We start from the raw sequence: 46500 nt of genomic DNA, 5'->3' as shown, positions 1-46500 counted from the left end.
CAGCAACACCGAACGAGCCGCCGCGCTTGCGCCCTGGCTCGAGCACTACAACACTCAACGCCGCCACAACGCACTCGGCGGCCACCCACCCACCAGCCGACTGCCACCAACCTAACGGCCAAGTACACCTAGCCGGTCTGATCGCTGAAATCGCCGCGTGGCAGCAGTCGCAGGGCCGCACGCACCAAGCTGCGGCTGCCCGTCGTGTCGCGGACGCGTTGCCGATGCTCGCGCGGCGTGCCGCCGATCCGCGCCGGTTCGGAACCGGTCCGATCTCGCGGCTACTGTTGGCCCGGCCATCGGAGAGCTCGGCTAGCCGGAAGCGGGTGACAAAGTCCCGCCCTCTTCGGTGAGCACAACGGCAGGCACGCCTCGTGCGTCGAGTCGCCCGGCAGCTCAGACACCAACCCGAGTCGTTGAGCGGCCGCGAGGTGCGTCCTGAACCCGAGCACGCTCCCGAAGTGTTTCTCCACGTCGCCGTCCGCACGCGCGGCACCCTTGAGGATCGCCAAGACATGAGTCGGGCTCAGCATGGCGCTCAAGCTACTCGAACTGGTGAGGAAGCCACCACGCTTGCCGTGCTCGACGAGCGCGTACTTCGCTCGCTGCCAAAAAGATTGCCTGGCGACGACGCTCTCACCCGCCGATGACGCGACATCCCCTCGGGACGGGATATGGATTACTTTGGCCGGGTCGCGGTCGGGGCGCAGGCCGTGCCAGGGCCGACGTGTCCGGCGTAGAGCAGACGGCCTCGGTCGTCGTGCACGCCGAACAGCAAAGCTCCGAGGGTACCGGTACGGCGGCCCTCGCCGGGGGTCAGTGTCCATGATGCTGTAAGGCGGGCTGGACTGAGGTGGTCGCCTCAACCAGCCGAGTCACGTGTCCAACGGCAGCGGTGCGACGTCCAGTCGGACCACGCATCACGACCCCAGGCGCCCCACCATGCCCTTGGTGGCGGTGAGGACCCCGGCCCACAGCATCGGCGTCTTGCTCAGGCCGACGGTGTTGACCGCATAGGACAGCGCGTAGACGGTGAAGATGGTGCTGACGGAGGCGCTCAGCGCGGCGACGATCACCCCGAGCACGTGGCCCAGTGCTCGCGCAGCAGCACGATCAGCGGCAGCTTGGTGACCTCGCCGGTGCGGACCTCCTGCTCGAACACCGGGGTCTCCTCGACCGTGCGGCGCACCAGGTAGCCGACGAGAACCCATCAGCGCGCTGCCCCAAAACGGCACGCGCCACCCCAGGACAGCAGGACGTCCTGCGGCAGCGCGGCGACCGGGAGGAACACGGCGGTGGCGACGATCTGCCCGGCCTGGGTGCCGCTGAGGGTGAAGCTGGTGTAGTAGGCGCGCTGGTTCTCCGGCGCGTGTTCCAGCGGCATCGAGTTCGCGCTCGCCTGCTCGCCGCCCGCGGACAGCCCCTGCAGCAGCCGCAGCGCGACGAGCATGACCGGCGCGGCGACCCCGGCGGTCTGGTAGCTGGGCAGACAGCCGACCAGCACCGTCGACACGCCCATCAGGAGCAGGGTGAGCACGAGCACCCGCTTGCGCCCGAACCGGTCGCCGAGGTGGCCGAGCAGGATCGCGCCCAACGGCCGCGACACGTAGCCCACGCCGAACGTGGACAGGGCCAGCAACGTGCCGGTCGCCGGGTCCGAGACCGGGAAGAAGATCTTGCCGAACACCAGCGCCGCGGCCGTGCCGTAGATGAAGAAGGCGTAGTACTCGAGAGCGCTGCCGACCCAGGCGGCGAGTGCCGCCTTCCTCGACCGCGCCATGTCGGGCCCTGGCGGGGAAGCCCCCACTGCGACTACGCGGACGTGCGTGAGGGTCGCTCCCTGCGCGGCGTCGCGGTCCTTCTGGCCGGGCGGGCCGGCTTCCCGCCAGGAGAAGCCGGCCCCTCTCGACATCAGGCTTTCCAGGTCGCCTCGTCCGCGTAGGCGTAGGAGGTACCGGATTTCGACAACCAGATTTCGAAGGTGTAGTAGCGCCCGTCCCGGAGACTCCTCACCCCGAACTCGGTTGCGACGCGCTCGACGCAGTTGCCGTTCGTGCCGACCGACGACTCGTCGACCACGGCGTCGTACTCGTCCCAGATCCTCAGGTTCACCTTCCACCCGTCGGCCTCGATGTCGCAGAGCCTGAACCGGTCGCCGTCCACCCGGAACTGCACCCGGCCGCCGGGGTCACTGTCATTCGTGCTCATGCTGTGGTCCCAGGTGGCCGCCGAGGCAGGCGTAGCCAGCACCACCGGTGCTGCCAGCGCAGCCGTCGTCATGGCGAGCAGAGCAGCCCTTCTGCCGGAAATCATCGTGTTCCTTTCATCGCGTACGTCAGTGCACCACATTCCTATCCCCCGACGTCGACGATCCGCTGACGCGCCGCCCGAGCCGCTCACGGAGAAGACCCAGGTCACGGAGTTGAACGAAACCGGTACGGAGCAGCTACGGTTCGCGAAACGAGATCAAGAGGACGAAGCCGCTGATTCACCCGAAGGGAGGAGCTGGCTGCTGTATCAAGTCGCGCTCCGGATGCGTACTGATAAGCAGAAACTTCCTCCGGGAGGTGAGCCATGCGGAGGTATCACGGTGCGCTGCTGATCGGCGCGGCCCTCGCGGGGTGCGCGGGTGGGTCGCCGATTCCCGGCGAACAGCCGGCGGACAGCCCGGCCGAAATCACCACCACGGCAGAGACGACCGGCACGGCCGCGGACCCGACGACGACCCGCACGTCGAAGAGGGAACCGCCGGGGGTTCCGGGCAGCCCGATCGACTACGACAGCACGGTCCGCGCGGCAGGGCCGACCAGCGCGCAGGGTGCGATCCTGCGCCAGCTCGCGCAGTTCTGCGGGCCGGACCGGTGTGGTGTGCGGGTGCGGATCGTCGGTTCCGGCGACTGCGCGACGGACATCTCGCCGGATCCGGTGTACCCGGGCGGGACGATCACCATCACGGCCGCCCCGTGCGAGACCACGGACGAGACGACCACGGAAGAGTCCACTTCGGACACAACTGACTCCGGTGGCTAGGACCCGGCTGTCACCACCCCGCTCCCGGACGCCGCCGCAGTCCGGGCCGGCCAGGGCGCTGCGGGTGGTCGCACCCTGGCCGCGAACGCGACGCTGCTGACCGGCCTGCTGTACTACTTCGGTTTCCTGACCACGCAGGTGTTCTTCAGCTACTTCCGCGTGCACCCGACGACGACCCTGTGCCGTACGGCCGGAGCCCGAGTAATGTACGTCAGGTCAGCGACGGCCGTCGAGGTTCATCCGTGCCTGGAGCCGGCCGAAGTCCGGTCGCCCGTGGGTGTCGAGGTGACCAGTTCGCCGTCGAGCAGCACCGGCTCCGTGACCAGGCCGGGCAGAGTCTGCAGTTCGGGGTAGGCGGCCACGACCGCGGGGATGCCGTCCCACTTCCACTTGAAGGCCCACCGGGGACCCTCCGGTGGCTGGCGGTCGGTGGCCAGCATCGGGGCGACCAGCGCGGGCAGCGGCATGACAGCATCCTCAGCCGCTACGAGCCGCAGTGCACGGGCACTTCCCACGATCGGGTCAACCTAAGACTGGCCCGTCAGCCAGCGGCGGGGTGTGCTCTGCCGTCCGTGGTGTCGGGCTCGGCTCCGACGGCGCGCAGCGCGTCGCCCGGGGTCATGGTCGTGGGGACCAAGCCGATGAGCCCGGCCCGTTCGAGCTGGCGCTGCACCGGTCCGCGGATCGCGGTCAGCACCACCTTCCCGCTGACGTTGCCGGCCAGGTGGTGCAGGTCCTGGAACACGCCGGTGCCCGTGGAGTCGCAGGACGGGACCTCGGTGAGGTCGAGCACGAGGTTGCGACGGCCGGTGTCGATCAGCGCGACGCCCTCGGTGAGCAGGGACGGTGCGGTGACCGGGGTGAGTGCCCCGGTCACCGTCACCACGGCGACGGTGACGCCGACGTGTCTGATGGTGAGCTGCAGCTTCTACCTCATGCTCAAAGTGGGAACGTTACTGCCACTTGCGCACGGGTAGTGGGCCATCGGGCTGACCATGCCGGTCGGTACCGGCGAGCTGGCGGCGCTTGTCCCTGATGTGGCGCAGGCTTTCCTCGAGGGCGGCGACCTCGCCGAGCCACTGTCGGCCGCGGGCTTCGGTGAGCCGGCCGCGGGTGTTGGCTTCGATGCTGTCCAGCGGCGGGGGTCTGGGCCGGGTCCAGGCGCAGGAACGGGCAGCGGATGCAGGCGTGTTCGTGCACGCAGGGGGTGCCGTAGGGGCGGAAGCAGCCGCCGAGCGCGACCCGGCGAAGCTGGAAGTGCGCCTCGAATTCGGCCCACTCGTCGGGGGTGACCTCGCGGTATTCGGCGGAGTCCCGCAGGCTGCGGCGGGGGTCGATCATCTTCCGGTGGGCGGTGAGACGTCGGCGGGGAAGACGGCGGTGTAGCCGCGGGTGGTGTCCAGGTCCAGGTGACCGAGCAGGGTGGCGGCGATGTGCAGGGGCAGGCCGGCGCCGACGAGTTCGGTGGTGAACAGGCGACGGAAGTCGTGCGGGGTGAACCGGACCGGTTCGCCGTTGTCCTCCAGCCCGGCGGCCTCGGCCGTGACGTTGAGGATGGTGCGGATGCAGCTGCCGGAGAGCACCTCCTGGCGGGCACCGACCGGGCGGGAGAACAGGTGCGGTAGGGGCGCGCCGTGGACGCGGTCCTGGGTGTCGTAGCGGATGGACAGCGGGATCCGCCCGTCGGTGCCGCGGACCCGGCGCACGATGGTGAGCAGCACCGTGACCAGTTCCGGGGCCATCGGGATGAGCCGCTCGATGTCGAGTTTGGAGGGCACGATGTGCAGCAGCGGCACCACGGTGCCGGTGGTCGGCGGGGTGTAGTGGCGCAGCGAGAGCTGGGTCAGCTCCATCGCCTCCTCGATCCGGCAGCCGGTCAGCCGCAGCGTCTCGATCAGCGCCCAGGCCCAGAAGCAGTCCGCTTCCAGAGCGGTGACGTCCAGGTGTGTGCCGTCCGGTCCGCGCAGCCAGATGCGGGAACGCCGTTGGCGCAGGTACAGCGGCGGCGGGTCGTGGCGGACGTAGGTGACGCCGTCGACCACGACCTGTTCGTCGTGGCCGGTGCCTCCGGCGGCGGCCAGCAGCCGCACCGACCAGTCCCGCCGTGCCGTTGCGGTGGCGACCAGCTTCGGCAGCAGCGGGGTGAGCACGCGGGTGCGTTGCTGGGTACGGGCCTGCTGGTGACGTTTGGCCTTACGCAGCGCCCGCACGTCGGTGTCCCGCACTGGGGACGGGGCGGCCCACACACCCCAGCGAGCCGGCTCGTCCAGGGCCCGTCGCTGTAGGTCCCGGTAGAACCCGCGGACCCGGAACAGCAGGCTGTGCACGTCGCGGCGGGGCTGCCCGGTCGCGGTCAGCTTGATGCGGCGTCGCCACTCGGTGACCACCTCGGGGGCCAGGCGCAGATCCTGCTGGTCGGGGTTGGTCTGCAGGATCTCCCACCAGAACGCCCGGCCGAGGGTGTGGGCGTAGCGCAGCCAGCTGCCGTAGTCCAGACCCGGCCGGACCTCGGTGAGGTAGTCGATCAGCACGTCCCGCACCGGGCTGGGCGGCAGCCCGTAGCGGGCCAGGATCCCGGCCGGGTCGTGCTGGCGGCTGTTGCCCTTGGCCGTCCACACCGCGCGCAGCGTCGGGGGTTCCCCGGCCAGCGGGCCGAGCGCGACGAGCAGCTCCCACGCCAGGTGCTCGCGCCGGTGCCGCCCGGAGGTGCGCACCAGATCGGCGTAGGTCAGCAGGTCCTCACCGGACAGTTGCCGGCATCACCCGCACCACGGCGAACTCGCCTGCGTCGTGCAGCACCGGGAACTTGCGAACAACGTGCTGAAATGGGAGTTGAGCAGGAACGAATACGACGGCCGCAGTACCCGGCCCAGCAGCAGCCACAACAGCCCCGCCGCTCCCGATACCGGTTCGCGCCAACCCCCGCGGCGACCGCGTGGTCCAGCCAGGACCGCGGCGCCTCGTCCGCGCCGCTGGCCAGCCACCGCTGCTCCCAGTCCTGGCCGGGAAACTGCGCCAGCCACCGAGCAGCCGACGCGTCGCGGTGGCCTGTGGGACCACCGTGGCCGGCTGCGGCAGAACCGGTCCCAACCGCTGCCGCAGCACCTCGACCACCACCTCGGGCTCGGCCGTGAGCAGGTCCGCCCCGGGAGAACCAGGCGGCCGCGGCGGCGGGGTGCGTCCGGCATCGTAGGCGGGCAGCGGGTGAACGCTGCCGTTGACCGCGAACCGCTCGTCGGCGGCCAGCGGCGGCACCGTCGGCGGCGCCGCGGACACGGTCGTCGCCGGTCCGGTCACTGGTCCAGCCCCAGTAACTCGGCCAGCTCGGTCTCGTCGTAGCCCGCCGGCACGGCCAGCGGCTGCGCCGCGGCCGCCCGGCGGCGCTCGTGCAGGTCGGCCAACTTCGCGATCAGGTCCTGCAGTCGGGGTTGCAGGTAGATCTGGGTGCTGGTCACCGAGGCGTGCCGCAGAATGGTCTGCACCTCCACCAGCGAGAAGTTCGGATCGTTGGCCATCCGGATCGCTGCGGTGTGGCGCAGGTCGTGCAGCGAGTAGTTCGTGCCCAGCAGCGCGTTCGCCCGCACCAGCACCGCCCTGGTGGCGTGAAGGTCAACGGCCGCCGCGGCTGCCGCAGCGTCCACCACACCGGCCCCGTCACCGGGCCGTCCTGCCCGCTCTCAGCCAGATACAGTGCCAGCCACACGAACGCGTCCGCTGACGCCGGCACCTCCTCCAGGCTCCGCGAGCCCTTCGAGATCACCTTGATCGTCTTGCAGCCGTAGTCGATCCACTCGTGCCGCAGCCCCAGCAACTCCGAGGCGCGCACGCCGCTGGACAACCACATCGCCACCATCGCCCGGTCCCGGTGACACCGCAGCGCCGAGAACAACGCCTCCGCCGCGCCGTCGGGCAGGCTGCGCGGCAACGTCTTGGGCACCTTCTGCCGGTAGGCCGCCCGCCGCTGCCGCCGCACCGGCTCCAGCGGGCTCTGGTGCGCCGGCAGCCGGCCACCACTCGGCCCGCGTTGCTGCGGCACCGGATTCACCAACGGTCCCAGGTCCATGTCCAGCGCGAAGGCGTAGAACGCGTGCAGCACCGTCAACTGGTGGTTGATCGTGCGCGGCGCGTACCCGCGGGGTACGGCTTGCCCGTCACCGCGTTGACCGTCCCCAGCGGAGCGAATTCTCGCCGGGGAAGGCGAGCCCGTGCCGGGAGGCCGGCGCCGGGTGCGGGCACGCCCGATGGGGCGAGGCGCGCTGCCGCGACTGCGCCTGTGGCGCTCATCTGCGAGCGGCCCCCGCGGCGTGCAGCCGTGCGGGCCCGGCCGGCCGCCCCTACGATCGCGGCATGCGCCTTGATCTGAGTGGGAAGACGGCCCTGGTCACCGGTTCGACGCAGGGGATCGGCGCGGCGATCGCGCTCGGACTGGCCCGCGCCGGCGCCCGGGTGGGCGTCAACGGCCGCAACGCGGACAAGGTCACGAAGGCGATCGAGCAGCTGACCGCCGAGGTGCCCGACGCGCAGGTGGTGCCGGTGGTCGCCGACATCGCGAGCGAGCGGGGTGCGCGGGAGGTCACCGAGCAGTTGCCGCGCACCGACATCCTGGTCAACAACCTGGGCATCTTCGGCTCGGCCGACCCGCTGGAGATCAGCGACGACGAGTGGCGCCGGTACTTCGAGGTGAATGTGCTCGCCGCGGTGCGGCTCACCCGCGCCTACCTGCCGGGCATGACCGAGCGGGGATGGGGCCGCATCCAGTACATCGCGAGCGACTCGGCGATCGTGATCCCCGCCGAGATGATCCACTACGGCATGTCGAAAACGGCTCTGCTGGGCGTTTCCCGCGGTTTCGCCAAGGCTGCCGCCGGAACCGGGGTGACCGTGAACGCCGTCCTCGCCGGACCCACGCACACCGGCGGCGTCGAGGACTTCGTGTACGAACTCGTCGACCGCGACCTGCCGTGGGACCAGGCGCAGCAGGAGTTCATGCGGAAGCACCGGCCGCAGTCGTTGCTGCAGCGCCTGATCGAGCCCGAGGAGATCGCGAACATGGTGGTGTACCTCAGCTCGCCGCAAGCCTCGGCGACAACGGGAGCGGCGGTGCGAGTGGACGGCGGCTACGTGGACTCGATCGTGCCCTGATCCATCGTGCCCTGACCGTGCGTGCCCGGACCCTCGTGCCCGGACCGCGGGGAGGCACCACGCCCGAGCCGATCGCAGCCCGGGCGCCGCGCGGCGGGCTGTGGCGACCAGTGGCCTCTCCCCACCGGACAGCAGTGCGAAACGCCGTCGAGGCAACGAAAGTCGTGGCAGACGCATGGTGGTGGATCCCTTCCCCCGGTTGGTGCGATCAGGCTAGCGGGACCCACCGACAAAAACCGGGCGCGCGGATCGTCACGACGCGGGTGCAGGCTTTTTGAGCACTTCGGTCAGGGCCGCGATGCTGTGGTCCGCGTGGCCGGCGTCGACGGCCCGTTGCAGCAGTTCGTGGAACGGCGCCTGCCAGGACACGTCGATGTTCGCCTCCGCGCCCAGTTCCGCGTCGTGCGCCGCACCCGCCAGGAAGAGCGCGACGGTCGACATCGGCTTCGTGTAGTCCCCGCTGTCGATCTCCCGCGCGAACACCGGCAGAACGGAACCGATCATCTCGAACCACTTGACCGTGAACCGCACCAGCGTGCTCGCGTCGAGTCCGCGCGCCTGCACGGCGGCCGCACCCTGGAAGAAACCGACGAGCGCCGGGAGCAGGGTTCCACCGACCGCCATCTCGTACAGCGCGGCCAGGTCGGGTTCGTCGCCCAGGTGCACGGTGTCGCCGCCCAGCACTTCCAGCGTCGTCCGGTGTTCGTCGAAGACGGCCTTGTCCCCGGCGTAGTACAGGAGCGTGCCCGGTTTCCCGACCGCCGGAGGTACGTCCTTGACCGCCCCGTCGAGGAACCGCGCGCCGTGACCGCCGGCCCAGGCGGCCATCTCGCGGGCGCCGGCCGGGGAACCGCTGTTCAGGGTGACCAGCGCCCGGCCCCGCAGCGCCGGGCCTGCCGGGGCCAGGGCCGCGACGGTGTCGTCGTAGGTGGTCAGGCAGGCGATGACCAACGGACTGGCGGCGATCGCGTCCTCGATCGCCGCCGCGTGCACGGCGCCCTTCGCGACCAGGGGTGCCGCCCGGGCGGCGGTCCTGTTCCACACGGTGGTCGGGTGTCCCGCGGCGACGAACGCCCCGGCCAGCGCCGTCCCCATCGAACCCAGGCCGATGACGGTGACGGGGGTGCGTGCGTGCTCGGTCATGTGCTTCCTCCAGTGCTCGTGGTGTGGCACCGCGATCCTGGGTTTTCGCGTACATTTCCTCAAGTACCGACATTTTTCGCGGGTACTGACAAATGTGTCTGTGAGGATGTGAATGAAGACACCGACCTTCACCTGCGGGCTCGATGCCGCCATCGCCGTCATGGGAGGGAAGTGGAAGGGGCTGATCCTGTTCGCGCTCCAGGACGGGCCGTTGCGGTTCGGCGAGCTGCGACGCGCCGTGGCGGGGATCAGTGAGCGGGTGCTGATCCTGCAGCTCCGCGAGATGGAGGCGACCGGTCTGCTGCATCGCGAGGTCTACCACCAGGTTCCGCCGAAGGTCGAGTACTCCCTCACCGGCTTCGGCCGTTCGCTCAACAGCGCGCTCGCCCCGCTCGGGGAGTGGGGCGAGGCACACCTCGACCGCATCGAGGCCATCCCCTGGGACCAGGTTCGCTGATCCCGCGGCCCGGCGCCCTTGCGCATACCTCGTTGCCGTAGCCGGACCTCACCTCCTAGACTGACGGCGTGATCACCGGAACGGCCGCGCGCCACACACGGGAAGGCGATCCGGTGACGGTCTGATCGGCTCGCGTGGACCGCCGGGAGCATTCGCTTCCGCGCTGTTCACCCAACCGATCGAAAGGACTCCCTTGACCGTCACCTTCAACCACACCATCATCGCCGCCAAGGATCGCCACGAGTCGGCCCGCTTCTTCCGCGAACTGCTGGAAGTCGCCGAAGCCCCGTCGTGGGGGCCGTTCGTCAACGTCATGCTCGACGGGGGTGTGTTGCTGCAGTTCGCCGAACCGCCGGTGGAGATTCAGATGCAGCACTACGCCTTCCTCGTCGACGACGAGCTGTTCGACCGCGCCTACGCGCGGCTCGTCGAGCGGGGGATCGAGCACTGGGCGGATCCGCAGACGACCCGCCCCGGGCAGATCAACCACGAGCACGGCGGGCGGGGTGTCTACTTCAAGGACCCCGCCGGGCACGCGATCGAGATCATCACGCGGCCGTACCTCTAGCGTCGTGGTGGGGCGGGCGTGCCGGCCGGAGCCGAGCACGCCCGCCGTCCGCGCCGGCAGCCGGACCGCGGCGAGACCGGCCGAGCTGCGCAGGAAGGGCTGGGCGGCCACCGATCAGCAACAATGGCGCCATGGGCTTCTACGCGAACCGGATCCGGCCCCGCATCATCGACCTGGCCTGTGGCGCCGCGCCGGCGCGGCCGCACCGGGAACGCACCTGCGCCGGGTTGCGGGGCCGGGTGCTGGAAATCGGCTTCGGATCGGGCCGCAACGTGCCCTTCTACCCGGCGGCGGTGACCGAGGTCGTCGCCATCGAGCCCCTGGACGCCGCTTGGCGGCTCGCGAGCGGACGGCTGGACGGTTCCACCGTGCCGGTCGAGCGGGCCGGCCTGGACGGGCAGTCGCTGCCGGTGCCCGCGCACAGTTGCGACACGGCGCTGTCCACCTGGACGCTGTGCGCGATCCCGGACGCCGGCGCCGCGTTGCGCGAGGTCCGGCGAGTCCTCAAACCCGAGGGCACCCTGCACTTCGCCGAACACGGCCTCGCCCCCGACGCGGACGTCCGGCGCCGGCAGCGCCGGCTGGACCCGGTGCAGCGGGCGGTGTTCGGCTGCCGGCTCACCAACCCGGTCGCAGACCTGCTGACCGGGGCCGGTTTCCTGATCCGGGAGATCGACGTGTTCTACGAGCAGGGCGCACCGCGGCCGTTCGGCGCGCAGTCGGTCGGGGTCGCCGTTTCGCCCTGATCAGGCGGTCAGCCGTGCCACCAGCTCCGTCAGCGCCCGGCCCAGCGGCAGGTCCACCCGCACGGTCGCGTACTTGTCGCCGCGCGTGGGGCCCTGGTTGATGATCGCCACGGGCTTGCCGGCCTCGGCGGCGCGGCGCACGAACCGCAGGCCCGACATGACCGTCAGGGACGAGCCCAGCACCAGCAGTGCGGACGCCTGCTCCACCAGCCGGTAGCAACGGTCCACACGCGACGGTTCGACGTTCTCGCCGAAGAAGACCACGTCCGGTTTCAGCACCCCGGCGCAGTCGCGGCACGGCACCACCCGGAAGCCCCGCACGTCGTCGTCGGACAGGTCGGCGTCGCCGTCCGGGTTGACCCGCGTCGCGGTGGCCGTGAAGTCCGGGTTCGCCGCGCGCAGGCGGCGGTCCAGCTCCTCGCGCGGCGTCCGCGACCGGCAGGACAGGCACACCACCCGGTCCAGGCTGCCGTGCAGCTCGACCACGTCCGGCGTGCCGGCGGCCTGGTGCAGACCGTCCACGTTCTGCGTGATCACACCCCCGACCACGCCCACGGCCCGCAGCGCCGCGACCGCGCGGTGACCGTCGTTGGGCCGCGCCCGGGCGATCGTGCGCCAGCCGAGGTGGCTGCGCGCCCAGTACCGGCGCCGCGCGTGCTCCGCCGCGACGAACTCCTGGTACGTCATCGGCGTGTGCCGCCGCAGGCTGCCGGTCTCGCCGCGGTAGTCCGGGATCCCCGACTCGGTGGACAGCCCGGCGCCGCTCAGCACGACCGCACCGCCCGTGCCGGCGATGCGGACCACGTCGTCCAGGCTGGTCGTGCGGGGCAGCGGCTCGCCCGCCGGCGTCCAGCTCAGGGTCGGTCGCGTCCGCACCCCACGAGTGTACGTGCGGGAAATCCGGTTGGCCGCCGCGCGCGGGCGCTGCGATCATCCGGCCGTGTCCCTCCTGCGCTGGCAGTTCGACCTGACCTGGTCCCTCGCGGACCTGCACCTGAGCGCGCTCACCCCGGCGGACTTCCGCTGGGAGCCCGGCCCGCTGACCTGGCACGTCCGCCCCGCCGCGGACGGGTGGACGATCGACTGGGCCGACACCGAACCCGACCCCGTGCCGGTGCCCACCATCGCCTGGATCACCTGGCACGTCGGCTGGTGGTGGAGCGTGGCCCTGGACCACGCGCACGGCCTCCCGCCCCGCGAGCGCGAGGCGGTCGGCTGGCCCGGCGACGAGAACGCCGTGGCCTGGCTGCGTGAGCTGGCCGCCGACTGGGGCGGTGTCCTCGACCGGCTGTCCGAAATGGACGCTCCGGCGGCCTTCCCGTGGCCTCCCGAGGCCGGGCTGACCGTGGCGCACCAGGCCGCGTGGGTCAACGCCGAGCTGATGAAGAACGTCGCCGAGATCGGGCAGCTGCGCCTGCTGCGGGCGGCTCAGGCCACGTCGGGCTGAAGCCCCCGACGGACGATGTCCAGGTACTCGCTGATGGCGTCCCGGTTGCGGGTGAGGCAGTCGATGCGGCGGGTCATCCGGTCGCGCTCGCGTTCCAGCGTCGCCAGCATCTCCGGGGTGGCTTCTGGGAAGTAGATGGTGCGTGGCTTGTCCAGGCACGGCAGGATCTGGTTGATGATGCGCGTGGGCAGCCCGGCGTCGAGCAGGCCGCGGATCTGCAGCACCCGGTCGACGTTGTATTCGTCGTAGTCGCGGTAGCCGTTCGGCAATCGCCGGGACACGATGAGCCCCTGCTCCTCGTAGTACCGCAGCAGGCGGCGGGGCGTTTCGGTGCGTTGCGACAGCTCCCCGATGCGCATGTGGTTCCCCTCACAGCGATTTGACCTTCACATCTGTGTGATGGTTTCAGCATAACGCCGTGATCGATGTCCTGACTCCCACCAGACTCCCGCTGCGGTCCCTGCTGGCGCTGACGACCGCGGCGTTCATCACCGTCCTCACCGAAGCCCTGCCCGCCGGCGTCCTGCCGGCGATGAGCGCGGACCTGCGCGTCGGCGAGTCCGCGATGGGGCAGGCCGTCACGATCTACGCGATCGGCACCGCGCTCGCCGCGATCCCGCTGTCCGCCGCGACGGCCGGCTGGAGCCGCAAGCGCCTGCTGCTCGCCGGGGTGGCCGGGTTCGCCGTCGCCAACACCGTCACGGCTGTCTCCGGTGTCTACGCGCTGACCATGGCCGGCCGGTTCGCCGCCGGGGTGGCCGCCGGGGTGGTGTGGGCGCTGCTCGCCGGCTACGCGCGGCGGGTGGCGCCGGAACACCTGCAGGGCAAGGCGATCGCGGTCGTGATGGCCGGGATCCCGCTGGCGCTGTCGCTGGGCGTGCCGGCCGGCACCTTCCTCGGCGAGGCCGTCGGCTGGCGGGTGACGTTCGGCGTGATGTCGGTGATCGCCGTCGTGCTGATCGCCTGGATCCTCGCGGCCGTGCCCGACCAGCCGGGGCAGCGCGACGGCTCCCGGATCCCGGTGCGGCGCGCGGTCGCGGTGCCGGGTGTGGCCTCGGTCCTGGTCGTCACGCTCGTGTTCGTGCTGGCGCACAACGTCCTCTACACCTACCTCGCGACGTTCCTGCACGGCGTCCGCGTCGACGCGGTGCTGCTCGTGTTCGGGATCGCGTCGGTGCTGAGCATCGTGATCGTCGGCGCGCGCATCGACCGGCAGCTGCGGGAGCTGACGATCGTCGCGACGGTGCTGGTCGCCGTCGCCGCGGCGATGCTGGCCGTGCTGTCCGGCAGCGCGGTCCTCGTCTACCTCGCGGCCGCGCTGTGGGGCCTGGGCTGGGGCGGCGTGCCGACGCTGCTGCAGACCGCCGCCGGGAACGCGGGCGGCGAGGCGGCCGACACGGCGCTGGCCGCGCTGGTGACGCTGTGGAACGCGGCCATGGCCGGGGGCGGCGTGGTCGGCGGGATCCTGCTCGACGCGTTCGGGCCCGGTGTGTTCCCGTGGACCGTGCTGGTGCTGCTCGTGCCCGTGCTGGTCGTCGTCCTCGGCGCCCGCAGGCACGGCTTCCCGGCTAGTTCGTGATCGTCACGTCCTCCGTCGCGAGGACGAGTTCGCAGCGCACCGGACCGTCGCCGACCCGCACCGGGACGGCGACGGTCCGGTAGCCGTGCTTGGCGACGGCGAGCGCGTAGCGGCCCGGCAGCAGGCCGGTCACCTCGAACGAGCCGTCCGCGCGGGAGGTGACGCTGCCCGCGACCTCGCCGCGCTCGTCGGCGGCGATCAGCAGCGCGCCGGCCACGCCGACGATGCCGGTGATGCGGCCGGTCGCCGACAGCGTGAAACCGGCTTCGCCCGGTCCGCTCACCGGCGCCGCCTCCGGCTGGTAACCGGCGGCCGAGCAGACCAGCACGTGCTCGCCGCCCGGGATGTTCAGCGAGTACCGGCCGTTCGCGTCCGTGGCGGTGGTGCCGGTCTGCTGCCCGTCCTTGCTGATCAGGGTCACCGCCGCGCCTTCCAGGACACCGCGCGCGGAGCGCACCACGCCGGTCAGCAGCGTCTCCGCCGGACGCGCGCGGCCCGGGATGAAGCACGCGATGAGCAGCGCGGCCACGCACGCGGCGCAGCCGATCAGGAACGTGGCGCGGAACCCGGTCAGGCTGGGCACCGGGGTGCCGCCGAAGTCGATCGTCATGCCCGCGAGCACCATGCCGACCACGGCGCTCGACGACGACGTGCCGATCGAGCGCATCAGCGTGTTGAGGCCGTTGGCCGCCGCGGTCTCGGTGGCCGGCACTGCGCTCATGATCAGGCTCGGCATGGCCGCGTAGGCGAGGCCGACACCCGCCCCGGCCATCGCGGAGAAGATCGCCATCTGCCAGCCCGCGCCCATCAGCATCAGGCCCAGCCCGTAGCCGGCGCCGAGCACGGTGATGCCGCACAGCAGCGACACCTTCGGCCCGCGCGCGGCGATCAGCCGGGCGGCCACCGGGGACATCGCCATCATCAGCAGGCCCGACGGCGCGACGCACAGCCCGGCGACCACCATCGACAACCCGAGTCCGTAGCCGGTGCCCGCGGGCAGCTGCAGCAGCTGCGGCGGCACCAGCTGGGTCGCGTAGAGCGCGAAGCCGACCATGATCGAGGTCAGGTTGGTGAGCAGGACCGGGCGGCGCGCGGTCGTGCGCAGGTCGACCAGTGGTTCGGCGGTGCGCAGCTGCAGGAAGCCCCACGCGACGAACAGCACCACCGCCGCGACGCCGAAACCCAGGGTGCGCGTGCTGCCCCAGCCCCAGTCGCCGCCCTTGGAGATCGCCAGCAGCAGGCACACCAGCGCCGCGGACACCCCGATCGCGCCGGGCAGGTCGAAGCGGCCGGGGGAGCGGACCGCCGACTCCGGCACCACGAGCACGATCAGCACGAGGCTGACCAGCCCGAGCGCGGCCGCGCCGAGGAACAGGATGTGCCAGTCGAAGTGCTCGGCGACCAGTGCCGCGGCCGGGAGCGCGAGCGCGCCGCCGATGCCCAGCGACGAGCTCATCAGGCCGACCGCGCCGCCCAGCCGCTCCGGCGGCAGCTCGTCGCGCATGATGCTGATGCCCAGGGGGATCGCGCCGATCGCGAAGCCCTGCAACCCGCGGCCGATCATCATCGGCAGCAGCTCGGTCGTCAGGCCGCACACCAGGGAGCCCGCGACCTGCAACGACAGCGCGACGATCATCATCCGGCGCTTGCCGTACATGTCGCCGAGGCGGCCCAGCACCGGGGTGGCGACCGCGCCGGTGAGCAGGGTGATCGTGATGACCCACGCGGTGTCGGAGCTGGAGCTGCGCAGCAGCGACGGCAGGTCGGCCAGCAGGGGCACCATGAGCGTCTGCATGACGGCGACGACGACACCGCCCAGCGCGAGCACCGCGGTGAGGCGGCCGGGAGACGGGGACATGCGGCTCCGGAGTTCGTGCGCGGATGGTTGCTTGCTGAAAGTACCTTCCGGAACGTCCGGTGCCGAGTGAGTTGTCCCGAAGCTCACTGGAAACCCCGGCGGCGGGCCCGTCCGCGCGCAGCCCGCCGCCGGGGTGGCTCAGCTCTTCGGCACGCCGAGGGCGCGCTCGAAGCCCGGGGGGACCACCACGTCGTCGCGGGTGAGGTCGTGGATCGAGGACTTGCCGAGGCCGAGGATGGCCGAGTCGATGCCGCCGCGGAGGATGTCCAGCACGTTCTCCACCCCGGCCTGCCCGTTGGCGGCCAGGCCCCACAGGTAGGCGCGGCCGATCAGCACCGCCTTCGCGCCCAGGGCGAGCGCCTTGACGACGTCGCTGCCGCGCCGGATGCCGCCGTCCAGCAGCACCTCGACGTCACCGCCCACGGCGTCCGCGATCGCCGGCAGCGCGCGGATCGGGGCCGGGGTGCCGTCGAGGTTGTTGCCGCCGTGGTTGGACACCGAGATCGCGGTGACCCCCGCGTCCACGGCCCGCTTGGCGTCGTCCACGCGCATGACGCCCTTGAGCATGAACGGCCCGCCCCACTGCTCGCGCAGCCACGCCACGTCCTCCCAGGTCGGCAGCGGCGTCTGCATCCACTCGCCGTACGCGCCGAACAACGTGGGCGCCGTGCCGCCGGGCGGGGTCAGGTTCGGCGTGGTCAGGTCGGGCAGCTTGCGGGTCTTCGCGAAGTCCCACAGCCACTTCGGCCGGGTGATGCCCTCCGGCGCGAACCGCACCATCGCCTTGAGGTCCAGCCGCTCCGGGATGACCGGGCTGCCCCAGTCGCGGCCGTTGGAGAACGACCAGTCCAGCGTCATGATCAGCCCGACCGCCCCCGCGGCGCGGGCGCGCTCCATGCGCTGCACGAGCACGTCGCGGCTGCCGACCCAGTACATCTGGAAGAAGGTCTGCGGGTTGACCGTCGCGACCTCCTCGATGGACTTGCTGGCGAACGAGCTGAGGCTCATCGCGGTGCCGCGCGCGGCCGCGGCACGGGCCACGGCCACCTCGCCCTCGGGGTGCACGGCCTGGACGCCGGTGGGGGAGATGATCACCGGCAGCGCGACCGGCTGGCCCATCACGGTGGTGCCCAGCTCGCGCTTGTCGGACAGGCCGGCGACGTGCGGGGCGAACCCGAGCTCGGCGAACGCCGCGACGTTGTCGTCGACGGTGATGCCGCGTTCGGAACCAGCCACCAGGGCGCCGTAGACGGACTTGGGCAGGCGCTTCTTCGCCCGCCGCTGTGCCTCGGCCACCGTCTCGAACCAACCGTTGGACATCTCGCCACTCCGCCTCGCCTGTGAGGGACATCATTTTGGCACTTGATGCCATATTAGGCCACACGGGGTCGCCGGACGCAAGACCGGGCTTTCCGCCGTTGTCCGGTCACGGTTAGATCGAGCGGGTGTCCTCTTTCCAGCCGGACGAGCCGGTCGCGCACGTGGACGTGCACGTGGAGCACCTGCCCGGCGCGACGCTGGTGCGCGTCGCCGGCGAACTCGACCACCTGACCGCCCCCGCGTTCGAGGCCGTCGCCCTGCCCGCGGCGCGCGCCTGCGCCGAGCGGCTGGTGATCGACTTGAGCGAGGTGAGTTTCCTGGCCTCGGCGGGGATCGCGGTCGTGCTGGCCGCCGGGATGGCGGCCCCGGGCCGCGTGCACGTGGTGGTCGGCTCCGGCTTCACAAGGCGCCCACTGGAGATCACCGGAGCCGACGAAATCGTCCGACTGCGCACGACGCGCGAGGAGGCGCTGGCGGAGGATTAGGGCCTGTCCGCATGGCGACGGCCCAGCCGGGCCGGGCTGGAGGTGCCGCGCCGCGGCCGGCCGGGTGCGGCGGCGATCGGCAGGCACTCCATCGCCGCCGACCACTCCGGCCACCCAAGCACGAGGCGATCCACCTGGCGGGCGAGCAGCGTCTGCGACGGTGACCCGGCGCGGCCTACTCCGCGATCACCGTCCTGACCGGATCCAGGCCGCCTCAAGGAGCGACCGGCTCGTGCGGACCCGGCTCACGCCGGCACTCCCTCCATGATCTGGTATCGCCTGGGCCAGTGGGACCAGTAGGCGCCGGTGTAGCCCAGCTCGGTCAGCCGCAGGAGGAACGGGTTGTCCGCGTAGTTGTTGTCCTCCGGGCTGAGACCGGGACGTGTCGGCAACATGACCCGGAGCCGGTCCTGGTGGGGGACGTAATCCCACAGGAGCTCGAGGGCGTGGTCATAGCGCTGGCCGGGGCCGCGTTCGTCGTCGCCGCGAAGTTCCGGGGAAAAGTAGTAGACAGGGCGGAACCCGCCCGCGCGGTCGAACATGAACTGCCGCTCATAAGTCACGGTGTCGGTGCACTGGTTCAGCGGAGTCAGCACGATCGGTTCGTCGGCATCGTTGGACTGCAGGCCGGGTACCGGCACCGAGCCCATGCTCGCGGCAGCCAGGCGGCGTCCCAGCGGCGAGTACGGGAACACGCGAATGCCCAGCGTGTAGCCAACGACCGTCGCGTCGAGCGACTGGAAGTCCTCGACGCACGCGCGCATCGTCTCGGGAGTTTCGCCGGGCATGCCGAGCAGGGCTTCCACCATGGTGGCCATGCCGTACTCGGATGCCCACTGGCACACCCTCCGGACGTCCTCGAAGGTGTAGAACCCGGTGCCGCCCGCGCTCACCTTCCAGCCGCTGAGCAGTTCGGGGCGCGAATGGTCCGGAGCCACGTTGATACCGGCGCAGCCCGCTTCGGCGAGCAGCGCCGCGTATTCGGCATCGAAGGGTGCCGGTTGTACGTAGATCCACAGGCGCAGATCGTGCAGCGGGGACGAGGAGTCGCGGGACTTGCGCCGGATGATCTCCCGCAGAACCGCCTTGCTGTGAGCGATGTTCAGGTTGAACTCGCTGTCCGTCGTGTGCAGGTCCTGAACGCCTTGCGACAGCAGGCTCTCGATCTCGTCGACCACCGCGGTCTCGGCCCGGCGCGCGAATCGGTTGCCCTTGGCGTCCGGTTCCACGCAATGGGTGCAGGCGAAGGTGCACCCGTTCTTCGTCAGAATGTTGCCCAGCCCGCCACGGCGGAAGTAGGCGAAGTTGTCGACGCGATCTGCCCGCCCTGAGTGCCGGCGGTACGGCGCCGCACGCTGAACCAGCGACACTCGCGCGGTGGTGGCCGAGCTGTCGCCGTGGGGAATCTGCCGCACACCCGCTGGCCCGTTGTTGATGATCAGCCCGGGAACGGTTTCCGGTGGGTTGGCGCTCGCTACCGCTTCGGCGAGTTGCACCAGTGTGAACTCGCCTGGCCCCTTGACGCCGTACTCGATTCCGAAGTAATCGACCAGCGCGTACGGCATGGACGAGAATCCGACGCCACCCGCGACCACCGGCGCCGTCGTCCTCGTCCGGATGCAGTCGATGATCTCCTTGTGGGAATCCAGGAACACTCGTTGTTCCTGCGGGTAGATCGTGTCGGTGTTCCTGATCGTCACTCCGATCAGCATCGGTTGCCTGCGCTGGAAGTAGGACGTGACGGCGTCCGGCCAGTGGTCGCGCTCGAACGTGAGATCCAGGACTTCGACGTCGAACCGCGCGTCCTCGAGGGCGGTCGTCAGGATGTCGAGCGCGTAGGGAGTGATCGGTGGATGCACCAGGTTCGGGTTGACGAGCGTGACCAAACCCCTTGCCATTGTTCCCCCAGTTTCGTGGTACCGACGGTATTCGTTCCCTCGTCGCCGAATCAGCATGCAAAGGATTCGTGCTACCGGGTAGGGGCCAACAACACCAGGGCCTCCGCCGAACAGGTGAACTGTTCTTCTCCACCCCGGGCGAGCCGCCGCACCGCGTCGCGGTGCGGTAGGGCGCTCGGTATCGTCGTTACCGGCAGGGTCAGCGCGGATCCGAGGGACCAGGCTGTCCAGGCACGCGAGGAACCGATGGATGAGCTGCCGCTGAAGCGATTCGAGTACTACCACACCACCAGAGTGGACGAGTCCCGGGACAAGACCGCTCGGATGATGAGGTCGCACCGGCTCGTCCCGCTCGACCGGCGTGCCTCCGGGTTCGAAGCACGGCATCATGTGGCCCCGGTGGGCAAGGCTTCCCTGCACTACGTCAGCTACGGGCGGGACGACACGCACGTCATCCCCGGGCCGCTGGAAACCTTCTACGTCCTGATGATCCCGCACAACGGGCGGTGTGTCGTCAACACAGGGCATCGCAGCCGGGTCATCACTCCCGGAACCGCAGCCCTGATCTCGCCGGACGACGAACTGGACATGGTGTGGGAACGAGGTTGCGGCCAGCTTATGGTCAAGTTGCCAACGGATGTCGTGATCGGCAGGCTCGAGTCCCTTCTCCACCGGTCGATCGCTGCACCGCCACGGTTCGAGCCGTTCGTCGACCTCCGCAGTGGTGGGGGCAGGCAGCTCTGGAACCTCGTCCAGGGCATCACCGACGGGTTGAACGTGGACGATCCGTTGCTGGCACACCACGGCATGCTCTTGACTGTCGAGCAGATGCTCACCACTACCGTCCTCTACACGCAGCACCACAGCTATTCGGATGAGCTCACACGAGTCGAGACGTCTATGGCTTCCCATGTCGTCCGGAAGGTGGCCGACTTCGTGGAAGAGATCTCGGTCCTGCCCTCGACCACCGCGGAGCTGGCTGTGGTCGCGGGAGTCAGCGAACGATCACTGCAGCGTGCTTTTCGCGCCGAGCTGGGTGTTTCACCGATGCGTTATGTGAGCGAAGTTCGACTGCGGCGGGTACATGAGGAGTTGCTGCGCGCGGACCAGGCGCAGAACGTCACTGTGACACAGATCGCAGCTCGGGTAGGGGTGTCGAATTTCGGCCGATTCGCCCGGGCGTACCGGGAGCGGTACGGGGAACTCCCCTCCGAGACGAAGCGTCGTGCCAGGATGGCCCCGTTGGCGCGAAGTGGACAAGAACCTGTCGGCAACTGAATAGGTCTTCGCCGTTTCCGTTCCTAACGTGGGATGGTGACTCCTCGCTCCCACGTACCGCAGATTTCGCGCGGCTCCACCGCCATCGGCTCGTTGATCAGGATTTCACGCTCGCAACTCGGGTACAGCCAGTACCGGCTGGCTGAGGAGTTGCTGGACGTCTCGGGCAACTCGGCGATCACGCGCGAGCAGGTCGCCCGTTGGGAACGCGGTAAACGCATCCCGCGGTCCTACTGGCGGGCATGGCTGGCTGTCGCGCTGGACCTGCCCGTCGCAGTGCTCGACGAGGCGGCTCGCTTCGACCAGCGGGTCCGTGTTGCCGGTGGAGCGACGCGCGACACCGCCACGCGTGTCGACGGCCCCGCCTCGGCCGGGCGAGCCGGCGTTGAGTCAGCGCCGGTGCAAAGTGGCCGAGGGGAACTCGTCGTAGTGACTGCGATACCAGGCGGCGAAGCGACCACTGTGCCGCACGCCCCAGCGGCTCGTGACCGCCTCCACCGTGCACCCTGCCTCCGGGTCCGCGGCGACCAGGTCGTCGTGTATCCGCCGCAGCCGGGTCAGCCGGATGTAGGTGCTCGGCGAGACACCGAGCTCGTCCTGGAAACGCCGCTGCAACCACCGCACGCTCACCCGTGCGAACCTCGCGAGCTCCGGGACGGTCAAGTCCTTGTCGGCGTGTTCGTCGATCAGCGTGATGACGGCCGCAAGGTCAGGCCTGGACAGCGTCGTCACATTCACCTCCCGTGGGACGGGTCGTCGGGTGCCGGAGGCGCTCCCGCACCTCGAGCAGCAACACGTTCGATGAGGGGTGGCGACGGAAGCGGCCGAGGTGCCGGTTCAGTTCCTCGAGCGCGGAGTCGACCCTGCCCGAAGACAGCCCGGCGTGGTCGTCCAGCAGCGTGCGGATCACTGTGCGGGCCTTGCCCATCTGTCCCGTTCGCAGTCGCAGGCCGGCGAGCCGAGCACTCGTCAGCGCCCGGGAGCGGCGCTCGTGTGGGGGGCGTTGCTTGAGCGAAACCGCAAGTGCGCGCTGTGCCTCGGCGAGGTCACCGGCGTGCTCCAGGACTACCCCGCGCTGGTAGGTGAGGGTGGCGTTCTCTGCTCCGGACGTGGCCAGGATTCTCTCGGCATCGGCCAGCGCCTGCCGGGCCGCGTTCGGTTCGTTCAGCGCCGCGCGGGTGATGGCCACGTGGCCGAGGAGCTCTGCGAGCTGTTGTCGGGGCATGCTGTCCGGTGCGGTCGCGAGAGCCATTTCGGCGATACGGGCTGCGCTCGCGGTGTCTCCTAGGGTCAACGCCTGCAGGCTGATGTTCCGCAGCACGGCGGCGTAGGTGTTCTGGTCCACCGCTTCGATCGCCAGGCGCAGGGCGAGGCGAAAGTAGGCCAGCGCGAGGCCGTGGAGATTGCTGTCGAAGGACATGAACCCCGCGAGGTCGCAGGACCGGGCAGCGGCTGCGCACACGGCCCGCTGAGGAGCGCCTGGCGAAGCGCGGTGAGCAGCTTCGACGACGTCCCCAGCCAGGTACGCGACGAGTGCGCCGCGTGCGTGGCCGCCACCGAAGCGCTGGTCCGCTGTGGCGAACGCGGAGGTCATCATGGTCAACGCTTCGGCCGCCGCCGCCCGCCGCGGCACTGGCGCGGACGGCCGGGATGCCGGCAGGGTCTCCGGCCACGGGGCGACCTCGAGATCGACCTGCCGGTAGAGACGTTTCTGAGGGATGCCCGTCCACACCGATGAGAGGTCTTCCCGAGCGAGATCGCGCAGTGCCGCGATGGCGTCGGTACACCCGTCCCGGCCCCCGCCGGGGTCGCCCTGATCGTTTCGCGGGAAACCCACTTCGTCCGGTGTGACGACTCGTCCCAGCCTCCGGGAAAGGGCTTCGGCGACATAGAGCGGAGTGTCACCGCGCGGTAGTGAACCCCGGAGCCAGTGCGAAACGGAGGTCCGATCGTACGTGAGGACCCGCCCCGACTCGGCGGCCACGGCGTTCACCGCCCGCGCCAGTCCTTCCCGTGTCCAGTCGGCCACGGCCAGCAGCCTGCGCAACTTCTCGTTCGGGTCACGTGGCATTTCCTGGTCCTCCCAGGAGTTTCCTATCGCTTTTTCGCCCACACCGGGCAGGGGCCAATCTCGCGGGATCGATCGAACGGGCGTTCAACACTTTCAACAGCCCGGAACGCTCCAAGGCTGGCGCGCGGAGTTGATCGCCGCTTACATGGAGGACGTAGGTGGCATGTGGTCACGCGAATCTCGTCCTGTTACTACGGAAGTACGAGGCGGATCAGCCTGGCCCCTATCGCGGAGAGGATCTTCGTGAAAGTCGGTTCCGTGGATATGGTCCACGGACGGCGCCCAGGCCACTCGTCCCCCGCGGACTGCCGGCCCGACGACGGGTCGGTGGAAATCTGGACCGCTTTGGTGGACGACCTGTGCCTGATGTCGTTCGTGGCGTGGACCCAGCAGAAGGGCGCTCACCCGGCACGGGTGCGTGTTCTCGATTCCATCAGCACGAACAATCTGAGGTATGCGAAGGAAATAGCAGAAGTGTCCCGTGCAGGTGCAGCACCGGATCGGGTCCGCCTGACGCGGCGCCCGCCCCGGGACTGGTGGCCGAGTGGTCTCTTCCGGATTCCGGATCGCTCGTGGTCCTCGGTCGTCGCCCGGGGCCTCGTTCTCTCGGCGAGCCTGCTGGTACTGGCTCGATCGCAGCTCGGCGAGGTGACCGACACTGCCTGGCGACGAGCGCTCGTGCTCGTCGAGCGGGGGCAGTCACGGCAGTTCGGCCAGTGGCGGCTGGCGGCGGGATCGCTGCTCGCCGGCCCGGACGCAAGCGCGGAGCTCGGGGAGTACGTCCGTGCGACCATGGCGTGCGCGGGTGATCTCTACCGTGCTGGTGGGCCAGGTGGGCTCGACATCGGGGACGTGCAGTGTCACCATGCGCTTCCCCGTGTCCTCCGGCGGTCCGGCGTCCCGCAGTCCTGGTTGTCCACCTGGTGCGACTATCCGCGTCGCCGCGAGAACGCCACGGCCTGTCGCGCCACCACCCGGCTGATCGACGAGATGCGCTCCACCCCCAGGTGGCCGGCGGTACGACGGGCACCGAGCATCCGGGAGACGGTGTGATCATGAGCAGATTCACCCACTTCTGCTCGACGCGATGGTCCGATTTGGACGCTCGCGGACACGTGGCGGACACTTCGTACCTGCGCTACCTCCAGGAGTGCCGTCTCGAGCTGATCTACCGGCTGCTGCCGCTGTACGAGGCCGAGGACCTGGCTCGTGGCAGTGTCGTCACGCGGCAGTGCATGACATACCTCCGCCCGCTCTACCACCGCGCCGAGCCGATCACCGTCGAAACCTGGGTCACGGACATGAAGGCGGCGCTGGTGCGGTTCGCGTACGTGGTCCGCGATCACGCTCGGGCATACGTGGAGGGCGAGGCTGATCTCGTACCGGTAGACCTCCGGTACGGCACGCCACGACGGTTCACCGAAAACGAACGCACCCATTTCCGGGCTTACTGGGAGCGCGAAGTGACCAGTCACCCGGCAGCAGCATTGGCAGAACACGGAGGTTGATCGTGAGCAGTGACACTGGCACGGCGTTCGCGCCGGCCGGCGACATCGGCGCAGTGGGGCGCCCACCGGCCAGAGGCAGGCTCGCCGGGAAGGTCGCGGTGGTGACGGGCGGCACGCGCGGATTGGGGCTCGCGATGGCCACCGTCTTTCTCGAGGAAGAGGCGAGCGTCATTTGCGCCGCCAGGAGAAGCACCACGCTCACCGAGCTGGCGCAGGCACACGGTGATCGCGTGAGCGTGGAGACGGTGGACGTGTGCTCGGCGGAATCCGTCCGCTCCCTCATGGACCGGGTCATGCAGCGGTTCGGGCGGGTCGACATCCTGGTGTCCAACGCGGGCGTCAGCCGCAACGGCAAGATCGTGGATCTCGGCGAACGCGAATGGCGGGAAGTGCTGGACACGAACCTGACCGGGGCGTTCCACTGCACGAAGTACGTGGTCCCGTGCATGGAGACGGCCGGGGGCGGGCGGATCATCAACATCTCGGCCGGCATGTCCTCACGTGTCGCCCCCGGCGCTGCCGCCTACTCCGCCTCGAAGGCCGCGCTCGAGATGTTCACCCGGGCATCCGCCGTCGAGCTGGCGAAGAAGGGCATCCTCGTCAACTGCATCGCCCCCGGGTTCGTCAACACCGGGATGTACGAACCCCTGCGTGACGACGAACGGCTGCGTTCACGGTACGAACGCATGATGGTGTCCGGGCGACCGGGCGAGCCGTGGGAAGTCGCGGCCGCGGCGGTGTTCCTCGCGAGCGCTGAGGGCTCGTACGTCAACGGGCATGTTCTGGAAGTCAACGGGGGCCTGTTGTGGTCCTGACCCAGCAACTCGGCAAGAGGGAGAACACCGTGTACGTCGACGTGGAGGTCGAAGGCGCGGTGGCCACGATCCGGATGGACCGGCCACCGCTCAACGTCCTGAACCTCGAGCTGCTGAACTCGCTACGCGAGGCGGCTGAGGACATTGCCACCCAGCTGCAGATCAAGGCCGTCGTGCTGTACGGAGGCTCCAAGGTGTTCTCCGCCGGGGCCGACATCCGCGAGCTGAAACAGCTCACCGACGAGGACGCACCGGAACACGCCAAGGCGATGCAGGACGCCGTGATGTCCGTGGCGCACATACCCGTGCCCGTGATCGCGGCGATCCGCGGTGCGGCGGTGGGCGGAGGGTGCGAGCTCGCGCTCGCCGCCGATTTCCGCGTCTGTGCCGACAGTTCCGTGATCGGGTTGCCCGAGATCCTGTTGGGTGTCATCCCCACCGGAGGTGGAACGCAGCGCCTGACAGCCGTGGTCGGGCTCCCCAGAGCGAAGGAGATCGTCTACTCCGGACGCACGCTCGACGCCAAGGAAGCCAGGGAGATCGGATTGGCCGACCGCGTGGTTCCCGACGATGAGGTGCTCACCGAGGCGAAACGTTGGGCGGCGCGTTACGAGAACAGCTCAGCGACGGGGTTGCGGGCCGCCAAGGCCGCACTCGAGCACGGGCAGGACGACGGCCTGGCCGTCGAACTGGAGAACTTCGTCGAATCGTTTCGTGCACCCGACCGGACGATCGGGATGCGCAGTTTCCTCGAGCAGGGGCCCGGCCGGGCGAGGTTTGGCGCGGGCACGGAGAAGGCGGGTAAGTCATGACCACTGATGTCGGGATCATCGGTCTGGGCAGATACCTGCCCAGCGAGGTGCGTACCAATGAAGACGTGGCCGCTCGTACACCCGGCGTGAACGCGGAGTGGGTCGGGCGCCGAACCGGGGTGCTGACCCGGCACGTCGCCGCGCCCGGCGAAGCCGCTTCGGACCTGGCCACTCCCGCCGCCGAGGCGGCTCTGTCGGCCGCCGAGCTGGACCCTGCCCAGGTGTCCCTGCTCGTCGTGGCGACCACGACCGCGGACGAGCCCAGCCCGGCGACGGCCTGCCGCGTGCAGGCCTCGTTGGGAGCGGTCAACGCGGTGTCCTTCGACGTCAACGGCGCCTGCGCCGGCTGGCTGTTCGCCGTCAAGATCGCCCGCGACTGGTTGCGAGACAACCCGTCGGGCGGGTACGCGGTCGTCGTCGGCGTCGAGGTGTTCTCCCGTTTCCTGGACCCGGACGATCGCGCGACCGCGGTCATCTTCGGTGACGGCGCCGCCGCGGCGGTTCTCGGACCGGTTCCCGAGGGGGCGGGATTCGACGACATCCGTCTCGGCACCGAAAGTGATCTCGTGGACGCGGTGGTCGTGCCGGGTGGCGGGAGCCGTCTGCCGGCCAGTCCGTCCACCGTGGAGCGGCGGGAGCACACGATCCGGATGGACGGCCGGGCGGTGACCCAGTTCTTCCGGTCCCAATTCCCGCAGTTGCTGTACGGATTGCTGCGGGACCATGACCTGAAGCTCGACGACATCGACGTCTTCGCCTGTCACCAGGCGAACCCCGTGCTGCTGAAGGCGGTCGCCGCCGAGCACGGCATCGAACCGGACCGCCTCATCGTCGTAGCCGACCGCATCGGCAACATCGGATCCGGTTGCACGCCCTACGCGATCGCCGAAGCCGTGGCCCGAGGACGTGTGCGTCCGGGCTCCCGGGTCATCCTCGTCGCATTCGGGGCCGGCATGACGTGGGGGAGTGCCTTGCTGACCTGGGCGCCGGACGTACGACTGCTGGACGCCACGCCCGCCACCACCGCCCGTCCGAAGGAGAGTGTGTGATGACGACCTCCGGTCTCATCGGGCTGGGCATGAGCCTTCCGCCCGACGTCGTCTCGAACGAAAGGCTGATCCGGGACAACGGGCTCGACTCGAGTGACGAGTGGATCAGGACGCGTACCGGGATCGGCGCCCGGCGAATGGCGGACGAGTACACGAGCACCGGCGACCTCGGCGTCGCGGCCGGGGCCGCGGCCCTCGCGTCGGCCAGGGTCGTGACGGGCGGTGAGGTGTGCCCGGACATGGTGATCCTCGCGACGACCACGCCGGATCACCGGTGCCCGTCGACCGCGCCGCATATCGCGCACCGCCTGGGCCTCAAGGGTGTAGCGGCGGTCGACGTCTCCGCGGCCTGTTCTGGCTTCGTGTATGCACTTTCCCTGGCCCACGCGCTGGTCGTCGCGGGAACGCACCAGCAGGTCCTCGTAGTCGCCGCGGAGACCTACACAACCACGTTGATCGACCCGCACGACCGGGATACCGCGATCCTGTTCGGCGACGGGGCGGGAGCGGCGGTGGTGGCCGCCGCGGCACCCGGTGATCCCGGTGCCGTCGAGTCCATCGAGCTGGGCAGCGACGGCACCGGACTGGAGGTCTTCCACGTGCCGGCCGGAGGTTCCCGGTCGCCGTTCCGAATGAGCCAGGGGCCGGTCGAGGACCTGTACGTCAAGATGAACGGGCGCGCGCTCTACACCAATGCGGTTCGCCGGATGACCGCCACCGCCAGGGCCGCGCTCAGCGGAGCCGGGTGGTCGGTCGAAGACCTCGGCGTGTTCATCGGGCACCAGGCGAACCAGCGGATCCTCGACAGCGTGGCCGAGCACCTCGGCCTGCCGCCCGGCCGTCAGCAGGGAAATCTCCGCGATCTGGGAAACACGGCCGCGGCGTCCATCCCCCTGGCGGTCGCGGACGCCGCACTTCGTGGCGCCGCTCGCCCGGGCGATCGCACCCTTCTCGCGGCGTTCGGCGCCGGCTACACCTGGGGAGCCGTGGCCCTGCGATTCCCGGCTGCCGTGCCCTACAGCCTGGCTCCGCACGCCGCGGGAGCGCCGGAACCCGCGGCGCCGGGTCGCCGAGTCGCCACACACGCTTGAATCGCAATCAAGGAGAGGAATCGATGACCGAACGGTATGAGCAGTTGACCCGGACCCTTGTCGAGAAGTTCTCGGCCGACCCCGAACAGATCGACCCTGGTGTCACGCTGGCCGAACTCGGACTGGACTCGCTCGCGGTCGCGGAGTTGTTCATGAATCTGCAGGACGAGTGGAACGTGCCCCTGCAGGACGACATCGACTCGATGGAACTGACCCTCGACCAGGTCCTGAAGCTGGCCGAATCGGCGGGTTGACAGGTGCCCCGGCCGGTGTGCGTCACCGGCCGGGGACACCCTCGAGGTGTTTCGGGCGCTCGTGGATTCCCACCGTCATCAGGGCGATGTCGATGTAGCGCTGGGCGACCTCCTCGGGCGCCATCGGGCCGGTCGGGTGGTACCAGCGGGCTATGGACTGGCACATGCCGAGCAGGGCGCGGGCCGTCTCGGCGGGCTGGGCCACCGTGAAGATCCCCTGGACCGCACCGTCGGTGACGACGCGGACCAGCAGGTCCTCCACCTCCTTGCGGATCGCCGCGTAGCGCCTGCGGTTCGGGGCCGACAGGTAGCGCAGTTCGACGTCCAGGGTGGCCAGCTTGACGCGGTGCGTCATGTACAGCACGACCGCCTCGATCATGTTCACGAACTGCAGGTCGGGCCGGTCACCGGCGTCCTCCACCGCCGCGCGGGCCCGCCACGCCACCTCGAGCGTGCCCTTCTCCAGCAGCGCGACGAACACGCCCTCCTTGTTCTCGTGGTGGTAGTACAGCGACGGCACCGTCTGGCCGACCCGGCGGGCGATGTCCCGCACCGAGGTGCCGTAGAACCCGCGCTCGTAGAACGCCTGCAGCGCCGCGGCCAGCAGGGGGGTCAGGTCGAGCGGCTCGAAATTGCGCCAGTCGTCCCGCCCGCCCCGCGCGGGGCGGGTCTTCCTCGCTGCTGCTTTCACGCCTGTCCACCCGACTTTCGTCCGTCGCCGGTGCCTGCCAAGGTTACGCCCACCTCAATAGATCGCGGCGTACATGATCTTCTCCTGCGTCGCCTCCGCGCGGCTGAACTCCGCAACCGCGCGGCCGAACCTGGTGACCAGGATGCGGTCCGACACGGCGAGGATCTCCGGCAGGTAGGAGGATATGACGATCACCGCCTTGCCCTCGTCGGCGAGGGTGCGGATCAGGTGGTGGATCTCGTCGATCGCGCCGACGTCGACGCCGCGCGTGGGCTCGTCGAAGATGACCACCTCCGGCTCGGCGACCAGCGACTTGCCGACCACCACCTTCTGCTGGTTCCCGCCGGACAGCTCGATGATCTTCGCGTCCGCGTTGATCGCCTTGATGCGCAGCTTCGCCGACCACTCGTCGGCGACGCGCCTGCGCTGCGATCCGGCCAGCAGCCACTGCCGGCGGCCCCGGCGGGAGGCGAGGTACCCGAGGTAGATGTTGTCGGCCACGGTCATCGTCTCGAAGAACCCGTCGAGCTTGCGGTCCTCGGTGATGTAGACGATGCCGTCGTCGATGGCCTGCTTGGGCACCCGGTAGCGGACCGGTTTGCCGTTGAGCAGCACCCGCCCGCCGTGGATCCGGTTGCGTTTCAGCGCGCCGGTGATGATCTTCGCCGTCTCCGTCCGGCCGCTGCCGATCAGCCCGGCGATGCCGAGCACCTCACCGGCGTAGGCCGAGAACGACATGTTCTTCACGACGTTGCCCAGGATCAGGTTCTCGACCTCCAGCACCCGGCGGCGCCGGACGTGGCCCTCGCGGGCGGCCGGGCGGTTCCGCGCGGCCCCGTCCAGCGACCGGCCCACCATGTACTTGACGATCTCGTCCCGCGAGGTCTGCTTCGCGTCCAGGCAGGCGACCCGCTTGCCGTCACGCAGAACGGTGACGCGGTTGGCGATGGCGAGCGATTCCTCCAGCGCGTGGGACACGTAGATGATGCCCAGGCCCGCGGTCCGCAGGTCCTCGATCACGTTGAACAGGTGCAGGGTCTCCTCAGGCGTGAGGCTCGCGGTCGGCTCGTCGAAGATGACGATGCGCGCGCCGGTGCGCAGGGCCCGCGCGATCTCGACCATCTGCTTCTTCGCCGCGCCGAGGTTGGACACGTACGCCGTCGGGTCGACGTGGAAGTTCATCGACTGCAGCAGCTGCTGGGCGCCGATGTTCAGCGAGCGGAACCGGGTCAGCAGCTTTTCGTGGCCGAGCTCGATGTTCTGCGCCGCCGTCATCGTCGGCACCAGGCTCGTCTCCTGGTAGACCATCGCGATGCCGTGGTCGAGCGCTTCGTGCGGGCGCCGGAACGAGACCTCCTCCCCGCCGATGCGCACCACTCCGCTCGAATGCTGCACCGCCCCGGCGAGGATCTTGCACAGCGTCGACTTGCCCGCGCCGTTCTCGCCGACCAGCGCGAGCACCTCGCCGGCCCGCAGGTCGAAGTCGACCTCGGAGATGGCGTGCACCCCGCGGTAGGTCTTGGTCACCTTCGCCATGTCCACCAGCAGCGTGCCGCCGCCTGCCGGGTCGATGTCGAGCTGGTCCACCAGCGACTGGCTCATTGCGCGTCACCCGCCCTCGTGATCAGGACCTCGTCGCCACCGCGGACCGCGATGAACAACCGGTCGCCGTACTGCTTCACCGACGTCACCCCGTGCCGCCGACCGCCGCCGCGGCTGTGCAGGCTGCGGAGCGGGTACCCGTCGGGATCCAGCCGGGTCACCAGGCCGTAGGACCGGGGCGGCGCCCACGGTTTGATCACGCCGAGCTTGCGGATCTGACCGCCCTGCAGGGGTTCCAGCCCCGAGTCGAGGCCGCGCAGCGCGGGGCGGATCCACAGGTCCGGTTCGATCGTGCGCATCATCTCCTCGACGTAGTCGCGCTGGGTGAGGACGAACTCGACCAGCTGGGTGCGCAACGCGAACACCGCGAGCCAGTACCCGCCGCCGGAGGCCGGGCTGATCCGCCCCGGGTAGCCGGGCAGGTTGTCCCGCAGCACGTCCGGGCGGCTCGTGTCCGCCAGCGGGTACCGCACCAGCCGGTGCGACCACGCCTCGCTGACGACGAGTGCGTCCTCGTCCGCGGTGAGCGTGACCCCGCTGGGGTGGGCGAGTCCGCGGGCCAGCACCGTGGTCCGGCGGGTCCGCGGGTCGTACCGCAGGAGCCGGCCGAGGGCGTTCTGCTCCATCAGGTCGCGCACCCAGTCCGCGCCGTGGTGGCGCACGGAGCCGTCGGTGAGGTAGATCGTCCCGTCGCCGGCCACCGCGACATCGGTCAGGCAGCGAGTGGGCACGCCGTCGGAGTCGGCGTCGACGAGGACCTCGGTGCCGCCGCCCTGGTCGACGCGGACGAGCCCGAGACCCGCCACGCACACCAGCAGCCCGCCCTCGTGGTCGAGTGCGATCGCGCCGGCGTCACCGGGCACGGTCGCGGTGACCTCGTGGTGGGCGAAGTTCAGGCCGTACCGCCGGACCACCTTGTCGGCCGTGGTGACGTGGAGCGATCCGTACGCGTCGCGCACCACGTCGTCGGGCTCGGGCAGCTCGTCGATCGACTCCTCGATGCGCTCCAGCGCGTCGTTCGGGGTCAGCCCGCCGTCCAGCGGCGGGATCGCCCGCGCGCCGGACCGGCCGGGGAACAGGAACTCCTTGACCAGTTCCCACGCTTCCACTCGTGGCATGGTTCCTCCTCAGCTCACCGACGCGTGGCGCGTCCGGCGTGCCTCGCCGGCGGCCGCGGCGGGGACCTCACGCACCTTGATCCGGCCGATGCGGTTGTTCTCCAGCCCGCCGATGTACAGGTAGCCGTCGTGCTCGCGCATCGACGTGATGGTGGAGTGCTTCTTCCCGCCCGGGTCCCAGTAGGTGTCGAGCACCTCGCCCCGCTCGGACACCCGCACCACGCAGCCGTGGTTCATGCTGGGGTAGAGCCATTCGTCGCGCGGGATGCGCTTCATCATGCGGCGGCGGAACTTCGGCATCCGCATCGCGAGGTCGTAGGCGGGGGAGCGCATGCCGCAGATCGCGATCCAGTAGGCCCCGCCGGAGCCGCGGTTGATGTTGTCCACGTAGCCGGGGAAGTTGTCCATGAACACCTCGAGCCGGCCCTTCTTCGGGCCGCTGTGCCAGTACCTCAGGATGCGGCACAGCCAGGTTTGGGCGATCAGCACCGACTCGCCGTCGTGGGAGCAGCACACCCCGTTGGGGAACACCAGGTCCGGCACCGCGGTGCGGGTCTTGCCGGTGGCCGGGTCGTAGCACAACAGACGCCCGTTGGGCCGCCCCTCGATGCCGTCGAGGACCCAGTCGGCCATCTCGAACCGGTTGGTGGCCTCGCTGAAGTAGATCTTGCCGTCCGGCGCGATGTCGAGGTCGTCGGGCAGGCGCAGCCGCGAGTCGTCCCGCAGGCGGGTCCAGGTCCGGTTCGTCTCGTCGGACAGCTTGCGGTGCTTGCCGTCGGGTGAGACCGCGTACAGGCCCATGCCGCCGACGCAGACGATCAGGTCGCCCGCGGAGTCGAAGGCCAGCCCCAGCGGGTGGCCGCCGATGCGCGCGAAGATCTCCCGGTCGCGGTAGTCCTCGCCGGAGAACCGCAGGATCCAGCCCTGCCGGGTGCCGCAGTAGATCCGGCCCTGGTCGTCGAGGATGACGTCCTCCGGCCCTTCGACCTCACCGAGACCGATCTCCTCGGCGTCGCTGAGGCGGTCGTTGATCTCGTACCGGGTGCCCGAGCCGGGCCGCACGTCCGGCGGGGTGCCGTACTCGACGAGCGTGGGGTTGACGTAGGTCTTCTGGATCGCCTTGCCGCGGTTCTTGCCCCACTTCGTGTCGAGCCCGACGGCGATGATCAGCACGACGGCCAGCGCCGTCTGCAGCACCTCGCCGCCGACGTCCATCAGCAGCAGTCCCTTGCCGAGCAGGCTGATCGTGGCCGCGCCGATGAACGCCCGCCACACCGTGCCCTTGCCGCCGGAGAGGCTGATGCCGCCGAGGATCACCGCGGTCAGCACGCTCAGTTCCATGCCCTCGCCGACGCGGGCGCTCGCGCTGCCCAGGCGCGCGGCGTAGAAGACGCCGGCCAGCGCGCACAGGGCGCCGGAGATCACGTAACCCAGCAGCAGCACCCGTTCCACCCGGATGCCGGCGTGCCGCGCGGCCCGCCGGCTGGCGCCGACGGCGGTCACGTGCCAGCCGAACCGGGACCGGCTGAGCAGGAGGTGCCCCGCGACGAGCACGACGAGCAGCGTGACGAAGCTGAACGGGATGCCGGCCACCTTGCCCGTGCTGAACCAGTCCCACACCGGGTCCATCAGGAACACCATCGCGGTCTGCGCGGAGTAGTGCAGGTCCAGCAGGTTGAGGACGCCGCGGAAGATGATCAGCGTGACGAGCGTGGTGAGGAACGGCCGCGCCTTGAGGTAGGCCACGATCGACCCGTTCACCGACCCGAGGACCGCGCCGACGACGATCGTCAGCAGGATCGCCGGCACGACGGGCACACCCACGACGGTGATCAGCAGGAGCACCACGATGTTGCACAGCCCGAACATCGAGCCGACGGACAGGTCGATCCCGCCGGAGATCATCACGACCGCCATGCCGAGGCAGACCAGTGAGATCTCGGCCAGCTCGGTGGCCGAGGACAACAGGTTCGCGGTGGTGGCGAAACCCGGTGCGGCGATCGAGAAGAAGACGATCACCCCGACCAGGATCGCCAGCGGGATGGCGGGTTCCATCCACCGTTTCTCGAACAGCTCGGCGAACAACTGCTGCGGGGAGAACCGGTACCGCAGGTGGCGCAGCCGGGTGCCGAGGTTCTCGTTCTCCAGAACGTTGCGCTCCGGAGGCCGGCGCCGGGCGGGCACGGGCCGGACTTCCGTACTTGCCGTCATGGCGGTCCCTCTCGGTGCCGGTCAGGAAACGGTGAGCCCGTCGCTCTTGCCGTCGTAACACATGTTGGGCTGGTTCCAGTTGGTCTTGTCGATCTTCACCAGCGGGGTGTAGTCGGCGATGCGGGCGGTGCCGGGCGCCTGCCCGGACTGCAGGAGGTACTTGGCGATGGCGACGATGTCCTTGCCCTGGGTGGGCACCGAGTAGCCGTAGGACTGGTGGAACATGCCGTCGCGGATGCCCTCGCAGGTGATGGAGCTGTGGTCGGAGGTGAACACCTTGACCTGCCCGAGCTTGCCGGCCTCCTTGATCGCCGCGGCCGAGCCGTACTGCATCTGGTCCCAGAAACCCCAGCTGGCGCACAGGTTCGGGTGCTGCTGGATCACGGTCGCCGTGATGTCGTGCGCCTTGGTGCGGTCCCAGTTCGCCGCCTGGGTGGACACGATCTTGATCTCCGGGTGCTGGTCGAAGATCTCCTTCGCGCCCGCCATCACGTCGAGCGTGAAGCCGGAGGTCGCGTCGCCCTGCACGATCTGCACCTCGTGCGAGGTGGGGGTGTTCGCGCCGCACTCGTTGACGATGTCGGTCGCGATGCGACGGCCCAGGTCGATGGTGTCGGCGCCGACGAAGGCGTCCGACTTGTAGTTGCTCACCATGTTGATCTGGATGACGTAGATCCCGGCCTGCTCGGCCTGCTGGATGAGCTTGGCGAGGATCTGCACGTCGAAGTTGTGCACCACCAGGACGGCGGGTTTCTCGTTGATCAGCGACTGCACCGCTTCGGCCTGTTTCGCGGTGTCCCAGTTGGGATCGCGCAGGACGTAGTTCAGCCCGGCCGCCTTGAAGCCGGTCTCCATCTGCCGGTTCCACTCCTCCATGAGCGGGGTGCCCAGTCCCACCGGGACGAACGCCACCGTCTTGCCCTCGATGCTGCGCAGGGCGTGGTTGCGCAGTTCACCGGCGGAGGCGGTCGGCGGGATCTGGCCGCTGCCCGCCGACGTCGAGTTCGCCCTGGTGCCGGTGGAACATCCGGTGGCGATCAGCACCGCGGCGGCGCCGAGTGCGAGCGCGCGGACCGCGCGGGTACGAAGTGGACGCATGGGAGGACCTCCTTGTCCTTCGGTGGATGTCTGGGGTGTCAGTCGCCCTGGCGGACGGTCTCTTCGTCGCGCGGGTGCAGCCGGTTGTCCAGCACGAGGGCCGCGAGCAGGATGAGACCCTTGACGATGTCCTGCTCGTGGGTGTTCATGTTCATGATCGTCATGCCGTTGAGCATGATCCCGATCAGCGCGGTGCCGGCCACCACGCTCGCGACGCTGCCGCGTCCGCCGACCAGGCTGATGCCGCCGACCACGACGACGAGCAGCACGTCGTAGATCAGCGAACCGTCGATGACCTGGGTGTTGAGCCCGCCGACCGCGCCGGCGGTGACCAGGCCGCCGACGAACCCGATCGCGGCGCTGGCCGTGTACTCGAACACGGTCAGCGGCCGCACGGCGATGCCGGTGAGCGCGGCCGCGCCGGCGTTGTCCCCGTGGGCGTAGATGAAGCGTCCCCCGCGGGTGCGGGAGAGCATCAGCTGGGCGAGCACGGCGACGACCGCGAACACGATGATGGGGACCGGGATGCCGAACACCGTGCCCTGTCCCAGGGCGAGGACGAACTGGCGGTCGCCGGGCAGCTCCGCGATCAGTCCGTCCAGGACGGTGGTGCGGGCGAGACCGTAGACCAGCAGGCCGGAGGCCAGCGTCGCGAACAGGGCCGGGATCTCCACGAAGGCGATCAGGAACCCGTTCAGCAGCCCCATGATGACGACGATGCCGAGGCCGGTCAGCAGGGCGACCGGGGTGCTGACCGGTGTGCGCATCAGCTGGATCGCCACCGCGGTGGCCACGCCCATCGAGGCGATGAGGGACAGGTCCATCCCCCTGGCGATCACCACGACCGCCATGGCCACCCCGAAGATCCCCAGTGCGGACACACTGCGGACCAGGTTGACCAGGTTGTCGACGTTGAGGAACCCGTCGAGGGTCAGGCTGAAGACCACGAACAGGGCCACGACCACGAACAGGACCACTTGCTCCTGGGAAATCCGGTTCGCGAATGATGGTCGGGACCTCGGTAGAACTGCGCTCATCGCTACTCCGTTGTCCGATGCGCGGGCTGTCTAGCGAGCACTAGATAGGATTGACGGAAAAGATACACGGGTTCGTTTTCCAGACAAGTCCGCGTGGTCCGCGGGGGCGAGTTACCACCCGTTGGGGTGAGGTGGGCCGCGCCCGTGGTGGGGTGGCGGGGTAACGCTTCGGCATCGCGGACCGCGTCCGGCCGGTGTCTGCAAGTGCTCCATGTCGGGCAAAAGTCCATGTCGGGCAAGGGAGTTTCAGTCCTGAATGGTCAAAGCTTCAACCGACTGCGGGGCGCCGGGCGGGTTGTCCGCGATGCGAACTTGACAAACCGGCCGCTTCGTGCCCTACTTATCGGGCGTTAGATAGACACACGAACGCGACCGGGAGCGGTGTGACGTATTCGCTGTCGCGCTGATTTCCTTTTGCCGATTCTTCCCTTTTCTTTTCGTGCCGATCAGTCCTCGCTCGGAGAAAACCGCATGCTTCCTTCTTCCTGGGCCGCGCGGCTGCGGTTGCCGTTGATCGCGGCGCCCATGACGGCCGTTTCGGGTCCCGATCTCGTCGTCGCCGCCTGCCGCCAGGGCGTCGTCGGCTCGTTCCCGACGCACAACGCGCGGACTCCCGCCCAGCTCGGCCGGTGGCTGACCCACATCCGGGAGGCCCTGCCCGCCGCGGCTGCCCCGGTCGCGCCCAACCTGGTCGTGCACCGGTCGAACCCCCGGCTGCGGGAGGACGTGGACTGTCTCGTGCGGCACGGCGCCGAGGTGGTGATCACCAGCGTCGGATCCCCGGAGCCGGCGATCGGGCCGCTGCACGACGCCGGGGCGCTCGTGTTCGCCGACGTCGCGACCCTGCGCCACGTGGACCGGGCCCTGGCGGCCGGCGCCGACGGTCTGGTGCTGCTGACCTCCGGAGCCGGTGGGCAGACGGGGTGGAACAACCCGTTCGCCTTCGTCCGCGCGGTGCGGGAGCGCTACGACGGGCCCGTGGTCCTCGCCGGCGGCGTCAGCGACGGTGTCGCGCTGCTCGCCGCCCGCCTGCTGGGCGCGGACCTGGCGTACATGGGCACCAGGTTCATCGCCACCGAGGAGAGCCTCGCCGGTGACGACTACCGGCGGGCGCTCGTCGAGGCCTCGCTCGACGACATCGTGCTCTCCCGCGGGCCGAGCGGGTTGCCCGCCAACTTCCTCGCCGCCTCGCTCGCCACCGCCGGCCACGGCCCGGACCAGCCCGCCCGGTTCGACTTCCGGACGCTGCTCGAGCGACCGCGGGCCTGGGCGGCCGGCCAGAGCGCGCACGGCGTGCACCGCGTGCAGAGCGTCGCCGATCTGGTCGAGACGACCCGGGCGGAATACGCCTCGGCCCTCCGGGCCGTTCCCGTCGATCCCCTGCCCGAGGCCTGCGCGGCCGGAAAGGAGTTCTGATGTCGTTGTGGGGAACGCTGCCCAGCGTCCTGGACCGCGCCTGCGCGTACTACCCGGACCGGGTGGCCATCGTGGACGGCGACCGCCGGATCCGGTACCGGGAGCTGCGGGAGTGGTCCGACCGCGTCGGCAACGGCCTGCACGAGCTCGGCGTGCGGAAAGGGGACCGGGTCGGGCTGCTGATGCCGAACTGCCTGGAGTTCATCCCGACGCAGCACGGGATCTGGAAGGCCGGTGCGGCGACGGTGCAGATGCCGGCCCGGGCCTCCGCCGAGGACCTCGCGTTCTTCCTCGAGCAGTCCGAAGCTTCGACGCTGGTCTACCACTCCCAGTTCGAGCCGGTCGTCGGGAAGTTCCGCGGCCGGCTGCCGGGCATCCGGCGGTACATCCGGCTGGGCGGCGGGGAGGACCTGGCGGACACCTGGGACTACGGGATGGTGTTCAGCGCGGCGCCGACGGAGACGCCGGTCCCCGAGCCCGCGCCGGGCGACCTCGCCTACGTCGCCTTCACCTCGGGCACGACGGGCACGCCCAAGGGCGTCATCTACACCCACGAGGCCTGGTCGCACTACATCGTGACGGCGGGCCTGGAGATCGCCGACACCCGCCCCGGCGAGGTGTTCGCCCACGGCGCGCCGCTCACGCACTTCACGGGCGCGTTCGTGCTGCCGACGTTCATGCGCGGCGGGACGAACGTCATGCTGCCCACCCTGGACATCGACCTGCTGCTCGACACCGTGGCGAAGGAGCGGGTCACCGCGACCGCGGTGGTGCCGACCGCGCTGTACCTGCTGCTCGACCACCCGCGCTTGGCGGACACGGACCTCTCGTCGCTGCGCACGGTCGTCTACGCCGGTTCGCCGATCGCGCCCGAACGCCTGCGCCAGGCGCTGGCCGCGCTCGGGCCGATCTTCGTGCAGACCTACGCCGGCCACGAGCCCGGCTTCATGACGACGCTGCGCAAGGAGGACCACCGGTTCGGCACGCCGGAGGAGGTCGCGCGGCTGGCGTCCGCCGGGCGGCCGATGTTCCACGTCGAGATGAGCATCCAGGACGAGTCCGACCGGATCCTGCCGGTCGGCGACGTGGGGGAGGTCTGCACCCGGCAGGAGGGGCAGATGGTCGGCTACCTCGATCCCGCGCTGGACGGCGAGGCGATCCGCGACGGCTGGGTGCACTCCGGCGACATCGGCTACCTCGACGACGACGGCTCCCTCTACCTCGTCGACCGCAAGAAGGACATGATCGTGTCGGGCGGGTTCAACGTGTTCCCGAGGCAGGTGGAGGACGTGCTGGCCCAGCACCCCGCGGTCGCGCAGTGCGCGGTGTTCGGCGTGCCCGACCCGAAGTGGGGCGAGGCGGTCAAGGCGGTCGTCGTGCCGAAACCGGGGTCCGACGTGGCTGCCGGGGAGCTGATCGCGCTGGTCAAGGAGCACAAGGGCAGTGTGTGGGCGCCCAAGTCGGTGGACTTCGTGTCCGCGTTGCCCCTGAACGCGTCGGGAAAGGTGGACAAGAAGTCGCTGCGTGCTCCGTACTGGGCCGGGCAGGGCAGGCGCATCGGCTGAGGGGTCAGCATCCGGGGGCGCGCGTGCCCGGTGGGCTGAACTCCAGCCAGAGCGTGTTCGTGCGGGGGAGGACGTACGTGGGGCTCTCCGGGCGGCGCCAGTCGTCCGGGACGAGGACGTACTGGTTGCCCGACTGGAGCAGCAGTTTGAGCCCGGGGTAGCGGTACTGGAACGCGCCGTCCGGGGCGGGGCAGTGCACTTCGCCCGGGAGGTTGAGCTTCTGGGCGCTGTAGAGGACCGCCGCGGGGCGGCCGGCGAGCGCGCGTTCGGTTTCGAAGGCCCGGCGGACGCCGACCTGGCCCGCGTAGTCGGCCACCGCCCAGAACAGGCCGAACGTCACCAGCGCGTACGCCACCAGCCATTCGGCGACCCCGTGCGCGGTCCACCGCCGCCACGCGAAGACCAGCAGCAGCACGGCCAGCGCGAAACCGAGCCCGGGCAGCGCGGTGAACCGCCGGAAGGGCACCGGGTCCAGCGCGATCGCGAACGTCACCGCGAGCAGCGCCGCGCCCAGCACCGCGGCCACGGGCGTCGCCCGGCGCAGGATCGTCTGCCAGGCCCGGCGGGAGAGCCGGAAGCGCAGGAACCGGATCACGCCGAGCGCCAGGAACACCGCCCCGGCCAGCTCGGCGATCGGCAGCAGCAGCCCGTCCACCCCGCGTGCCAGTATCTCCGGCGTGGTCTGCCCGAGCAGCGTGTAGTGCACCCGGAAGTAGCTGAAGAACACCTGCGTGGTCAGGAAACCGAAGTAGTAGAGCAGCCCGGTCAGCAGCGTCGCGTTCGCGGCCAGCGTGCCGACCACCCGCAGCGCGCGGGCCGGGCCGGCCGCCTGCCGCGGGCGCGGCGGCGACAGCCGGGTCCTAGCCACCGGACTCGGCGGTGTCCGGGGTGGACTCTGCGGCGGTGGTTTCCTCCGTCGTCTCACAGGGTTTCGCCCTGATCGTGATCGTTCCGCCCGGGAGCACCGGGTCCGGCCCGATGCTCGCCGCGCACTCGCCCCGTCCGGAGACCACCACCTTCACCCCGCAGAGGCCGGGCCCGCACTCCTCGCGCAGGGTCGCGAGGATCTCCGCCCGCGCACCCGCCACCCCTGCGAGCAGCAGCGTGCTGTCGTAGTCGATGGGGCTGCCCGGTACCCCGGGCGGCTCGCTCTTCGACGTGCGGGTCGTCGTCGGGTCCGCGCCCGTGCCGGCCGTCTCGGTCGTGGTGACTTCGGCCGGGCTGTCCGCCGGCTGCTCGCCCGGGATCGGCGACCCGCCCGCGCACCCCGCGAGGGCCGCGCCGATCAGCAACGCACCGTGGTAGCTCCGCATAGCTCACCGTCCTGGCGGGAGTTCCTGCCTATCAGGACGCACCCGGAGCGCGACCTGATACAGCAGCCGGCTCCTCCCTTCGGGTGAATCAGCGCGCGCGGGCGGGCAGCGGCGACGTGCTCGCGCGCGCCGGGACGGCGTACCGGCTCTTCCCGCCGTCACGGGGGAACAACACGGTCATCCAGGTGCCTTCGCCGCCGATCCAGGCCGGCTGCGGCCCGGCGCTCGCGAAGCGCGTCGGCCGGCGGATCGACAGGCCCCCGCTCAGCTCGATCCCACCGCCCTCGGCGGCGAACACCCGCCCGACCGGGGTCACCACGACCGACGCCGGGTGCCACCCGGTGCGGCGCACCGGGTGGCACCTGCGGGCCCAGCTCGCCGCCGCGAACGCGGCGACCGGCGTGCCGGCGAGCCCGGCCAGCAGCGGGACGAGGTTCCAGAAGGACCGGACGGGATCGTCGTTCGCGTCGTCGAGGGTGCGGACGCGAGCGGGGTCCGCGGGGTCGTAGGCGACCAGGACCTGTTGGTACACCTCGAACCGCTGCCCGGTGCTGAGCTTGATCACCGCGGCGCGGCGGGTGTCCCCGACCGGGTAGGTGACTTCGATCGTCGCGTCTCCCCGGCGCGGATGCGGCGCCGTCACGACGGTGGCCGGGACGCGCGTTCCGTGCTCCAGCAGTTCCCGCACGCGGGCCCTGGCGACCTGTGCCAGTGGACGGCCTCGGCCGCCAAGAGGACGGCCGCCGCGGACAGCAGGATGGCGATCGCCAGCGCGACGCCGGTCTCACTGCCGGAGAGATCGCCCCCGATCGCTCCCGTCAGGACCACGCCGATCACGGCGACGACGGCGAGGCATGAGCCGGCGAACCGGTTCCGGGTTCTCCGTCGTCGTCGGACGCGATGTCCGTGGTCATGATCCCAAACTACTCACCCATCCGTGTGACTGGTGCCACAACCGCGGCGGAACTCCTCAGGATCGGCAATTAACCATTTGGTCCATTGAGAGCGAGCACGACGTGGTGGCTCAGCCGGGTGCCGACAGGGCGCGTCCGCGGCAGGCGGCATTCGCCGCCTGGGTCGGCAGCGCTCTGGAGTACTACGCCTTCTTCATCTACGGCACGGCCGCGGCGCTGGTGTTCGGCAAGATCTTCTTCCCGGTCTCGGACCCGGCGACCGGCACGTTGCTGGCCTTGTCCACGTTCGGCGTCGGGTACGTGTCGCGGCCGTTGGGCGCGATCCTGCTCGGCCACCTCGGCGACCGGTTCGGGCGCAAGCGGGTGCTCGTGCTCACCCTGCTCCTGATGGGCGTGTCGACGGTGCTGGTCGGCTGTCTGCCCAGCTACCAGACCGCCGGGGTCGCCGCGCCGGTCATGCTCGTCGCGCTGCGGCTGCTGCAGGGGCTGTCCGCGGGCGGCGAGCAGGCGAGCGCGAACTCGATGTCGCTGGAGCACGCTCCGGAGAACCGCCGCGCGTACTACACCAGCTTCACCCTCAGCGGCACCCAGGCCGGGCAGATCGTCGCCACCGCCGTGTTCCTCCCGGTCGCCGCGCTGCCGCAGGACGTCCTGCTGTCCTGGGGCAGCGCGTGCCGTTCTGGGGCAGCGCCCTGATGGTCCTCGTCGGCTACCTGGTGCGCCGCACGGTCGAGGAGACCCCGGTGTTCGAGCAGGAGGTCCGCACCGGCGAGGTCACCAAGCTGCCGATGGTCGTGCTGCTGCGCGAGCACTGGGCCGACGTGCTACGGGTGATCGTCGCGGCGCTCATCGCGTGCTCGCCAACGTCGCCGCCGTCGTCTCGATCCCGCTGTGGGCGAGGCTCGCCGACCGGGTCGGCCGCAAGCCGCTGTTCATCGCCGGTTCGCTGGGCTGCGCGGTGCTGATCTTCGCCTACCTCGGCGCCATCGCGGCCGGCAGCTGGGGGCTGATCTTCGCCGTCGGCATCGTCCTGTTCGGCGTCGTCTACACCGCCACCAGCGCGGTGTAGCCCGCCTTCTACGGCGAGATGTTCCCGGCCCGCGTGCGGCTGTCCGTTACCGCGATCGGCACCCAGATCGGGTTCGCCATCAGCGGCTTCCTGCCGACCGTGGCCGCCGCGGTCGCCGGTGACGGCACCGGCGCGTGGCTCGGCGTGGCGATCTTCACCGCGGCGCTGTGCCTGGTCAACGTGATCGCCGTGGCCACCGCGCGGGAGACCTACCGCGTCCCGACCGCGCGGCTGGGCATCGAGGAAACCGCTCCGGCGGAGCCGGTGGGCGCTGTGCGGTGAGCGAGTACGAGGTCCACGCCCTCTGCTACGGCCGCCGGAACGGCACCCGCGGACAGCACTTCCTCGGGCGGCCGACCGAGCTGCTGGCCTCGATCGTGGTCGCCGCGGCGGGAGCTGGACTACTGGACCGGACCGTGGGCGCTGGACCACTCCGCGGCGACCGGTTGTCCGAAGTGGACGGAGATGTGGAGGTCCGGCCCGGGCTGAGCGTGCACCTCGTGGGCGGGCACACGGCCGGGATGCAGATCGTCCGCGTCGCGACCGCCGCCGGGCCGGTCGTGGTGGCCTCGGACGCCGGCCACTTCCACGAGAACCTCGACGACGACCGGCCCGCGCCGCTGCTGCACTCGATGCCCGGGGTCTACGGCGCGTTCGACCGGATCCGCGAACTGGGCGGCGTCGTGCTGCCCGGGCACGATCCGGAGGTGCTGGCGCGGTACCCGGCCGTGGCGCGGGACGTCGTCCGCGTCGCCTGAGGCCGGGTACCGGCACGGCGTCAGGCCGCTCGGTCCAGGGCGGCCGGCGCCCCGTCCCGCACCAGACGGCGGCGCTTGTCGTCCGTGGCCCACCACTTCCGCTTGCCCGGGTGGCGCGCCTCGTAGCCCATCTGCCACACGACGCTCCGGCAGATGACCTCCTTCACCACCGCGCCGAGCCGGCCGCCGAGGTAGGAGGCCTTCGCGGTGTCGTCCTTCGTCGAAAACTGGAAGATGCCGTGGCGACGGCCCAGGCTGATGCACTGCCCGGCGAACCCGACGTCGATCGGGGCGGGCTCGGTGCCCGCGATCCGGGCCAGGACCGTCTGGGCGGCCTGCGGGCCCACCTGCACCGCGGCCTGGCAGCTCATCCGGACCGGCAGGCCCGAGGGCGCCGCCGAATCCCCGGCCGCGACGATGCGCTCGTCGTCCACACTGGTCAGGGTCTCGTCGGTGAGCAGGCGGCCCAGCGCGTCGGTGGTCAGGCCGCTGCGGGCGGCGAGGCCGGGCACACCGAACCCGGCGGTCCACAGGGTCACGCCGGAGGTGAGGGTGCGGCCGTCGCTGAGCTGGACGGCGTCGCGGGTCACCGCGGTCACCGCGGGTCCTTCGAGGACGGTCACCCCCAGCTTCGCGAGCCGCCGGGCGACCGACCGCCGTCCACGCGGGTGCAGGTACGGGCCGAGCTCGCCGCCGCAGACCAGCGTCACGGCGCGGCCCCGCCCGGCCAGTTCGGCGGCGGTCTCGATGCCGGTCGGGCCGGCGCCGACGATCGTCACCGCGGCGGCGGGTTCGACGACCGGCCGGGCGCGCTCGGCTTCTTCGAGCGTGGCGAGCGGGTGGGCGAACTCGGCCGCGCCCGGCACGCTCGGGTCCGCGCTGCCGCTGCCCACCGCGTAGACCAGGTAGTCGTAGCCGATCGTGCCGCCACCGGCGAGGGTCACGCTCCGCTGGGCGGTGTCGATCCGCGTCGCGGTGTCCACCACCAGCCGGATGCCCTCACGCAGGATCTTGCGGTAGCCGACGACCGCGGGGTGCGTGCCGCCGACGAGCTGGTGCAGGCGGACCCGGTCGACGAACTCCGGGCGCGGGTTGACCACGGTGACGGTCACGTCGGCGCGCTGGGTCAGCCGGTTCGCGGCCATGACTCCGGCATAACCGCCGCCGATCACGACCACTTCGGTGTTGCCGCTCATGGTGTCTCCTTTCCAGGGGGTCGACCATCAGACAAAGCGGCCCCGCGGAGCGTGACAGCGCGTGACCTGGATCACTCCGCTGGCGGACGAGAGATCGCCGTCGCCCGGATCCGCGTGAAGCTGGACCAGGTGGCCGGCGACCTCGGTACCACGTGACGCTCCACTCGTTTCGCCTGGTCGGCTCTCGCCCGCCGCGACACATTCGGATGAACTGGACCGAGCACGAAACGACGGACGAGGAGGGGGCCCGTGGCGCTGCCAGAATGGCTGGTCAAGGAGATCGACGAAGTAGGAGACCACCCGGCGTTCGCGGGCGTCGACGAGCTGCACCGCCGGTTGCGCGGGCTCGCCGCGGGCTACGGCGAGATCGCGACGCTCCAGCGCGTGGGCACGTCCCGGCACGGCGAGCCGCTGCTGTGCCTGACGATCGACGGCGAGCCGGGCGATCCCACCGCGCTGGTCTTCGGCCTGCCGCACCCCAACGAGCCCATCGGCGGGCTCACCGCGCTGCACCTGGCCGAGCGGCTGTGCGCCGATCCCGGGCTGCGGGCGCGGCTGCGGCACCGGTGGCGGATCATCGCGTGCATCGACCCGGACGGGCTGCGGCTCAACGAGGGCTGGCTGGCCGGCCCGTTCACCCGGGAGCACTACGCGCGGCACTTCTACCGCCCGGCCGGTTCCGACCAGGTCGAGTGGACGTTCCCGCTGGACTACAAGGACGCCTACTTCGACGCGGCGCTGCCGGAGACGCAGGCGCTGATGCGGCTGATCGACTCCGACCGCCCGGATCTGGTGTGCTCGCTGCACAACAGCGAGCTGGGCGGGGTCTACTACTACCTCAGCCGGCCCGAGCCCGCGCTGCACCGGGTGTTGCAGGCGCTGCCCGGGCACGCCGGGCTGCCGCTGGACCGCGGTGAGCCGGAGGCGCCCTACATCGTGCGGCTGGACGACGCGATCTTCCAGGGCACGTCGATCAGCCGGGCCTACGACTACCTGACCGGCCGGGGCGAGCCGTGGACCAACTCGGCCGGCGACAGCACGGCGTCCTACGCGGGCCGGTACGGGGCGCTCACGCTGGTGACCGAGCTGCCGTACTGGACGTCGGACACCGCGGACGACGAGAGCCCGGCCGGCATCGGGTACGCGTCGGCGCTGGCCGCGCACGCCCGGGCGGTGGCGGACCTGTCGTCGCTGATGACGGACACCATCGAGGCGGTGTCCGGGGCGCTGATGGTGCCGGACTCCCCCTTCTGGCGGGCGAGCCGCTCCTTCGCGACGATGATGGCGGCCGGGGCGCGCAGTGCCCGGTCCCGCAGCACAACCCCGGAGGCCGACCGCCCGGCGACGGTGGCCGAAGTGGCGTCCCTGGCGGAGGCGACGCACAGTTTCCGGTTGCGGTACGGGGGGATTCTGTTGCGGGCGCTGGACGGTGAGCTGGCGGTGGGGAACACGCGGCCGCCGGTGCGGGTCGCGCGGGACCGGGTGGCCGCCCGGCACGCGGAGTGGCTGGCCGAGGACGCCGCGCTGGGCGACTACCGGACGATCCCGATCCGCCACCTGGTGGCGACGCAGTACGGAGCGGTGCTCGCCGCTGCCTCGCAGGTGGCTGGGTGAGTAGCCGCTCCGGCCTGTGGCTGGTGAGTAGCCGCTACGCGGGTGTTTGCGCTGCGCGCGGCTGACAGCGCCGGCTTCGCTCCGCTACGCCCCGATTGAGGCCGCGCCCCGATTTTTCATTGTTTCAACGGCCGAGCAGGGGAGCGGGGGAGGGCTGGGCGGCAGGTGGGTCACCTGCCGTTGCCGGGCGTCACAAACCGCCACCCTGATGTGCTCCGAGAATCTCGGACGCGGCTCAAGCGGACTGTATCACGCAACCTGCTGATTGGTGAACCATTCGTCGAGCACTTCGATCGGTGGTCGATATCCCAGCGCTGAATGTAGTCGGCGTGTGTTGTAGAAGCCTT

The 46500-nt window shown here is 70.4% G+C and carries 44 protein-coding genes and 2 pseudogenes; 22 read left to right on the top strand and 24 right to left on the bottom strand.

All coding sequences use genetic code 11. The annotated features are described in order from the left end of the window. The coding region (locus D0D28_RS26010) for an integrase core domain-containing protein (RefSeq protein ID WP_162831103.1) at positions 1-115 on the top strand (115 nt) is incomplete at its 5' end. Between the two features lie 844 nt (positions 116-959). Here D0D28_RS26010 and D0D28_RS26005 read toward each other — a convergent pair. Beyond that, positions 960-1780: pseudogene (locus D0D28_RS26005) on the bottom strand (MFS transporter); the annotation flags it as partial. Positions 1781-1911: 131 nt separating this feature from the next. After that, entirely contained in the window at positions 1912-2280 is a 369-nt protein-coding gene (locus tag D0D28_RS26000; RefSeq protein ID WP_198958186.1) for a hypothetical protein, read from the bottom strand. A gap of 294 nt (positions 2281-2574) precedes the next feature. Here D0D28_RS26000 and D0D28_RS25995 point away from each other — a divergent pair, with 294 nt between their 5' ends. Further along, complete coding sequence (locus D0D28_RS25995) at positions 2575-3030, top strand: hypothetical protein (RefSeq protein WP_116113238.1); 456 nt, start codon at positions 2575-2577, stop codon at positions 3028-3030. A 236-nt stretch (positions 3031-3266) separates the two neighbouring features. Here the strand turns inward: D0D28_RS25995 and D0D28_RS35845 are convergent, their stop codons facing one another. The 4 genes from D0D28_RS35845 to D0D28_RS36280 all read right to left on the bottom strand — a co-directional run bounded on the left by D0D28_RS35845 (position 3267) and on the right by D0D28_RS36280 (position 6614). Further along, positions 3267-3497 carry a hypothetical protein gene (locus D0D28_RS35845; RefSeq protein WP_162831198.1) on the bottom strand — a complete coding sequence of 77 codons (231 nt, stop codon included), beginning with the start codon at positions 3495-3497 and terminating at the stop codon, positions 3267-3269. Positions 3498-3571: 74 nt separating this feature from the next. After that, entirely contained in the window at positions 3572-3913 is a 342-nt protein-coding gene (locus tag D0D28_RS25985) for an STAS domain-containing protein (protein WP_162831197.1), read from the bottom strand. A gap of 454 nt (positions 3914-4367) precedes the next feature. Continuing rightward, complete coding sequence (locus D0D28_RS36285; RefSeq protein ID WP_205413361.1) at positions 4368-5744, bottom strand: tyrosine-type recombinase/integrase; 1377 nt, start codon at positions 5742-5744, stop codon at positions 4368-4370. Between the two features lie 579 nt (positions 5745-6323). Next, positions 6324-6614: a tyrosine-type recombinase/integrase gene (locus D0D28_RS36280; protein ID WP_205413360.1), complete on the bottom strand. Its 291-nt coding sequence runs from the start codon at positions 6612-6614 to the stop codon at positions 6324-6326. Positions 6615-7377: 763 nt separating this feature from the next. Between D0D28_RS36280 and D0D28_RS25970 the strand changes: the two genes are divergently transcribed. After that, positions 7378-8172 (top strand): SDR family NAD(P)-dependent oxidoreductase, encoded by a 795-nt coding sequence (locus D0D28_RS25970; protein ID WP_116113234.1) that lies wholly within the window; start codon positions 7378-7380, stop codon positions 8170-8172. 252 nt (positions 8173-8424) lie between these two features. On the opposite strand, the gene D0D28_RS25965 is transcribed toward D0D28_RS25970, so the two are convergent. After that, positions 8425-9315 carry an NAD(P)-dependent oxidoreductase gene (locus D0D28_RS25965; protein WP_116113231.1) on the bottom strand — a complete coding sequence of 297 codons (891 nt, stop codon included), beginning with the start codon at positions 9313-9315 and terminating at the stop codon, positions 8425-8427. Between the two features lie 112 nt (positions 9316-9427). Here D0D28_RS25965 and D0D28_RS25960 point away from each other — a divergent pair, with 112 nt between their 5' ends. From D0D28_RS25960 to D0D28_RS25950, 3 genes are all read left to right on the top strand, one after another. Then, positions 9428-9772, top strand: a complete 345-nt coding sequence (locus tag D0D28_RS25960) for a winged helix-turn-helix transcriptional regulator (RefSeq protein WP_094004984.1) — start codon at positions 9428-9430, stop codon at positions 9770-9772. A 193-nt stretch (positions 9773-9965) separates the two neighbouring features. Beyond that, the gene (locus D0D28_RS25955) at positions 9966-10340 is read left to right on the top strand and encodes a VOC family protein (RefSeq protein WP_094004985.1); all 375 of its coding nucleotides are present in this window, start codon (positions 9966-9968) and stop codon (positions 10338-10340) included. Positions 10341-10471: 131 nt separating this feature from the next. After that, positions 10472-11086, top strand: a complete 615-nt coding sequence (locus D0D28_RS25950; RefSeq protein WP_116113229.1) for a class I SAM-dependent methyltransferase — start codon at positions 10472-10474, stop codon at positions 11084-11086. Here the strand turns inward: D0D28_RS25950 and D0D28_RS25945 are convergent, their stop codons facing one another. Beyond that, positions 11087-11962 (bottom strand): NAD-dependent protein deacetylase, encoded by an 876-nt coding sequence (locus D0D28_RS25945; RefSeq protein ID WP_116113226.1) that lies wholly within the window; start codon positions 11960-11962, stop codon positions 11087-11089. A 64-nt stretch (positions 11963-12026) separates the two neighbouring features. Here D0D28_RS25945 and D0D28_RS25940 point away from each other — a divergent pair, with 64 nt between their 5' ends. Continuing rightward, entirely contained in the window at positions 12027-12533 is a 507-nt protein-coding gene (locus tag D0D28_RS25940) for a DinB family protein (protein ID WP_240323354.1), read from the top strand. On the opposite strand, the gene D0D28_RS25935 is transcribed toward D0D28_RS25940, so the two are convergent. Continuing rightward, the gene (locus D0D28_RS25935; protein ID WP_116113224.1) at positions 12515-12892 is read right to left on the bottom strand and encodes a MerR family transcriptional regulator; all 378 of its coding nucleotides are present in this window, start codon (positions 12890-12892) and stop codon (positions 12515-12517) included. The two genes, D0D28_RS25940 and D0D28_RS25935, sit on opposite strands and share 19 nt — an antisense overlap. Before the next feature lie 59 nt (positions 12893-12951). On the opposite strand from D0D28_RS25935, the gene D0D28_RS25930 reads away from it, so the two are divergent. Next, complete coding sequence (locus D0D28_RS25930; protein WP_116113216.1) at positions 12952-14112, top strand: MFS transporter; 1161 nt, start codon at positions 12952-12954, stop codon at positions 14110-14112. Here the strand turns inward: D0D28_RS25930 and D0D28_RS25925 are convergent. Both D0D28_RS25925 and mftD read right to left on the bottom strand, forming a co-directional pair. Continuing rightward, complete coding sequence (locus D0D28_RS25925; protein WP_116113214.1) at positions 14102-15970, bottom strand: MFS transporter; 1869 nt, start codon at positions 15968-15970, stop codon at positions 14102-14104. The genes D0D28_RS25930 and D0D28_RS25925 overlap by 11 nt on opposite strands. 138 nt (positions 15971-16108) lie before the next feature. Then, positions 16109-17290, bottom strand: coding sequence for a pre-mycofactocin synthase MftD (gene mftD, locus D0D28_RS25920; protein ID WP_116113211.1), 1182 nt, complete (start codon positions 17288-17290; stop codon positions 16109-16111). Between the two features lie 125 nt (positions 17291-17415). On the opposite strand from mftD, the gene D0D28_RS25915 reads away from it, so the two are divergent. Then, positions 17416-17775, top strand: a complete 360-nt coding sequence (locus D0D28_RS25915; RefSeq protein ID WP_094004992.1) for an STAS domain-containing protein — start codon at positions 17416-17418, stop codon at positions 17773-17775. A gap of 245 nt (positions 17776-18020) precedes the next feature. On the opposite strand, the gene tsrT is transcribed toward D0D28_RS25915, so the two are convergent. Beyond that, positions 18021-19661: a tryptophan 2-C-methyltransferase gene (tsrT, locus tag D0D28_RS25910; RefSeq protein ID WP_429727758.1), complete on the bottom strand. Its 1641-nt coding sequence runs from the start codon at positions 19659-19661 to the stop codon at positions 18021-18023. A gap of 258 nt (positions 19662-19919) precedes the next feature. Here tsrT and D0D28_RS35840 point away from each other — a divergent pair, with 258 nt between their 5' ends. Further along, positions 19920-20951: an AraC family transcriptional regulator gene (locus tag D0D28_RS35840; RefSeq protein ID WP_162831196.1), complete on the top strand. Its 1032-nt coding sequence runs from the start codon at positions 19920-19922 to the stop codon at positions 20949-20951. A gap of 390 nt (positions 20952-21341) precedes the next feature. Here the strand turns inward: D0D28_RS35840 and D0D28_RS25895 are convergent, their stop codons facing one another. Continuing rightward, positions 21342-21683: a helix-turn-helix transcriptional regulator gene (locus tag D0D28_RS25895; RefSeq protein WP_162831195.1), complete on the bottom strand. Its 342-nt coding sequence runs from the start codon at positions 21681-21683 to the stop codon at positions 21342-21344. Beyond that, positions 21661-23064 carry a hypothetical protein gene (locus D0D28_RS25890; protein ID WP_162831194.1) on the bottom strand — a complete coding sequence of 468 codons (1404 nt, stop codon included), beginning with the start codon at positions 23062-23064 and terminating at the stop codon, positions 21661-21663. Before D0D28_RS25890 ends, D0D28_RS25895 begins: the two co-directional genes overlap by 23 nt. Before the next feature lie 285 nt (positions 23065-23349). Between D0D28_RS25890 and D0D28_RS25885 the strand changes: the two genes are divergently transcribed. Genes D0D28_RS25885 through D0D28_RS25855 form a run of 7 tightly spaced genes read left to right on the top strand, consistent with a single transcriptional unit; the run spans position 23350 to position 28551 of the window. Continuing rightward, positions 23350-24075 (top strand): hypothetical protein, encoded by a 726-nt coding sequence (locus D0D28_RS25885; RefSeq protein ID WP_162831193.1) that lies wholly within the window; start codon positions 23350-23352, stop codon positions 24073-24075. 2 nt (positions 24076-24077) lie between these two features. Then, a complete protein-coding gene (locus D0D28_RS25880; protein ID WP_240323353.1) occupies positions 24078-24530 on the top strand; it encodes an acyl-CoA thioesterase in 453 nt (150 codons plus the stop codon). A 2-nt stretch (positions 24531-24532) separates the two neighbouring features. Next, positions 24533-25345, top strand: a complete 813-nt coding sequence (locus D0D28_RS25875; RefSeq protein ID WP_240323352.1) for an SDR family NAD(P)-dependent oxidoreductase — start codon at positions 24533-24535, stop codon at positions 25343-25345. A 29-nt stretch (positions 25346-25374) separates the two neighbouring features. Continuing rightward, positions 25375-26157 carry an enoyl-CoA hydratase/isomerase family protein gene (locus tag D0D28_RS25870; protein WP_240323351.1) on the top strand — a complete coding sequence of 261 codons (783 nt, stop codon included), beginning with the start codon at positions 25375-25377 and terminating at the stop codon, positions 26155-26157. Beyond that, positions 26154-27206 (top strand): 3-oxoacyl-ACP synthase III family protein, encoded by a 1053-nt coding sequence (locus tag D0D28_RS25865; RefSeq protein WP_116113197.1) that lies wholly within the window; start codon positions 26154-26156, stop codon positions 27204-27206. The genes D0D28_RS25870 and D0D28_RS25865 overlap by 4 nt, the downstream gene beginning before the upstream one ends. Further along, entirely contained in the window at positions 27206-28297 is a 1092-nt protein-coding gene (locus tag D0D28_RS25860) for a beta-ketoacyl-ACP synthase 3 (RefSeq protein WP_116113240.1), read from the top strand. Before D0D28_RS25865 ends, D0D28_RS25860 begins: the two co-directional genes overlap by 1 nt. Before the next feature lie 23 nt (positions 28298-28320). After that, positions 28321-28551, top strand: a complete 231-nt coding sequence (locus D0D28_RS25855) for an acyl carrier protein (RefSeq protein WP_116113195.1) — start codon at positions 28321-28323, stop codon at positions 28549-28551. 22 nt (positions 28552-28573) lie between these two features. Here the strand turns inward: D0D28_RS25855 and D0D28_RS25850 are convergent, their stop codons facing one another. The 6 genes from D0D28_RS25850 to D0D28_RS25825 are packed head-to-tail and all read right to left on the bottom strand — an operon-like array spanning position 28574 to position 36248. Then, positions 28574-29242, bottom strand: coding sequence for a TetR/AcrR family transcriptional regulator (locus tag D0D28_RS25850; protein WP_116113193.1), 669 nt, complete (start codon positions 29240-29242; stop codon positions 28574-28576). 54 nt (positions 29243-29296) lie between these two features. Next, positions 29297-30844, bottom strand: a complete 1548-nt coding sequence (locus D0D28_RS25845; protein WP_116113190.1) for a sugar ABC transporter ATP-binding protein — start codon at positions 30842-30844, stop codon at positions 29297-29299. After that, positions 30841-31962, bottom strand: coding sequence for an SMP-30/gluconolactonase/LRE family protein (locus D0D28_RS25840; protein ID WP_094005276.1), 1122 nt, complete (start codon positions 31960-31962; stop codon positions 30841-30843). The genes D0D28_RS25845 and D0D28_RS25840 overlap by 4 nt, the downstream gene beginning before the upstream one ends. 9 nt (positions 31963-31971) lie before the next feature. After that, positions 31972-34173, bottom strand: a complete 2202-nt coding sequence (locus D0D28_RS25835; RefSeq protein WP_240323350.1) for an ABC transporter permease — start codon at positions 34171-34173, stop codon at positions 31972-31974. 21 nt (positions 34174-34194) lie between these two features. After that, complete coding sequence (locus tag D0D28_RS25830; RefSeq protein ID WP_094005274.1) at positions 34195-35271, bottom strand: sugar ABC transporter substrate-binding protein; 1077 nt, start codon at positions 35269-35271, stop codon at positions 34195-34197. 38 nt (positions 35272-35309) lie between these two features. Continuing rightward, positions 35310-36248 carry an ABC transporter permease gene (locus D0D28_RS25825; RefSeq protein WP_094005273.1) on the bottom strand — a complete coding sequence of 313 codons (939 nt, stop codon included), beginning with the start codon at positions 36246-36248 and terminating at the stop codon, positions 35310-35312. A gap of 531 nt (positions 36249-36779) precedes the next feature. Between D0D28_RS25825 and D0D28_RS25820 the strand changes: the two genes are divergently transcribed. Continuing rightward, positions 36780-37724: an NAD(P)H-dependent flavin oxidoreductase gene (locus tag D0D28_RS25820; RefSeq protein ID WP_116113184.1), complete on the top strand. Its 945-nt coding sequence runs from the start codon at positions 36780-36782 to the stop codon at positions 37722-37724. Next, entirely contained in the window at positions 37724-39289 is a 1566-nt protein-coding gene (locus D0D28_RS25815; protein ID WP_116113181.1) for an AMP-binding protein, read from the top strand. Before D0D28_RS25820 ends, D0D28_RS25815 begins: the two co-directional genes overlap by 1 nt. A 4-nt stretch (positions 39290-39293) precedes the next feature. On the opposite strand, the gene D0D28_RS25810 is transcribed toward D0D28_RS25815, so the two are convergent. The 3 genes from D0D28_RS25810 to D0D28_RS25800 form a co-directional block, all read right to left on the bottom strand. After that, positions 39294-40157, bottom strand: a complete 864-nt coding sequence (locus D0D28_RS25810) for a hypothetical protein (RefSeq protein WP_116113178.1) — start codon at positions 40155-40157, stop codon at positions 39294-39296. Further along, positions 40150-40602: a hypothetical protein gene (locus tag D0D28_RS25805; RefSeq protein ID WP_116113175.1), complete on the bottom strand. Its 453-nt coding sequence runs from the start codon at positions 40600-40602 to the stop codon at positions 40150-40152. The genes D0D28_RS25810 and D0D28_RS25805 overlap by 8 nt, the downstream gene beginning before the upstream one ends. A gap of 88 nt (positions 40603-40690) precedes the next feature. Then, a complete protein-coding gene (locus D0D28_RS25800; protein WP_162831192.1) occupies positions 40691-41290 on the bottom strand; it encodes a hypothetical protein in 600 nt (199 codons plus the stop codon). A gap of 328 nt (positions 41291-41618) precedes the next feature. On the opposite strand from D0D28_RS25800, the pseudogene D0D28_RS25790 reads away from it, so the two are divergent. Then, a pseudogene (locus tag D0D28_RS25790) lies at positions 41619-42867 on the top strand (MFS transporter). After that, positions 42864-43343, top strand: coding sequence for a hypothetical protein (locus D0D28_RS25785; RefSeq protein WP_116113167.1), 480 nt, complete (start codon positions 42864-42866; stop codon positions 43341-43343). Before D0D28_RS25790 ends, D0D28_RS25785 begins: the two are co-directional and overlap by 4 nt. 20 nt (positions 43344-43363) lie before the next feature. Here D0D28_RS25785 and D0D28_RS25780 read toward each other — a convergent pair whose 3' ends face one another. Continuing rightward, complete coding sequence (locus tag D0D28_RS25780; protein ID WP_116113164.1) at positions 43364-44539, bottom strand: NAD(P)/FAD-dependent oxidoreductase; 1176 nt, start codon at positions 44537-44539, stop codon at positions 43364-43366. Between the two features lie 249 nt (positions 44540-44788). Between D0D28_RS25780 and D0D28_RS25775 the strand changes: the two genes are divergently transcribed. After that, the gene (locus D0D28_RS25775; RefSeq protein WP_116113161.1) at positions 44789-46153 is read left to right on the top strand and encodes a M14 family zinc carboxypeptidase; all 1365 of its coding nucleotides are present in this window, start codon (positions 44789-44791) and stop codon (positions 46151-46153) included. The last annotated feature ends 347 nt before the right edge of the window (positions 46154-46500 follow it).

The organism is Amycolatopsis ruanii (assembly GCF_003385175.1).
GTDB classification, from domain to species: domain Bacteria; phylum Actinomycetota; class Actinomycetes; order Mycobacteriales; family Pseudonocardiaceae; genus Amycolatopsis_E; species Amycolatopsis_E thermalba.
The sequence above is the reverse complement of the archived record's forward strand: the minus strand, read 5'-3'. Positions and strand labels throughout refer to the sequence as shown.

Bases quoted from the DNA above. Each gene is read 5' to 3' on its own strand.
- D0D28_RS26000 (WP_198958186.1), bottom strand. From the start codon at position 2,280: ATGACGACGGCTGCGCTGGCAGCACCGGTGGTGCTGGCTACGCCTGCC.
- D0D28_RS25995 (WP_116113238.1), top strand. From the start codon at position 2,575: ATGCGGAGGTATCACGGTGCGCTGCTGATCGGCGCGGCCCTCGCGGGG.
- D0D28_RS35845 (WP_162831198.1), bottom strand. From the start codon at position 3,497: ATGCCGCTGCCCGCGCTGGTCGCCCCGATGCTGGCCACCGACCGCCAG.
- D0D28_RS25970 (WP_116113234.1), top strand. From the start codon at position 7,378: ATGCGCCTTGATCTGAGTGGGAAGACGGCCCTGGTCACCGGTTCGACG.
- D0D28_RS25965 (WP_116113231.1), bottom strand. From the start codon at position 9,315: ATGACCGAGCACGCACGCACCCCCGTCACCGTCATCGGCCTGGGTTCG.
- D0D28_RS25960 (WP_094004984.1), top strand. From the start codon at position 9,428: ATGAAGACACCGACCTTCACCTGCGGGCTCGATGCCGCCATCGCCGTC.
- D0D28_RS25950 (WP_116113229.1), top strand. From the start codon at position 10,472: ATGGGCTTCTACGCGAACCGGATCCGGCCCCGCATCATCGACCTGGCC.
- D0D28_RS25935 (WP_116113224.1), bottom strand. From the start codon at position 12,892: ATGCGCATCGGGGAGCTGTCGCAACGCACCGAAACGCCCCGCCGCCTG.
- D0D28_RS25925 (WP_116113214.1), bottom strand. From the start codon at position 15,970: ATGTCCCCGTCTCCCGGCCGCCTCACCGCGGTGCTCGCGCTGGGCGGT.
- mftD (WP_116113211.1), bottom strand. From the start codon at position 17,290: ATGTCCAACGGTTGGTTCGAGACGGTGGCCGAGGCACAGCGGCGGGCG.
- D0D28_RS35840 (WP_162831196.1), top strand. From the start codon at position 19,920: ATGGATGAGCTGCCGCTGAAGCGATTCGAGTACTACCACACCACCAGA.
- D0D28_RS25880 (WP_240323353.1), top strand. From the start codon at position 24,078: ATGAGCAGATTCACCCACTTCTGCTCGACGCGATGGTCCGATTTGGAC.
- D0D28_RS25865 (WP_116113197.1), top strand. From the start codon at position 26,154: ATGACCACTGATGTCGGGATCATCGGTCTGGGCAGATACCTGCCCAGC.
- D0D28_RS25860 (WP_116113240.1), top strand. From the start codon at position 27,206: ATGACGACCTCCGGTCTCATCGGGCTGGGCATGAGCCTTCCGCCCGAC.
- D0D28_RS25855 (WP_116113195.1), top strand. From the start codon at position 28,321: ATGACCGAACGGTATGAGCAGTTGACCCGGACCCTTGTCGAGAAGTTC.
- D0D28_RS25845 (WP_116113190.1), bottom strand. From the start codon at position 30,844: ATGAGCCAGTCGCTGGTGGACCAGCTCGACATCGACCCGGCAGGCGGC.
- D0D28_RS25840 (WP_094005276.1), bottom strand. From the start codon at position 31,962: ATGCCACGAGTGGAAGCGTGGGAACTGGTCAAGGAGTTCCTGTTCCCC.
- D0D28_RS25835 (WP_240323350.1), bottom strand. From the start codon at position 34,173: ATGACGGCAAGTACGGAAGTCCGGCCCGTGCCCGCCCGGCGCCGGCCT.
- D0D28_RS25830 (WP_094005274.1), bottom strand. From the start codon at position 35,271: ATGCGTCCACTTCGTACCCGCGCGGTCCGCGCGCTCGCACTCGGCGCC.
- D0D28_RS25820 (WP_116113184.1), top strand. From the start codon at position 36,780: ATGCTTCCTTCTTCCTGGGCCGCGCGGCTGCGGTTGCCGTTGATCGCG.
- D0D28_RS25815 (WP_116113181.1), top strand. From the start codon at position 37,724: ATGTCGTTGTGGGGAACGCTGCCCAGCGTCCTGGACCGCGCCTGCGCG.
- D0D28_RS25805 (WP_116113175.1), bottom strand. From the start codon at position 40,602: ATGCGGAGCTACCACGGTGCGTTGCTGATCGGCGCGGCCCTCGCGGGG.
- D0D28_RS25780 (WP_116113164.1), bottom strand. From the start codon at position 44,539: ATGAGCGGCAACACCGAAGTGGTCGTGATCGGCGGCGGTTATGCCGGA.